We start from the raw sequence: 57,671 nt of genomic DNA, 5'->3' as shown, positions 1-57,671 counted from the left end.
GAGATCACCGCTTTGATCCCTATGCCGCCCAGATCATACCCGTTCCCGATCTTCCCGAGCACCTGGCCCCCCTTCTGACCACCCTGGCCGGACATATCTGGGGCTACCATGCGGCCCTGGCCATTCATGACGCCTCCCGCTTCCTCTACCAGGAAAGGCTTCACATCGAAAACCTTGTGCTCCTGTATTCCCAAAAGGGCATGGACATCCATGAAATCCTAGTGGAAAAACGCTTCCGGGAAGAAATGGCCCGCTTTGCAAGGCTCTTCCGCAAAGCCATTTCCGAAGGGCCCCTCACCTATCTCATGGATGCCCGCAAGGCCATGGACATTCTCCTCTTAACCCAGTACCTCTCCGGTCGCCTGCCCATGGGGGACATGGAAATGGATTTCGGTGCGGAGGAAAAACCCCAGAAGGTGCTGAATCTCTTTTTTGAAAAACTGGGAAGGGCCATCAACCTCCTGGCCCGGCCCGTGGATGCCATCAAGCACCAGGCCAAAACCGTCACCGTGGGAACAAGCCGCATTGCAGAAAAGGTGGAAGGCCTTCTCTTCACCAGCATCCAGGAGCATGGTCTCGATATCGCCCGGCTCAGCAGCCGGAACATCCTGGTGCTGCGCAACCTCCAGGCTGTGATTTCCGGGGTCAACGGTGCCTTCCTCTACAGAGTCCAGGGGCTGAACCTTCTCGGTGAACCCAATGGGCAGACCACCATCTCCCTTGAAAAAAAGACCGGCACCCTTATCACCATGTCTTCCCGAACGGAAACGGATCCCACCCTCAGAGGGAGCAAGCGCATCATCGTGCAGGAAGGCAATGTCTTCATCGGGCAGGGAAAGAAGGATGGCCGCAGACTGCTCATCATCCCTCTGCTTTCCGCGTCCTCCAAAGGCCCAAGAGTGGTGGAGTATCTGCTCTCCCTGGATGTACGCTTCCATGAAAAGGTGCCGCTGTTCGCCCGGATCAAGGCCATGGGCGGCAAGCTGGATCGTATCCGCAACAATGTGAACGAATACTCCATTGCCTGGAAGGATGAATACCTGGATCGTTTCACGACGGAAGAACTGTTTGGATTCAGTGCAGACGTCCTTGTGGAAGAAATCCTGAAACGCCGCCCTGCGGAGTGAGGGCCTGTTTCCGCCCTTTTTTCTGACCCTGATCTCCGGGAAAAACGCTCCCGGGGAAAGTCCATGGACAGGAAGGGGGCGGATCTGTTATACAAAATAAAAATGATATCCCTTCCACTCCATAGAGAAGAGAACTGCCATGGATCCTCTCCGCCTTGCCATCTTTCATGACATGGTTCCCCTTGAGATGTGCATTCTTGATACCAGTCTCCACATTGTCTACGCCAATGAGGCCCTGACCCGCAGCACGGGCATCCATGATTTTTCCGGCAGAAGCATGCACAGCCTTATCCCCAGTACCCGTCTGGGAACCCTCCAGGTACTCATGGAAAAATCACGGACAGAAAAAAAAGAAATCCGCTACAGGGCGGAAAAGCTCATAGCGGATGAGGACCGGCTGGTCATCCTGAAGTATCATGAGGAAAGTCATACCTGTTATGTGGTGCTGGTGAAGCATGCCTGTGAACTTGTCCGGGATAACCGGGATGCCCTGACCGGCCTGCCCACCCGTGAATTTTTCATGGAACGTGGCGAGCAGCTCCTCAGCCATGCCCGCCGCAATCAGAGTAAAACCGCCATTGTCTTCATGGATCTGAACGGTTTCAAGCCTGTAAATGACACCTACGGACACAAGGCGGGGGATGTGGTACTCAAGGTGATTGCGGACAGGTTGCAGCAGACTCTCCGGAAAACCGATACCCTGGCCCGTTTTGGCGGGGATGAGTTTATCATGGCCCTTTCGGATCTGAAGGCCGGTATCCATGCCTCCTTAACCATACGCCGTCTGATGAAGGCCGTTTCCGAACCCATTGACATCGGAGATCTTAAGGTATCTGTGGGAGGAAGTTTTGGTGTGGCCCTGTATCCCGATGACAACAAGGATCTGAAAACCCTGATCCGTTATGCGGATGAGGCCATGTACCGGGCAAAGACAACGGGCCTGGGCTATGCCTTTTTCGCCACCCCGGATGCATCCTCCACATGAGGATACGGAAAAGATCGTTAAACGGCTTTCTGAAACGATTCACCCTGAAACCCAAATCCACCCCAGCCCACAGGACGCCCATGGAAGAAGAAATTCTCTCAAGACTGGCAGAAAAGCTGAACGCCGATGTTTCCAGAACCATCAAGGAAACTCTGGAAAAATCCGTTGCCACGGAGGTGCAGAAAGCCCTGTCCCGGGCCATCAATGACGGGGAGTTTTACCAGAGTATTTCAACGGATATCACCGAAGGTCTGGAGGATCTTGTCCGGGAAATGCGCAAACTCCGCAAGGAAACGGCAGGAGAAGACCCTGTCGCAGGGGATGCGCCGGGAGAGGCCTTTAACCAGACCGTCATCCAGCTGGAAGACATTCATGCAAGAACGGAAGATGCCACCTTTTCCATCATGGACATTGTGGAGCGTCAGATGGAAGCCCTGGAAACCCACCGGAGCCGCATGGAAACAGATGATGCTTCTCCTGAAGCCATCACCGCCTACATGGACGGCCTTCAGGAAGACTTCATCCAGATCCTGACGGCCCTGGGGTTTCAGGATCTCATCGGCCAGAAAATGCGCAAGGTCATCCTCTTCATCCGTAAGGTGGAGGAAATCATCAACCGTCTCTATATTTCCCACAACCTCATGCTCCGCGACAAAGAAGCCAACCCCGACAAGAACAGCAAGGAAATCCGGGAAGAAGTACAGCACAAAATTTCCCAGGAAAATATTGATGCCCTCCTGGCAGAGCATGGCATTGACTGACGCCGACAGAAAAGAATCCCCGTTCTTATCCGCTGGCTTTTTTTTCCAGCATGTTCAGCAATGCGGGCAAAAAGGTATGCAGATCCTCCACAATCCCCAGATCCCCATGCCGAAAAAAGGGTGCGGATTTCTCCTTGTTCAGCACCACCACGAAACCGGAACGCTCCATGCCCGCAAGGTGCTGGGATGCCCCGGAAATACCACAGGCAAAATACAGCTCCGGAGCCACGTCCGCCCCCGTCTCACCGATCTGCCTGTCATAGGGGAGCCATCCGCCGTCACATACGGGCCGACTGCCTCCCAGAATGCTTCCGGGCAGACAGGCTTCAAGTCTGGAAAGCAGCTCCATTCCTTCCGCTCCCCCCACACCCCGGCCTGCGCCCAGAATGATGCGGGCTTCCTTCAGGCCTGCGGCAACACCGGAACCCGCCTCCTCACCGCAGAAACGGGTACGGCTCTGTATGTGAACTGCTGAAAGGCTTTCGATCACTCCGGGCCGCCCTCCCTGTTCAGAAGCTTCAAACGCCCCCTGCACCACGGTAAGCACACAAGGCCCTTCCAGGGGACGCAACCAGGCCATGCGCCTGCCGCTCCAGGTCTGACGGCCCAGCAGAAGTCCTCCTGCATCCCTGCGCAGTCCCCGGACAGAGGCCACATACCCGGCATCCAGATGAAAGGCCAGGGCAGGTGCCACACTTCTCCAGATCCCGGCGTCGGGCATGAGGACACGATCCGGAACCTTCTCCTTCAGACACGTGCGAAGAGAAAAGAGCAGGCCTTCAGGGGTAATTTCCTGGTTCTCCATCCCGGAAAGGCAACGGACAGGGGCTCCAAGGGCGGCAAGATCGGAGAGCCGTTCGTTTTCTGCCCCCAGAGGAAGCAGAAAAGCGGGAGCGGAGTCCCTGTCCACCGAGAGCTCTCGGGCCAGGGTCAGCATTTCAGCCGCTGCTGTCAGGCTGTCTCCAGGGCCAAGAAGCATCAGGATCTCCATGAGTCCTCCTTGATGTTGCCATGATCCAGCCAGCCCCGTTCAGTGAGAAGCCCCAGAAGGGCGGCGGCCTTTTCTTCTGCGCTGCCTTCAAGAAAACGTACCCTGCGGCTGGGAGGCGGTATATCGAAACCTTCCATGACAATTCCGGATTTTGTGTCATCCTGAAAGGCCAGCACTGGAATGATGGCCTTGTCGGCTTTCAGCATCAGGGAAAGCCTGGGATACCGTGCCGCATACATCCCCGTCTGTACGCTCACAAGACAGGGCAGGGGCAGAAAATAGCGTTTCCGCTTTCCGCCTTCGGCTTCGCAGGAGACCTTCAGTCCCCGCTGCTCCAGATCCAGCGCCATGGCCATGGTACAAAAAGGAAGATCCAGAGCGGCAGCCAGCATGGGCGGTGTGGCCGCCTGCATTCCATCTTCTCCCATGGCCCCACAGAGGATGATATCCGGCTCCAGGGTTCGAAGACCTGAAGCCAGCGCTCTGGCGGTTTTGGCAGGATGGGCAGGATCCGGCTGGTGTTCCACACGTAAAGCCCCATCCACCCCCATCCCCAGAGCGCGACGCAGCACCCCCTCCCAGGACGGAGGCCCGGCAGTGAGAACACTGACCCGGGTCTCCCCTTCCCTGCTGCGGAACTGTAAGGCAGCTTCCACAGCCACACTGTCCCACTCATTCATGTGCAGCCCTTCCCCGGCATCCGGATTCCGGTAGCTCCCCAGATCCGGTAAGCGGTCTGCCACAGCCTTCACACACACCACAATATGCAAAATAAATCCCTTCTGTATTGGATTCTCAGGGAATGAGGCAGTAATTGCCTTCAACATAAGATTTGATGGCCGCAGCGACCTCCGGTGTCAGGGGATCGAACTGCACCCCATAGGAGACCGTGAGGTTATTTTTTGCCACATTCCGAACCGTTCCCGTAAGGGTACAGCCTTCCTTCTGCACAGGAAGCTGAAAGGAAATTTTCAGTACGTCACCGACGCGGGCGATATACACCTTTTCTGCGGGCTGATAGGTGGAGACAATGCGGCATCCTTTGGCGTTGATATCCTCAACCGTGGCATTCCTGGAGGCCCCTTTGAAAAACACACCTGCCGGAAAACGACAGAGGGTACGCTGTTCAGAGCGCAGGCGTCGGCTGACCATCTTGTCCGGGTAGTCCAGCAGCACCACCCGTATGGGACTGTTCATGACTTCCCGGATCTTGACACCAAATACAAACACCGTTCCCTCATGCAGGTACTGAAGAATCAGGTTGTTTCCGGGAAATAGCTTGGGCTTGATGGTGGCAAAGGGGGTGGGGTGGGTCATCAGGAGATACTCGTCCTTTACCATTCCCACAAGATGGCTGGTAATCCGGACAGGAAGATCAATCCCTTCAACCTTGATATTGAGTGCCGTGCCATGGGGGGCATTGATCTGAATATCCTGCGTTGCCAGAGTTCGCGTTGTCATGCTGGATCCTTCGTGAAAACCATTACCCGGAATACCGGTCATCTCTTTCCTTTTTCAGTCCTATTTTCCTTTTGCGACGGAAAAAAGGCTTCTGAGCAGGAGGGAATGCAGCAGCGTTGAGTTGACCGTAAAGTATCATCGGATTTTTATCCCTGCAAGACCACTTTTTTTTCGAAAAAAACTCTCTGGCACCGCTCCTGTGCCGTCGGATAAAAAAATCGAACGTTCGTTCTTTTTTTCCTTGACCCTCCCATTCCCGCCACGTATGCTGCCTCAGCATCGGATACAATCTGATCCGCAAGAGCGAAAGGAAAAGACATGGGTATGCTCTACCTCATCCGCCACGGTCAGGCCTCCTTTGGTGAAGCCAACTACGACCGACTTTCCCCAAAAGGGGAAGAACAGGCAAAGCTTCTGGCAGACTACCTGATACGGACGGACACCCGTTTTGACCTGCTGGCTTCCGGAACCCTGAGCCGTCAGGAAAAAACAGCCCGCATTCTCATGGAAAAACTGAACGACCGGGTTCAGAACCCGGATCTTTCCCTGCTGCCCGCCTTCAATGAATATGATTCCGAAGGCGTTTTCCGGGAAATGCTTCCCGGAATTCTCTCGGAAAACGGGGATGCGGCCAACGATCTTAAAAACATGGTGGCAGACAAACAGGCCTTCCAGAGGATTTTAGGGAAAGTGCTGGACCGCTGGATGGACATGGAAAACGGCAGCCTTCCCGTGGAAAGCTGGTTTGAATTTCGCCGCAGGGTGCACAGGGGGATTCTCGATCTGGATCTCGGGGGCCGGAAAAAAACAGCCATCGTCACTTCCGGTGGGGTGATGGCGGCCTGTATGCATCTTTTCCTCCAGATCCCGCCCAAAAAGGCCATCACCATGTCCTGGCAGTGTTTCAATACATCCATGAGCATCTGGGTCACGGGCAAAGGGGACAGTTTCCGTCTCCATGCCTGGAACCTTGCCCCCCATCTGGAGCTTTGTCAGAAACCCGAACTGGTTACCTACCGTTAATCGATAGCTAAGGAGTTACAATGGATTTTTCCGTATCCGACAAGATGCAGACCATCTTGAAAATGATCAATGAGTTTGTGGAAAAGGAACTTTTCCCTCTGGAAAAGGAGTTTGTCAAAAAGGATTTCCATGAAATGCTTCCCGTGATCCGGGAAAAGCAGAAGATGGTCAAAGAGATGGAGCTCTGGGCCCCCATCTATCCGCCGGAGCTGGGCGGCATGGGGCTTTCCATGGTGGAACATGCCATGGTGTCCGAAGCTCTGGGCCGTTCTCCCCTGGGCCATTTTGTCTTCTGGTGTCAGGCACCGGATGCGGGGAATGCGGAAATTCTCCACATGTACGGCACAGAAGAACAGCAGAAGCGCTGGCTGGCACCGCTTGTGGCCGGAGACATCCGGGGCTGCTTTGGCATGACCGAACCTGACATGCCCGGTTCCAACCCCGTCCTTCTGGGAACCACGGCGGTCAAGGATGGCAAGGATTACATCATCAACGGCCACAAATGGTACACCACGGCTGCGGATGGCTCCCAGTTCTGCATTGTCATGGCCGTGACCAACCCGGAAGCCCCCACCTACGCCCAGGCCAGCATGATCATCGTACCCACGGACACTCCGGGCTTCAACCTTGTGCGCAATATCCCGGTAATGGGACACGAAGGCACAGACTACGCCAGCCATGGGGAAATTATCCTTCAGAACTGCCGGGTTCCCCAGGAAAATCTTCTCGGTTCCGAGGGCCAGGGCTTTGTCATGGCCCAGGATCGCCTGGGGCCGGGCCGCATCCATCACTGCATGCGCTGGATCGGCATCTGCAACCGCTCCTTTGACCTCATGTGCAGACGGGCCAACTTCCGGAAAATCACCCGGGACGGCCAGACCCTCGCCTCCCGCCACATCGTCCAGCAGTGGGTGGCGGAATCGGCTGCGGAAATCCAGTCCGCCCGGCTCATGACTCTCCATGCGGCCTGGTGCATTGATCAGGTGGGTGCGGCCAGGGCACGGGATGAGATCTCCGCCATCAAGTTCTATGTCGCAGGTGTGATGCAGCATGTCATTGACCGGGCTCTTCAGGTACACGGTGGTCTTGGGATGACAGACGACACCATCCTCGCCTACTTTTTCCGCCATGAACGGGCAGCCCGCATCTATGACGGTGCGGACGAGGTACACAAAACGGCCATGGCCAAACGGATTCTCAAACGGTACATATAAATGGACTTTGAGACCTTTCAGAAACGCTATGACATTTCCCTGGAAGCTGTGTGCCGGAACATGTTCCGCCAGAAAACGGATGTCATACGGGTCAAAAAAGAAGAAACCGCCGTCAAAAACCTGGTGCTCATTGTGGAATCCGCCCTGGGGCTTGCCGTGGAAAAGGGGTTTGACGCCATGACCCTCAGGGATCTTCAGGCAAAATCCGGCTTGAGCATGGGCTGTCTCTACTCCTATTTTTCAGGGAAGGAAGCCCTTCTCAACCTCATGCAGGAACAGGGACGGAGGCTCGTGACCGAAGTGCTGACAGATGCTCTGCAAGGGCCGGAAAGTCCGAAAGAGCGTCTGGAAACGGCCATCCGTACCCACCTTTATCTCAGTGAAAACATGCAGCAGTGGTTTTACTTCTCCTACATGGAAACCAAAAACCTTGGCAGGGAAGAGGCCAGAAAAGCCATTCAAAGTGAATTGTTAACGGAATCCATTTTTGTGGAAATCCTGGAAAAGGGAAAAACGGCGGGGGAGTTCCAGGTGCAGGATACAAGCCTCACAGCAGCCATGATCAAGGCCATGCTCCAGGACTGGTATCTGAAACGCTGGAAGTACAGAAAACGAAGCATAAGCGTTGAAGACTACAGCTCTTTTCTGATTGGCTTTGTTCTTTCAGCCCTTGCCGTCACGCCCCATCCCCAAAAGGGCATCCCTGATCCGGAACATCCAGCAGGAGAGATATCATGAGCATTCGGGATGAAGCCAGAGAGGTGCGTTCCGGAGAGGAACTGGATCTGACGAGACTTTCTGCCTATCTGAAAAACCATATCCCTGACCTTGGAAAAGAAATTCGTATTCATCAGTTTCCCAGCGGATTTTCCAACCTCACCTATCTCCTGCGCTCAGGAGACAGGGAAATGGTGCTGCGCCGTCCGCCCTTTGGCAAAAAGGCAAAAACAGCCCACGATATGGGCCGTGAATACAGAATCCTCACCGCTTTGAGACCGGTCTTTCCTTTATGCCCGGAGCCTCTCTGTTTCTGTGAGGATCCGGACATCATGGGCTGTGATTTTTATGTGATGGAAAGGATTCCCGGCATTATCCTGCGAAAGGAGCTGCCCGAAGGCCTCAGCCTTTCACCGGAGCAGGCACGAAAGCTCTGTGAAAACCTTGTCACCACCCAGGCCGATCTGCATTCTCTGGATATCCAGACCGCAGGTCTTGAAAATTTTGGGAAGCCTGAGGGCTATGTGAAACGTCAGGTGGAGGGCTGGTCCAGAAGATTCCGGGATGCCCGGACACCGGATGTGCCGGATTTTGAGGCCACCATGGACTGGCTGGCCAGAAAACAACCGGAAGATACGGACAGCCCCGGCATCATCCACAATGATTTCAAATTTGACAACGTGGTGCTGGATCCCAACGACCCCACCCGCATTATCGGTGTTCTGGACTGGGAGATGGCCACCATCGGTGATCCCCTCATGGATCTGGGGGCTTCCATGGCCTACTGGATCAATGAGACGGATGCGGAAAACCTGAAATTCACCCGGCTCATGCCCACCACCCTTCCCGGCATGATGACCCGTGAGGAGGTGGTGGCCGCCTACGGAAAAAGGACGGGCAGGAATGTGGAAGGCTTTCATTTTTACTACGCCTTCGGCCTTTTCCGTCTGGCCGTCATCGCCCAGCAGATCTACTACCGTTTCTATCATGGACAGACCCATGATGCCCGTTTTGGCTTCCTCGTCTACGCCGTGGGCTTCTTTGAAGAGGCCTGTCGGAAAATCATCTCGGAAAATCCTTAAAAAAACGGAATGCAGCCGTTTCCCTGAACCCCGGAACCGAAAAGGAGTCCTCCCCATGCAGAACCTTTTTTCCCTTGAAAACAAGGTGGCCCTCATTACCGGCGCAAGCCGGGGCATTGGTGAAGCCATCGCCAAAACACTGGCCGCCCAGGGTGCCCATGTGGTGCTTTCAAGCCGTAAGGCCGAAGCCCTGGAAACTGTGGCCGAAGACATCCGCAAAGCCGGTGGCAAGGCCACGGTCATGGCCTGCCACATGGGGGAGATTGAGGCGGTAAAAACCCTTGTGAACCGTATCGACCAGGAGCTGGGCCGCCTGGACATTCTTGTGGCCAATGCGGCCACCAATCCCTATTTCGGGGATCTTTTCGGCGTGGATGAGGGGGCCTGGGACAAGATCATGGATGTGAACGTGAAAGGCCCCTTCTTTCTCATCCAGGCGGCTGCAAAAATCATGGACAAAAACGGAGGCGGTGCCGTTGTGACCGTGGCTTCCGTCAACGGTGTCAGCCCTGCCCTCTTCCAGGGGGCCTATTCCATCTCCAAGGCGGCCGTCATCTCCATGACCAAGGCCTTTGCCAAGGAACTGGCTCCCAAAAAGATCCGGGTGAACTCCCTGCTTCCCGGTCTTACGGACACCAAATTTGCCGGAGCCCTGATCCAGAACGATGATATCCGGGAATATGCCGTGAAACAGATTCCCATGGGCCGTTACGCCCAGCCCCAGGAAATGGCCGGAGCGGTTCTGTATCTGGTCAGTGATGCCTCAAGTTTCACCACAGGCATTACCCTGATCTGTGATGGCGGTCAGCTGGCCTGATTGCTGAAAATCATTTCCGGGTCATTGGGCAAAAAGATTTTCACGATCCCCTTGCCCGGCATCAGCCCCTCAATAAAATAGGGACTTCCATTTGGAACAGGCCCTTAGGCGTAAAAGGAGGTGGGACTCCCCACCTCCTCTTCCCTATTCTGACGTATGAACGGTTTTCTTCTTTTTGGGCTTCGGAAGGGGAAGGCTGTCTGCCGTCACCCGGATCAGGCGGGATACAAGGTCACCATCTTCCAGCTGTTCGGTGAGAAGAAAATGGGGTTTGGCCCCTTTGTAGGGCGGGGCTTCGGCGATACTTCCCAGAAGGGCAAGCCCTGCACGGGTGGGTTTTACAAAAAACTGGTTGTCACAGATAAGCCCCACCACCTTCCCATCACAGTACAGAGCAAATTCTCCAAACATTTTTCGGCTTGTGATGTTTCCTGCGCCTGAAACCTGATCCCGGACATATTCCACAAATCCCGCATCTGATCCCATATTCCCTCCTTCACATGTCATCGCCTGCGATGGTTTCCTGCAAACCTTTGACCTGAAATCCTGCTGCATCAAAAAAAATGACGCCCACAGATGGAAAAGAGTCTCCGCCTGAATTCCCAAACCTCTTCATGGAGTCTGCAGGGGCATCATTTAGCCGTATTCAGTCCATACTTAACCTCTTCCACACAATACCTGCCAGAACAACCATCTGAACCACAAACAACAGAAGAGCGGCTGCAAATCCGGCTTTCGCGGCAATGCCCTGCCATCGGCCTTCAACTCTGAAGCAGGCAGGATACGTGGCAGCGGCAACAACCAGATAGATCACATTCAGGACACCGCCGAACATGAAGGCTGCCATTGCGATGAGAACATAGCCGAAACCGTCCATGCAGCCCCTGTAAAACAGGGCCTGCCGGATCATTGCAACCAGAAAAGGAAGGCCAACAACACCAAGGGGAATGAATCCCAGGTATGCTCTCATTGATCCGGTTCTCCATGTGAATGCGCTGGGGGGCTGAGATCCTGCCCGTGATCCTATGCCATTCCCCTGAGGACATAAAAATCCCCTTGCCGCCTTGCCCCCAGTGTTCCCATGCTCCGGCAGGGAAACCATGGCTGAGGTAAAAAGGTTATCCGTTAAAAAAACAGATCCCCCCACTTCAGGAAAGCCACCATGGGGTGCGATCAAAACGTCATTTTTTTCTGGATGCATACATATTCCCGAATCCGCCGGATACCTTCCGCATAGCGGATACGGGGAACATAGCCCAGTTCCTTTTGGGCACGATCCATGGGAAAACGGTTGTCCGATCCCACAAGGTTGAGAGCCTCATGGGTGATGGGGGGGCGATGCCGGAGACCCAGAAACTTCCACAGGGATTCGAAGAGTCCGGCACTCACTTTAGCCATCAGCCACGGAAGAGACCGGGGTTCAGGGGCTTGAAGTATGGAGGCAAGATCTGAAAAATAGGTCTTCCAGCTGATGTCCAGAGCATCACAGGCGTTATAGGCGCGGCCAAGGGCGGCATCGCTGGAAGCGGCAAGGAGGATGAGGTCTGCCACATTGTCCACATAGGCAAGACCGGCATTCTGTCTTCCGCCTGAAATAAGACAGGGGAGACCGCGTTTCAGAACAGGTGCCACGTCATGCAGCCATGTGCCGGAAGCCGGGCCGTAAACATTGGCAGGCCGGACGACGGAAAGTAAAAGCCCCTTTTTCTCCTGGTATTCCCAGGCGAGTTTTTCCTGGGCCTGCTTGGTGCGGCTGTAAGGCCCGAAGGTCTTTCCAAAGGGGGTTTCTTCAGGACACACTCCGTTCCGGATTGCATCACCATACACCACCACACTGGAAACAAGAAGCACCCTTGCCCTGTTTTTCACCGCCTCGTCAAAAATATACCGGCTTCCTTCAACGGTACACTCCCGGAACCGGTTTTCGTCCCCCCAGTCGGATACCAGGGCGGCAAGGTGCAGCAGGGTACCCGTACCCCTGACAGCATCAGCGACAGCTTCAGCATCGGCAATGCTGCCCCGGATAATCTCCACCTTTTCTTCCCATTCCTCTGGAATGGCGGTCTCCGGCTGTACAAGGGCCCTGACACGGAGACCCTCCGCAAGGAGTTTTGCCATCACTCTGCGACCGATAAAACCGGTGGCTCCGGTTACAAGAACCGGCTGTATCATGTTCTCCTGAAGCCCCATTCTTCCTGTCTCCTTTATCGGATATTTTTTTTCAGACCCCCTGCCTCCGGTATACCGCCTCCAGATCCTCAGGCAGAAGCGTCCACAGGGCCGCCTTGCCCGGTGTCAGTCCTCCAAGATGCTGCAAACCCGGCAGACGGGCCAGATTCCCGGAAGTCAGGGCCAGGATCTCCTTCAGATTCAGAGAGGTACTTTCCAGCAGCAGGCGCAGCTCCTTCCAGAGATCGAGATCCCCGTTCGAAGCGAGACTGTCCGTTCCCAGACAGCAGGGAATGCCCGCATCGAGAAAGGCCCGGACAGGAGCCGTTCCCACCCCCATTCCCGCATTGCTGCGGGGGCAGAGACAGACCATCACCTCCCTCTCCCTGAGAAGACGCCTGTCCGGGGCATCCGTATGGACGCAGTGCACGGCAAGGGTTCCCGGCCCCAGAAGCCCCTCCCTTTCTGCCATGGCCACAGGCCCAAGTCCTGAAGCTGTCCAGGATGGGGGCAGCACAGGCCCGGCCATAAAATCAAAAAGCGTCCCCTTCCCTGTGCACAGCATTTCTTCCTCTTCGGGAAATTCCGCAAGGTGCATGGAAAAAAAACGGCCCTGCTTCAGACTCCAGGATCGGGCCTGACGGAGATTTTCCGGAGAGGTGGAGTAAAGGGCATGGCCTGCGGCGGCCACCGGTTCCGAAAAAAAAGACACCAGTTCTGCAAAAGCCGGCGGCAGAGGCGGTCTTTCCCCTGTCAGGGGAGAAAACCCAAAAACTTCCCCGCAGAGGGTGGCATGGAGTCCAGCCCTTTTCAGGGCTTTCGCCACAGCCTGGGGACTGCGGCTGCCGATATCCACAAGATACCCCGTGCCCTGGGTCTTCAACGGTTCCAAAGCCCTGTCCAGCGCTTCAGCGGAACAGCCTTGCAGATCATTTTTTAAAAGGCTCTGCAACCAGGGGACAAAGCCCTCACCCATACGGGTTTTTCCCAGGCAGTGGCTGAGTTCCAGATGGGTGTGGGCATTGCAGAGGGCCGGTATCAGGGTCACCTCTCCCAGATCCCGCAGAGCACAGCCCAGGTGCTGACGCATCTCTCCGTAAGATCCGGCATCCAGCACCCTGCCCCCGCCCAGCAACAGCACCCCGTCTTCAATCACAGTCTCCGGAGAAAGACAGACTCTCCGGGCACGCAGCGCCTCCAGCATGGCAATATCCTTGTTGTTATCCGTTTTGCCTGCCGCACCCTGCTCCAGGGGAGGAGAGCAAAAAACCAAGCAGGCTCCCCATCAGGCCGTTGATGGATGCGTAACGCTCCGAATCTGCGGAAAGGATATCCTCTTCCCTCTGTATGTAAGGGGATACCGTCAGTTCGTCACGACACTGGAGGACGATCTCCCGTGCCGATTCCGGCGTGGTCTCAAGGTGGAACTGCAAAGCGATCACGTTTTTTCCAAGCTGAAAGGCCTGATTCTCACACCCGATACTTCTGGCGATCCGTATGGCTCCCTCCGGCAGGTCAAAGGTTTCTCCATGCCAGTGGAAAACCATCTCGGATGGTGGAAACACAAAGATCTCCCCTTCGCCGGAATGAAGCCCATGAACGGGAAACCATCCGATTTCCTTTACCGGATTCTGAAAAACACGCGCTCCCAATGCACTTGCGATGAGCTGTGCCCCAAGACAAATGCCCAAAGCCGGCTTTCCGGAAGCGATATAGTCACGAATGAACCGTTTTTCTGAAACAAGCCAGGGATACCGTCCTTCATCCTTCACGCTCATGGGGCCACCCAGGATGACAAGAAAATCGATGCTTCGGACATCCGGTAAATCCGTTGTTTCAAAAAACCGTGTATACGTCACTTCGTATCCTTGAGCCTGTAGCCAGGGGGCGATGCTGCCCAGTCCTTCAAACGGAACATGTTGCAGACAATGCGCACGCATTCTCTTCTCCTCTGCTTACCGGTGTACAGCATAGAAATCCCACACCCGCAGTCTTTATTGAAAAAGCTCTCAAAAACTTCCTAGCCCATCCTCTGCCTGATGACAAGCCGGCTGTGAGAGGGGTCGCAGATAAGCCCGGCACGCTCCCTGTACTTTTTCCGACAGGATTGACAAAACAGCCTTCCATACGTATGTATCTTCCATTCAGCCCATTCCCATAATCCGAACAAGGGATCCCCCAATGCCTCCTCAGCTCTCCCTTATACGGGAAATTTTTGCAGACCTTTCCTCTTCCAAAGCGCTCTCCGGCATGAGCATGGGCCTTGTGAGCGGTCTGGTCACCCTCATTATGCAGATATCCTTTGCAGTCATGATCTTTGCAGGCCCTTTGCAGGAACATGCCCAGAGGGCCATGGGCCTGACCCTTGCCGGTACCACCCTTCTCCTTTTTGTCACCGCCCTGTTCGGTGGATTCAAATCCAGCATCAACTTTTCCCAGGATGCCCCCACAGCCATCTTTGCAGGAGCTGCGGCGGGCATGGCAAGCTCCCTCATTGCCTGCGACGCCAATACGGTTTTCATCACCCTGACTGCCGGGCTGATGGTCTCCACCCTGACAACAGGGCTGCTCTTCATTCTGGCAGCACGCCTGCGCTTTGCAGAACTGCTCCGCTTCATGCCCTATCCCGTGGTGGCGGGATTTCTTGCGGGAACGGGCTGGCTTCTCAGTGCGGGCAGCCTTGAAGTCATGACGGGTCTGTCCCTTTCCCGGAATACCCTTCCCCTCCTCTTTCAGCCTTCCCTTCTGCTTCTCTGGATTCCCGGAACCGCCTTTGCCCTTGCTCTTTTTCTTATTATGCAACGCTGGAAACATTTTTTTCTCATGCCCGGTGCCCTTCTGCTGGCCCTGCTGATCTGCCATGCCCTTCTGCCCCTCTTCGGCATTTCCATGGAAGAAGCCCGGAACCTGGGTATTTTCTTTGCCCCCTTTTCCACAACCAGCATCTGGCCCGCCTTCAGTCTTTCCGATCTCAGCAGCATCCAATGGACAGCCATTCTGAATGAAGCCCCCACCCTGGCCATCATTCCCTTCATCGCCCTCATCGGCCTTCTGCTCAATACCAGCGGCATTGAAATGGCCTCTCAGCGGGATCTCGATACCAACCGGGAACTCATGGTGAATGGCAGCGGCAATCTGCTGGCCGCCCTTGTCGGTGCACCAGCGGGATATACCTCCATCAGCCTTTCCTTACTGGGATTTAAAACCGGCGCGGAAACCCGCCTTGTGGGACTCAGTGCAGGCCTGCTCATGATCTGTGTCCTCCTTTTCGGGGGGCAGATTCTCTCCTTTTTTCCCAAGGGCCTTCTGGGAGGCTTCCTCATGCTCCTTGGAATTTCATTTTTATCGGAATTCATTCTGGACACACGAAAGCGGATGCCCACAGCGGACTACGTCATCGTGCTGCTGGTGTTTGCGGCCATTGGTCTCTTTGGCTATCTCCAGGGAGTGCTTTTCGGTCTTTTTGCAACAACGGGACTCTTTGTACTCCGGTTCAGCCGCATCCCCGCCCTCGCAGGCACAGGCAATGGTGCAGCAGTCCACAGCACCCGGCAACGCCCTCTGCCCCATCAGCGTCTGCTCATGGAACACGGGGACTGCATCCAGTTCTTTACGCTTACGGGCTACCTTTTTTTCGGCTCCGTCAGCACCCTCTCCAGAAACATCATGGACGCAAGCGATGACAGGCCGACACGCTTCATCCTTGTGGATTTCAGTCGCATCTCAGGTTTTGACATCTCCTCTGTGAACAATTTTGTCCGGCTGACCCATAAACTCCGCCAGCGTGAGATTACCGTCCTTCTGGCAGGTGTACCGCCCCTTTTTGAAAAACTGCTGTACCCGTCTGTTGGAAACGATCTGGAGATCCCACTCCTTACCTTTGAAAACCGGAACGCAGCCCTGGAATGGAGTGAAGACCAGCTCCTTGAAATTCTGCAAAGGGAAAAGGGACAGTCACACCTCCAGAAAAGGGAGATCAAGGATGCCCTTTTTGATTCCGTTTCCGAGAGCCTTCTGCGCCGTCTTGCCTGCCAGGAAAAGGTGGAAAGCCTCATGGAAAACCTGCATCCTCTGCTGGAAATAAAACGACTTGAAACACGGGAAATGCTTGTCCGGGCCGGACAGAAAATGGACGCCATGGTCTTTGTGCGGGAAGGACTTATCCGGGAATACCTGGCGACAGAAGGAGGGAAACACGCCAAGCTCCGGGCTTTCGGGCCGGGGACCTTTTTTGCTGAACCGGCGGCCTACGCCCCCTGGCTGACACCCCACGCCTATGTGGCGGAAACCCGGACGGAAGTCGCCCTGTTCAGACCGGAAGCCTTCCGCAAACTGGAAGAGACAAATCCCCAAAAAGCCCTGGAAATTCACAGGCTGCTCATGGAAGCCCTGAGTCAGGGCCAGACGATGTCCCCGGAATAACACCCTTCATCCGCAAGGAGTCAAAATCGGGGGCCTCACCCGATAAAGTCATGGAATGAGGCCCCTGACACGGCCATCCGACAGAACTTCCCCTCAGAATGGCCGCCGGGCAGAGACCCTGCACTTCAGATCCTGCCCTCGGCGACCAGGCGTACAAAGTGCTGAAAGGAACGGTCATAGGTTTTTTCCGCATCCTCGGGGAAAAAACAGGCGGGCAACTGCCGCTTGGCCCTGTGATACCGGATACAGGCACAGCAGTTTCCCTGCCTGGGGCATCCTGGATAGGTACAGGTGCAGGTTTTCCGGTTTTCTTCCTGATTGCAGTTCATCACCACTCCTCCTCCCGCTGTGTTGTTATGGTCGGGGATTCCCTCCCAGCTTCGGCCATCATTTTTTGATCACTCCCATACTTCAGGGCGGTAACGATCAGCAGGACTCTTTGACATCCCGCAACACGCCCCTTCATTTTTTGCAATTGCAACAAAAACGCACCCATGCTATACCGTTTTTACTACTGAAATGCGACATTTCCGTCTCACCATGAAACAGATACATCCGGAGTCCCTGGGCGACTTCTCAAAAAATTCCCGACCCCAAGCCCTATAAAATCAGGCACTCAAAAAAAACGGCGGATTCATTTTTTTCATACAGGCTCCCCCTTCGCAGATGCAACAATCAGGACGCAGGTGCCCTGAAAGGAGCTGGTCATGCCCCCTTCTCCCATGAAATCGCCTCCGGGGTACAAAATCTTTTCCCTTAAAAATCTGGCTCTTGGACTGATCTTCTTTACACTCCTGCTGTTTTTTGCCATCTGGACAAGCCTGCACACAGACCGCCAGATGCGGGAAGAACTTCTCCTGCAACTCCGGCTGGCCGCCATGGCCTTTGATACGGAAAGTCTTCTCAGCCTTCCAGAAACTCCAGGCAGAGAACGCCATCCCGTCCAGCAGCAGTTTCTGGAACGGATGACGCTCCTGCACCATATCCATCCCCAGTATGCATCCATCTATCTTATGGGCAGAAAGGTCAATGGCGATATCTTTTTTTTTCTGGAAAGCACGGCGGACAGTGACCAGTGTGAAGCCCCCCTTGATCCCGGAACCCCCTATCCCGAAGCTTCGGAGGCCTTGCGCCGCATTTTTGATACCCGAAGCGGCCTTGTGGAAGGCCCCCTCCCCGATTCCTGGGGAATCTGGGTCTCCGCCCTTGTCCCCCTTGAAAGTCAGACAACGGGAACGGTTATCGCCATACTGGGTGCAGATATTGACGCCAGAGACTGGAAAAAAACCATCCTTTCCAGAACCATTCCGCCAACATCCATCATGGCTCTGCTGCTTTTTTTCCCGCTCATCATCCTCATCCACAGGGATATGAAGGTTCGTCAGGAAACGCTGAGGGAAAGCGAGGCCAATTTCCGCACCTTTTTCGACAGCATCGGAGACCTTGTCACTGTGGTGAAACCCAGTGGCCGCATCCTTTTTGCCAATGAAGCCTTCCGCAGATATCTCGGCTATGACACGGAAGAATGCCAGAGAATGCACATCATTGATCTGCACCCACCGGAAGTCATCGAAGAGGTGCAGGCCATTCTGGAAGACATTCTGGCGGGAAGACGCAGTACCTGCCCCCTGCCCCTGATCCGAAAGGACGGCAGAACCTTACCCATGGAAACCCGGGCCTGGCATGGCCGCTGGAATGGTGAGGCCTGTATTTTTGGTCTTTCCAAGGATCTTCGCCCTGAAATTGAAACCAGAAAACGCTTTGAAAATATTTTCCGGAACAATCCGGCCCTTATGGCCCTGTCCACATTATCCGAGGCCGTCTTCATGGATGTGAATGAAAGCTTTCTCCATACCCTGGGTTATGCCCGTGAGGAAGTCATTGGAAAAACGCCCGAGCTTCTGCGCCTTTTCCCCCAGCCCTGCATCCAGAAAATCATGACGGAAAAACTGCTGGCCCAAAGACGGATAAACGATATGGAAATTCAGTTGCACTGCAAGGATGGCAGAATCCGGGAAGGCCTTTATTCCGGAGAAATCATCAGAAATGAGGATGAAAAATACATTCTGTCCGTGATGATAGACATCACCGAACGCAAACAGACGGAAATGGCTCTGGCCCGTTCCAGAGAAGAACTGGAACTTACCAATCAGGCTCTGGAAGAAACCATTGCCCAGGCCCAGGAGATGGCCCTTCGGGCAGAAAAGGCCAACCTGGCCAAAGGGGATTTTCTCGCCACCATGAGTCATGAAATCCGAACTCCCATGAACGGCATCATCGGCATAACGGGCCTGCTGCTGGATACGGATCTTGAAGAAAAGCAAAGCCGCTATGCCCGCGCCATACGGGGAAGTGCCGAATCTCTGCTGCGGGTCATCAACGATATTCTGGATTTTTCAAGGATTGAAGCCGGCAGACTGGAGCTGGACATTCAGGCCTTTAACCTGAAAACCCTGCTTGAGGATCTTTTTGTTTTCATGGAAATTCCGGCCAGAGAGAAAAAACTTGAACTCCTTCTGGACGAGGATTCCCATGTCCCCACCCTCCTCATGGGGGATGCCGGTCGGCTGCGGCAGATTCTCGTGAACCTTCTCGGGAATGCCATCAAATTCACCCCGGAGGGTGAGGTAAGGCTCCGGGTGACGATGCAGAAGGAAGACGACAGGCAGGTGTCCCTGCTCTTTTCCGTACAGGACTGGGGGATTGGTATTCCACAGGATAAACAGGAACAGTTGTTTGAACGGTTCAACCAGCTTGACCTTTCCATCACAAGACAATACGGTGGCAGCGGTCTCGGGCTGGCCATCTCCCGTGAACTCGTCCGACTGATGGGCGGAGACATCGGCGTCCACAGCCGGGATGGCGAAGGCTCCACCTTCTGGTTCACGGCAGAATTCACAAAACCGCAGCATGAGGCCGAAATTTTTTCTTCCCGCCAGCCTGCGCCCGTTCTGGAATCCTTGCTGAAAGGCCGTAACCCGAAAATTCTTGTGGTGGAGGATACCCTCACCAATCAGGAGGTTATCAGGGGGATGCTCAATAAGTTTGGCCTTTGTGCAGACATCGCGGAAAATGGTGCTGAAGCCCTGAAGGTTCTGGAAACCCAGGCCTATGACCTGGTCTTCATGGATGTTCAGATGCCCGTGATGGACGGCCTTGAAGCCACACAGCGTATCCGCTCCCTGGAAAATCTGGTACAGAACAGAACCGTGCCCATCATCGCCATGACCGCCTGCACCATGGAGAGAGAGCGGGAAGCCTGTCTGGCAGCAGGGATGAATGACCATCTCTCCAAGCCCTTCTTTCCAGATCATATGGCAAAAATTCTCAGTAAATGGCTTCAGGAACAAGGCCCCGCAAAAAGCAGCCCTGTTGAAGCCCCCTGACGGAGCAGCAACACCCTGTATTTGTCCCCAATAACATGCCCTACGAAAGTAAAGAGATGCTGAAAATCGGAAAAATGAATACCCTTGTGGCCGAACGCCGTCTGGAATTCGGCTTTTACCTGAGCTCCGGTGAAGAAGAAGTGCTGCTTCCCAACAAATACGTCCCCGAAAACCTTGCCCTCGGAGACAGGATTGAGGTTTTTGTCTATACGGATTCCGAAGACAGACCCCTTGCCACCACCCTCACTCCCAGGGCCATGGTAGATGACTACGCCCTGCTGACCGTGAAAGACGTTACGGACTTTGGAACCTTTTTCGACTGGGGTCTTGAAAAGGATCTTCTGGTTCCCCTCAACCAGCAGCGCCACCCCATGGCCGTAGGACAAAAGCATGTGGTACACCTCTGTCTCGATGAAGCCACAGCCAGGGTATACGGTACCACCCGCATCAGCCGGTCCTGTGAAAAGAATCCTTCCGATCTGCAAGTCGGTCAGGAAGTTTCCCTTCTCATTTACAACATCACCAAACTGGGCTTTCAGGCCGTGATCAACCAGCGCTATGAGGGGATGATTCACCTGAACGAAACCTTTGAAAAACTGGCCATCGGGGATCAGAAGACAGGGTATATCGCCAAAATCCGGGCCGATGGCAAAATTGATCTTATGCTGAAAAAACCGGGATACGCCTCCCTCTCCCTTTCTGCGGAACGGATACTCCACACCCTGGAAACCGCAGGGGGATTTGTCCCCTGCACGGATAAAACACCCCCCGATACCATTTACCGCCTCTTCTCCATGAGCAAAAAAGAATTCAAACGTGCCGTCGGTGGACTGCTCAAGGCCAAAAAAGTGGAAATGACAGAAGAAGGTGTACAGCTTTCCCGATCCACAGACTGAAACCTGGGCGCATCGGGAGGCCCATGCGTCACTGTCGCTTTGATTCCATGACAATCTACTGAAAAACAAGGAAAATTTGGAGAGCACCATGAGCGTACGCATCGCTGTTGTAGGGGCAGGCCCTGGAGGCTATGTGGCGGCCATTCGCGCAGCCCAGGCCGGAGCCGACGTCACACTGGTGGAAAAGGAAGCCCTGGGAGGCACCTGTCTGAACTGGGGCTGCATTCCTTCCAAGGTGATGGTCAGTGCCGCAGCCCTGATGCAGGAGATACGTCATGCCTCCCGTTTTGGTATTGAGCTGGAACGTGCCCCCCGGCTCAATATGGAGGCTTTGCAGACCCGACAGGCATCCGTCATCCTGACCCAGCAAAAAGGCATTGAATCCCTGCTCAGGCACCATAAAATCAGGGTGGTCTATGGAAAGGCCCGCATTGAAAAGGAAGGCCTGCTTTCCATCACCTCTGGGGAAAGCCGGGAAACCCTGGCATGGGATCGTCTGATTCTTGCCCCGGGAACCCGGCCGGCAAGCCTTCCTTCTCTTCCTGTAGACGGCATATTCTGCCTTTCTTCCAACGATTTTCTGCGCATGAAATCCCTGCCCGCATCCGCCGTCATCCTCGGAGCCGGTGTGGTGGGATGTGAATTCGCCTCCATTCTTTCCGGTCTCGGCTGCAAGGTTGACCTTGTGGAAATGGCAGACCGCATTCTGCCCCTCCCTGATCTGGACCCCGGAGCCTCCAGACTGCTGATGCGGGAATTCAAAAAGCGGGGAATCGGTCTGCATACGGGTAAAAAAATCGTCTCCATGGAACAGAAACATCAGGGACTGCGCCTTGAGCTGCAAAAGACTGCGGCTCCGGAAACCAGCGGAGAAGAGATCCATGCCGACTGCCTGGTTCTCTGTGTCGGACGCAGCCCCAATACCGAAGATCTGGGCCTTGAAACCCTGAACCTGCAAACGGACGCCAGGGGCTATATCCCGGTAAACGACGCCATGGAAACCGCTGTTCCGGGTGTCTTTGCCATTGGGGATGTCACAGGTCCCGAAAGAGTCATGCTGGCCCATGTGGCCTCCATGGAAGGGGATGTGGCAGCAGAGAACGCCATGGGCGGAAAACGGCTCATGGATTACAGCGCCACGCCTTCGGCCATCTTTACGGAACCGGAGGTCGCTTTTGTGGGATTGTCTCTCGAAAAGGCCAGGGCGAAAGGTCTCACCGCACGCAGTACAGCGGTGCTTTTCCGCAGCATGGGAAAGGCCCATGCCACGGATGCCCTCTCCGGTGAGGCCATCATGGTGACAGAAGAGGGAAGCGGCAGGATTGTAGGCTGTCATCTGGTGGGACGTCATGCCACAGAACTGGTGGCGGAAGCGACCCTGGCGGTGTCCAGGGGGCTGAAGCTGAAGGATCTGGCCGAAACCCTGCATGCCCATCCCAGCTTCAGCGAAATTTTCAGCGAGCTGGCCTTTAAGGGAACGGGAAGGGGACTCCATGGATAAGCACTCCTGACAGCTTTTCCTGTGCTTTCCAGTTCATAGTTCTGAAAATTTTTAGGGAGCGCCCGCATCCCGCAGGCGCTCCCGGACAAATCCTGAAACCCTGTCCCCGATATGGAAAAGCCCTATACTTTCCTCTTATCCTCTTGCTGCATAAAACCCATTTATTGATATACCACATGAGATCGGATGCCATGGCACTCAGGCATGGCCGAAGCTTTCAGGATCGGTTCCTTCAAGAACATGGGACCATCTCTGGCCTTCCTCACTGGTGTCCACAGCCTCCCCCATGGGAGCCTCCAGGGTCTGCCCCGCATGATGCCATTTCTCCCATACCCGGTCATCCATGAATACCGGAACGGAAAACCTCAGGGCAAGGGCTACGGCATCACTGGGCCTTGCATCCATATAAAAGGAGTCTTCCGTATCCGATCCCAGATAAATTCTGGCAAAAAAGACGTCCTCCTCCATATCCACCACCTCAGCCCTGAGCATACGATACCCGGTTTCACGGATAAATTTTGCAAAGAGATCATGGGTAAGGGGCCGTGTCTGGGTTTCCTTCCGCAGGGCAGCCACAATACTGGCAGCCTCAAAATGCCCGATCACCAGAGTCACCGCCTCATCCCCATCGCTTCTCTTCAGAACCATAACGGGTTCATGGCTTTCCGGATCCAGACTCAAACCGACAATTTCCACACGAAACACAACAAACCTCCTCTCATCATCACAGGCTCGAATTCACGGGCAGGCAGGTTCCCAGAAGCGAATGCCCGAGGGCCCGGTCAATGCGAACCTGAATGCATGTGCCAACGGGGGAGTCCATTCCTTCGGGCAAAAGGGCATGTACCACCTTGTTGCCCTGGGTACGGCCCGTAAACCGCTCCCTTTCCAGTGCTGTCTCCAGTTCCATACGCCTCTGATTCTTCCCTTCCACCAGCACTTCCACAGTTCTGCCCACCCAGGCCTCATTTTTTTCCCGTGTGATGGCATCCTGGGTCTTAAGAAGGCTGGCAAGGCGGCTGCGTTTTTCTTTTTCCGGCACCTTGTCACCAAAACCCGCAGCCTTGGCATTGGGCCTGTCCGAATAGGCAAAGGCAAACACACCGTCATACCGGACGGTTTCCACAAGGGAAAGGGTGTCCTCAAAATCTCCAGGGCTTTCTCCGGGAAAGCCGACAATCATGTCCGTACTCAAACTGATATCCGGGCAGACTTCCCTCAGCCGGGTGATACGCTCCAGATAATGTTCCCTGCTGTACTTGCGGTTCATGCGGGAAAGCACAGCCGTGGAGCCGGACTGCACAGGCAGGTGCAGGTGACGGCAGAGTGTGGGAATATGGGCAAAGGCCTGAATCAGGCCATCGGAAAGATCCTTGGGGTGAGAGGTGGCAAAACGCAGACGCAAAAGCCCTTCCACATCCGCTACCCGCCGCAGCAGTTCCGGAAAGTCCGGGAGCCCCTCCTTTTTACCGTAGCTGTTCACATTCTGCCCCAGAAGGGTGATCTCCCGTACTCCGGAAGCCACCTTGCGCCGTACTTCCTCCACAATGACTTCCGGAGGACGGCTCATCTCCCGGCCCCGCACATAAGGGACAACACAGTAAGTGCAGAAATTATCACATCCCCGCATGATGGTAACAAAATCCGAAATCCCGGAAGCGCTCCCCGGTTCCTCCGGATGACTTTCTTGAAGCCCCTCGTGCATCTCCACATCCACCACCCGGACACCCTCCGCCTGTACCCTGCCGACGATTTCAGGCAGACGCCAGATGGCATGGGTACCCAGCACAAAATCCACATAGGGAGCACGCGCCAGAATTTTTGCCCCTTCCTGCTGTGCCACACAGCCTGCCACACCAATGCGGAAATCCGGCCTTGCGGCCTTGATGGCCTGAAGACGGCCAATGAAGCTGAAGGCCTTGTCTTCGGCCTTGGCCCGGATGGCACAGGTATTGACCATCACAAGATCCGCATCCTCCGGCCTCTCCACCGGAGCGTAGCCCATGGGCGCAAGAAGACGGTAAAAAAGATCGGAGTCATAGGTGTTCATCTGGCATCCGATGGTAAAAACATAAAAAAACTTCATTTTTTCCCCCAAAACGTACTCAGACAGGACACAGGACGGTGGAAAACCCCATGGAGATCACCTCCCCTTCCGTGAAGGGAGTAAGTGGTGTTTCCGAATCAAGGGATGCGATGATTTCCCGCACAAGCGGAGTGCACCCCGGAGCGATACGTACCATCACAAGACCCCGTTCCCCGTCCAGTGTGGTCAGTGCGGCTATGCCGTCATACGCTTCCAGCAGAAACCGTAAAAAACCGATCTCCCTTTTATCCATTCCAAAAAACAAGGCTTCTGTTTCCACCTTCTGATCCTTTGATGACGGTATCCGATAAGAATTCCGCATGAAATAAATAAAAAAACGTTTGAAAAACAGACGATTAAATATCCACCTCCCCCGAGATAGGCATTCTGGCCTGTGTTTTCATCTCCCAGGCTTTGCCGGAGCCAGAGCTCACCGGACAGGGATGCTATCATAATGGCCTGAAAAAGCATTGCAATCTTTTTTCCGCAAAAACGCCGTAACAAGACCGGCGGAAAGAAAAACAGCAGCTTCCGGATCCGGAATTTTTCAGACATGGATTGCCGGGCCATCCAAAAGTCTGATATAGAATACGCGTATCTTAAAAAACTTCTTTCAGGAGGCCGCCCGTGTCCCACCCCTTTGCATGGCAAGCGGATTACGCCATTGGTGATCCGGAAATCGACGCCCAGCACCGCATGCTCTTTGATCTGGCCAACCGTATTGTAAGCCTCATGGATCCCCAGCGAAGTTTTTCCGAACTCAAAGCTTCTATTCAGGCTCTGATGGACTATATCCGGGTTCATTTTGACGCAGAAGAAGAACGGATGCGGGAATGGGGCTATCCCGACCTTGCCTACCATACCGGGCTGCACGCCACCATCCGTCAGGACATGATCAGGCTCCTCAAAGAAAGCAAAAATCTTGAAGAACTGAAAAAGGATCTGGATCTCCTCATGTCCCAGTGGATTCTCGTCCATATTCTTCAGGAAGACAGCAAGCTCGGTCTTTTTTACCGCAAAAACATTGTGCAGCCCTGAACATGCGCCGTACATCAGCATCCCCCCTTTTCATTATCCGAAAACACGCCTCTGGCGTCTCGGAAGTCAGGATCACAGTTTCGTCCGTAACAGCACCAAAAATCCCCTGAAAATCCCGCATTCGGGAAGGAGGAAAACATGGGTGAAAGTATCGGAAAACGGGTTACCCGCCTTGTCAGCGCCAGTATGAACAGCCTGGTCGCATCCTTTGAGAACACCGCACCGGAAAGTCTGATGGAAGAAGCCATCCGGGAAATGGATACGGTGATGGAGGAAGCAAGGGCAGAACTGGGCCGTCAGCTGGCCCAGAAGCATCTGGCGGACAAACGCCTCAGTGAAGAAAAAAGCAAACACGAGGCCCTGAGCGCACAGATTGAGGTGGCGGTCTCCCAGGGAAGGGATGATCTTGCGGAAACGGGGATTGCCGAGCAGATGGACATTGAGGCACGGATTCCCGTTCTGAGTGCTTCCATTGAGGCCTGTGGCAAAAGGGAAAAAGAGCTTGAGGGCTTCATTCAGGCTCTTCAGGCCAAAAAACGGGAAATGCATTCGGAAATCCAGGCCTTCCGCAAGGCCCGGACAGAAGAGGGGGGCAGTCTTCCCTCCCCGGAGTCCCCTTCCCTGGATGCCAAAGCGGAAAAGGCAGGCTCTCTTTTTGACAGAATCCTTGAAAACGCCTCCGGTCTTCCCGGACGGAACCGGCATACGGGGTCTGCGGCAAAGCTTGCCGAACTGGAGGAGCTTAGTCGTAAACATGCCATCGCCGAAAGGCTTGCAGCCCTTAAAATGGAAAAACCCTGATGTGGGAACATCTTGCCTCAACTGAAAATCTGCTGTTTTCCCTCTCCCTTGCCCTGATGCTCTTCATCGGCATTCTGGAAGGGCTTGCGGCCCTGGGTGGCATGAGCGGCTCTTCCGTACTGGACAGCTTCCTCCCGGATGCGGATGTGGGCCATGTGGACACCGGCCTTGGCAAACTTCTCGGCTGGCTCAGAATCCGGGAAGTGCCCGTTCTCATGCTGCTGGTACTTTTCCTGGCCAGCTTCGGAACTCTGGGGCTTTTTTTTCAGTCAGGCCTCAGATCCCTTACAGGCCATTATCTGCCGGGATGGATTCCGGCCATTCCCGTACTTTTTTTAAGCCTCGGTCTGACCCGCTTTTTCGGCGGCATCCTCCGCCGCATCCTGCCCAAAGACGAAACCCGCGCCGTTTCCCGCACAAGTCTCATCGGTAAGGTGGCTGTCATCACCCTGGGTACGGCCAGCAAGGGACAGCCCGCAGAGGCCAAAACCCGGGATGAGCATGGCCAGACCCACTATTTTCTTGTGGAACCGGACAATGCGGATGCCGTCTTTAACATGGGCGAGGAGGTTTTGCTCGTATCCATGCAGGATCATATCTACAAGGCCATTGCCAACCCCAGTCCCCTTCTTTCCGATCTTCCCTGATCCCCATCAACAAAAGGAGTCCATCCATGACAGAATTTTTCTTTCTTGCAGGTGTGCTGGTCACCGTCGGCTTTATCCTTTTAATCCTCCTTGCCCGTCTTTACAAAAGGGCCACCAAGGAAGTCTCCTTTGTCCGCACGGGCTTTGGGGGCGAAAAGGTCATCGTGGACGGCGGTGCCATGGTGCTTCCCGTACTGCATGAAATCATTCCCGTGAACATGAACACCCTGCGCCTTGAAGTCCGCAGGGCTGCGGAACAGGCCCTCATCACCAGAGACCGTATGCGGGTGGATGTGACGGCGGAATTTTATGTGCGGGTGAAGCCCATCAGCGAATCCATCGCCAACGCTGCCCAGACCCTGGGCCTTAAAACCATGAACCCAGCAGAGCTGAAAGAACTGGTGGAAGGCAAATTCGTGGATGCCTTAAGGGCTGTTGCTGCGGAAATGGCCATGGAGGAACTGCACGAAAAACGGGTGGATTTTGTGCAGAAGGTGCAGCAGGTGGTGTCCGAGGATCTTTTAAAAAACGGCCTGGAGCTGGAATCCGTGTCCCTCACCGGCCTGGATCAGACCGCCTTTGAGCACTTCAACGCCCAGAACGCCTTTGATGCCGAAGGTCTCACCAAACTCACCGAAGCCATTGAATCCCGCCGCAAGAAACGCAATGACATCGAGCAGGAAACGGATCTCGCCATTCGCCAGAAAAACCTTGAGGCCGAGCGGGCACGGTTCCAGATTTCCCGCGAAGAAGAATATGCACGGCTGGAACAGGAACGTGAGGTGTCCATCCGCAAGGCGTCCCAGTCCGCAGAAATCGCCCGGGAAGAGGCTGAGAAGAAGCGCGAAGCCCAGGAGGCACGCATTGCTTCCCAGCGGGAAATCGACCTGAAGCAGATTCTTTCCGAACGGGATATCGAAAACGAAAAAATCCAGAAGGAACAGTCCATCAAGGCCATGGAGATCGCCAAATCGAGAACCCTGGAACAGGCGGAAATCGAGCGGCGTAAGGCTGTGGAACTGGCCGAACAGGAAAAGGCCATTGCCGTTGCCCAAAAATCCCGCGAGGAATCCGAAGCCAAGGCGGAAGCCGACCGGGCCAGGGCTTTGGCGGTAAAGGAGGAAGAAGGGGTCATCACCGTCCGGGATACGGAAAGGGCGGAAAGGGAAAAACAGGTGGAACTGGTACAGGCCCGTCAGAAGGCGGAAAAGGAAGCCATCCAGCTCACCGTTACCGCAGAAGCCCAGAAAAAGGCGGCCATCGATCAGGCCGAGGCTCTGCGTCTTGCGGCCCAGGGGCATGCGGACAAGGAACGCCTGGAAGCAAAGGGCAAGGCAGATGCGGAAATGCTGCTGGCCGATGCCGCAGCCCGCAGATACGCCGTGGAAGCCGAAGGCAAGCAGGCCCTCAACACCGCAGCCAACCTGCTCTCACCGGAACAGGTGGCCATGGAGGTACGCCTTGCCCTGATCCAGCATCTGCCGGAAATCATTGCCCAGAGTGTGAAGCCCATGGAACAGATCAGCGATATCCGCATCCTTCAGGTGAACGGCCTCGGGGGCAGTGGCAGCGGACAGGCAGGCGAAGAGGAAAGCGGCAAAGGCTCCCTTGCGGATCAGGTGGTGAACAGCGCGCTCCGCTACCGCGCCCAGGCCCCTATTCTGGATTCCCTGCTGGCGGAAATCGGCATCAGACCCGGAGACATCAACGGACTTACGGAAGCCTTAAAGGGGGGTACACAGCAGACGGGACCGGCATAACATGCTCTGGATGCCTTTCTGATCTTACCCGTATTTTTTCCCTGTAACGTTTAAGATTTTTCCCCCCTCCCACCTGAAAATGGGTGGGGGGGAGGACTGAAGCCCATGACAGCGCAAGGCCTGGATCTCTTTTTATCCGACAGAACACCCCTGAAAATCCCCACGGTAAGTATCAAGACAGATATCACCTGAAACCTGATTTTTTCAGGCAGTTTCAAGGCAGGATTTCTCCATAGGAAACCCCTGCTTTTTACCTGGATTCAGGATTTTGATTAAACTACAGGACATCTACTTTGTCCTTCCGATCCCCTGCTACTAAAAAGTTCATTTTCCACTCGACATAGATAAAAATGCCTGATTGTTGTGATCAGACCTGAAACAGCGGATGCTTTGTCGGGTTGGTTTCTGTCTTATTAGTAACAGATCCGCCCATCTTCAGGAAATTCTACAACTTCCCTCCAGGATGGGCGGATCATCAGAACCTTCATAAGGACTGGAGCAATTTCCATTACGCTCCGCTTACCGGAGCTTCAGCGTCCAGACCTTCAGGGCTTCAAGAAGTTTTTTCACCTGCTTCTGCAAGCGCTCATCCACCAGATCCCCTTCTCCGTCAAAGCCTCCTGCAAAAGCGTTGCAGAAAACTTCCGGCCCGTTGAGGACATGAAGATTGAGAAAAACACAGACCTGTCTGAGATGGTACTGGGCCCTTGCCGTCCCCATGCCTCCCCCTGCTCCCAGGATGGCTGCGGGTTTTCCGGAAAGAAGGCGGTTTTCCGGCTCACGGGATGCCCAGTCCAGGGCATTTTTCAGGGCGGGTGCCATGGAGTAGTTGTATTCCGGGCAGGCCAGAAGCAGGGCCTCCGCCTTCTCAAGCTGGGTGAGAAAACGCAGAACGGCTTCGGGTTTTTCCTTGATGTCACTGTTGTAAAAAGGAATTTCAGACAAATCCGCAATGGAAATTTCCATCCCCTCCGGAGCCTGAGTCTGGGCATACCGTAAAAGCCCCATATTGGTGGACTGTTTCCGCAGGCTGCCACAGATGCCAAGTACATGAATCTTTTCCATACCTGTCTCCTTTTTCTGTCTGTTGATCCATACCCCTTTTACCGGGCATGAAAGCGGATGTACGGTAACGCACATCGCATGAACATCAAAAGAATGCCTTCAGGCCATGACCCCGGTAAGGCCCAAAACACCCATCCGGAAGGACATGGGGCCAGCCCCTCAGCTCACCCCGTTCAAGAGCAGGGTCAGGGGCTTTGTTTTCTCACCTTCCATCCAGATGGGATCCGGCCCACGGCAGGGGTCTTCATCAGAAGAGGCGCCCAGCCAGCTTTCCTCCATGGCCTTGAACAGGAGAAAGGCCCTTGAGTTCACATCCACCACCTTTTTTTCCATGACCAGCACCATCTTCCCCTTACGCTCTTCCAGATGCATGAGGCTCGCCAGGGGAATCCCCATGGGCTCCCAGGCCTCCACATCCTTTTCGAGATTCCGGATCACCGCCATCTGACCCGTTGCTCCCCCTGCCAGCAGGGCAAAGACCGTTCGTCCGAGGTTGTAGGTGTAATCGCAGTCAAAGGGACTGGGGTCGGATCCCCTGCCATCATACCCGTAAAAATGGGGCTGCATGCGGAACTCCGGCTCTGATTGGCGGAATACCTTCACAAGGGGGGCGGGAACAGGCTGATCCGGGCCCAGCAGTCTGGCCTTTTCCAGAGCCAGCCCCAGGGTCTTGACGGAGATGAGCTCTCTGCGGACAAGGAGGGCTTTCCCCTGCTCTTCCCAGTTCCGGAACAGCACAGGGCCAAAGCGTTCCGGATCATATCCGGATCGGGAAAGGGTTTTCTCATACCAGTCCCGCTCAATACCCATCTTGTAAATTCCCTTTTCCTTCAGAATCCCAAGGTAGTCCTTGACAAGGCCCATGAGAATCTTGTCCGTCTCCACCTGGGAAAATTGAAAATTTCCATGGCTGTCCCGCTCCGTCAGCAGGCCTTCCTTGAAAAATGCCGGGATATCATCAAAAAATTCATCATCCCGTTTGTTCCACACGGAAATGGTGTTCTTCTCTTCGGCCTCCCTGGCCATGCGGCGCAGGTAATCGATCTTGTTTTCCAGGGTGGGAAGGGCTTTATGGAAAGAGTTGTCGTGGGTGCGGTTGTATTCCGCCATGAGGGTGGAGAGCTTGATGATCAGCATCTGAATCTCGTTGATGAATTCAAGGAGTCCCTCGGGAATCACCAGCACCCCGTAGTTTTTTCCCGCAGCAGCCCGGCGCACAATGGCATCACAGATCATACGGGAAAGGTGACGCAGGGTCATGCCGTAGGCCGTATAGTCCGTTTCCCCTCTGGCACTGGCCGCCTCAAGTCTTTCCTCATCCACAAAATCCGCCAGCTCCTCACCGATCAGGGTCAGGGTCGCATGGGTCTGGAGTGCCGTTTCCAGGGCCAGATGGCTGGCCACCCTGCCCATGACCTTGCAGATATGCCAGTACTTCACATCACTGGACGCATCGGTGCAGAGGTTGGCAATGTCCCGTGAAAAGGCCAGGGCAGCGGTATGGAATCCGAAACTCACCGCACAGAGGTTCTGTCCCCGGCTGTCCTGCACCTGAATATCGCCATCGATGGTTTTGGGAACCCCGATGACCTGTATGCCGTCCGCAAGCAGGGCCTGGGCCAGAAAGGCCGCATTGGTATTGGAGTCATCCCCTCCCACAATGACAAGGCTGTCGATGCCGAGAGCCTTGCAGCTTTCCCTGGAAAACCTCACCTTTTCTTCCGAGTCGATTTTGGTTCTGCCCGTATGGATCATGGAAAAACCACCACGGTTGCGGTACCTGTCCACCCGGTCCGCCGTGATGGGAATGCCCCGGCCCTCAATCACTCCCTCAGGCCCCATGAGAAAACCAAAAACCTCATTTTCAGGGTTGGCCTGTTTTGCCGCATCAAACAGTCCTGCAATGACATTGTGTCCTCCCGGTGCAGGCCCTCCGGAGAGTACGATACCGATTTTCCGTTTTCTGAGACAGGCTTTCGCCCCGTCACTGTCCTCTTTCACCCTCACAATGCGCTGCACAGGATTTCCGGCAATACCGGGAAGCTGAATCCGGGTTTCGGCATGACGCTCAAAATGAAAGGTATCCACCTCTTCAAGCGCCGTACTTTTTCCCTGCAATACGGAGCAGACAGCGGGTTGATAGGCCATCCGCCCTTTCGTTTCCAGGCTTTTTCCATTCAGAAGGTTCTGAACTTCAGGTTTTTTCAGATACTCCGGGATCTCCTGAAAAGCCATGCTGTCACCCTTTCTTCATTTTAAAAAATTCCGTCTGCCAGTCCAGGCAGGGGCAGGTTCCATAAAAATCCCTTTCGCCTGTCAGGGAACAGGGGAAAGGGAGGGTCATATACTGTAACGGAAAGATCAGTTCTCTGACGGAATCATGACCGCTGTTATACCACAATAGTCCGGTTACGGCCCGTGTTTTTGGCATCGTACAGGGCCTTGTCCGTACGGGCAAACATCACATCATATCCCGTATCGTCCTGACGTACCGTTGTACCGCCCACGCTGATGGTAATCTGCACTTTTTCTTCTTTATGGTAAAACGCAATGGACTCCACGGCCATCCGGATTTTTTCACCCGTTTCCAGGGCTCCCTTTTCACCCGTTTCCGGCAGCACCACGATGAATTCTTCTCCGCCGAAGCGGGCCAGAAAATCACTGCCTCTTAAAACAGGCCGGACTTTTTCGATGATGGCCTTCAGACATTTATCCCCCACATCATGCCCATAGGAATCGTTTACCTTTTTGAAGTGATCCACATCGAACATAAGCAGGGAAAAGACGGTTCCATAGCGTTTAAAACGATCCATCTCCTCGTTTACATGACGGTCATAGGCCCTGCGGTTGTAGGCGCCGGTAAGGGGATCCCGCAGAAGTTCCGCTTCCAGGATTCGGGATTTTTCATTGACACGGACAATTTCATCCCGCATCTGAAAAAGACCTTTCTGCATGGTCTTGTACCGCGTTTCAGATTCTTCTTTTCTTTTCTCGTCTTCGGACTGTTTCCGGGCCAGCACTTCCTGAATGGTATTGAGCCGGGAAACCACCGCATCCTTCAGTTCTGCAAGGGTTTTGGCAAAATTGGCCTTGTGATCCAGATCCTGAAGATGACCTGCAAGGTTTACGGAAAAGGTTCTGCTGGCATCCACATCCGCCGTCATCTGCTGCATGAAGGCGGAAAGCACCAGTTTTTCCATGTCCTCCAGACGACCGGCAATTTCCCGTATCACGGCAGCAGCAGCTTCCCGCTCATTCTGCATGGTGGCGACATAGTCGGATACAAGATCAATGATATCCCTTCGAACCAGCAGAAAATCATCGATATTGCCCGCTTCCTGAAGGGTCTCATTGATTTTCCGGATTCTTGGAGAAAATCCCGCATCGAGGTTCAGTCTCAGATTGTCCGTAATTTCCTGAAAAGATTCCCTCAGGGTTTCCAGCAGGGAAGAACTGTCCGGGCGGGTATCTTTGAAAAGACGGCGAAAAAATCCTTTTTTCTCGTCCCTCTCTTCCTCACAGCTGGAAGCCGCCCGAAAAGCCTGATCCTTCAGCTCGGCAAAGGCCTTTTCGAGAATGGCAAGCCCCGCATTTTCCCGCACCAGTTTCCGGAAACGGTTGCTCGCCGCCTCCAGTTCCGCGTCACAGCCCGTACGCTGCATTTCCGCAAAAAGCAGAAGGGTTCTGCGATAAAAACGATCCGTTTTCTGAAGCTTTTCCTCGAGAAAACCGTGATCCTTGAGGAGGGTTTCTTTTTGATGTCTGAGACGCTCATAACGGGCTTTTAAATCCGCATCTCCCGGAGAAACACGGGAAAAGGTTTCCGCATTCAGAGCCTCCTGCCGGGTCAGCATGTCCGTAAGGGCATCGGCACTCAGGGGGATTTTCTTTTCCGCCATCTCCCTTAAAGCCGCGATGCAGGATCTTGAGACCAGGTTCAGAAAAAGATGATAATCTTTTGTTTCCATAGTATTCCCCATCCACAGACGCTTGAGGGCGGGATAATATTCTCCAGCCTGAATCCAGGGCAAAATACGCATCAGAACATTCAGAACACATACCCTGTCTTTCTAGCGGATTTCCAGAAAAACTTCCATGCAAAAGGTTTTCCCAGCCATCTTCTTTTTTGAAAAGTTTACTTCTCCTTGGCATGGGAATCTGCTACCTTAGCGCCGAATTCCGGAAAAACCGGGGTTCTTTCAACAACCCCTGAGTCTTGAAAAGGAAAACGGCTGCCCGATGATTTCCGTTAAAAATATCTTTAAAACCTTCCATGTTCCCCACAAGGTCTATGCCCTGAAAGATGTTTCCTGCGAGATTGCCCAGGGTGAGGTGGTGGTGGTAATCGGCCCTTCCGGATCGGGAAAAAGCACTTTCCTGCGCTGCCTGAACCAGCTGGAAAAAGCCGACAGCGGGCATATTGTCATTGACGGCCTTGATATCCTGGATCCTGCCACCAACATCAATGCGGTGCGGGAGGAAGTGGGCATGGTTTTCCAGAGCTTCAATCTCTTTCCCCACAAAACCGTTCTGGAAAACATCCGTCTCGCCCAGGAAGTGGTGCGCAAAAGGCCCAAAGAAGAATCCATGGAAAAGGCTTACAACCTTCTGGATAAAGTGGGAATCCGGGACAAGGCCCATGTCCATCCCGGGCAGCTCTCCGGAGGGCAGCAGCAGCGGGTGGCCATTGCCAGGGCACTGGCCATGGATCCCAAAGTCATGCTCTTTGATGAACCCACGTCTGCACTGGATCCGGAAATGGTCGGTGAAGTTCTGGACGTTATGAAGACCCTTGCCAGGGAAGGCATGACCATGGTGGTGGTCACCCATGAAATGGGGTTTGCCCGTGAAGTTGCGGATCGGGTGATTTTCATGGATATGGGGGAAATCATTGAAGTCGGGACACCGGAGCATTTCTTCAAAAATGCCAGAAATGAGCGGGCACGCCTCTTTCTCAGCCAGATTCTCTGATTTTTACGCCTTTCATCATTTTCACGTCCTTCAGAAGAATGAGGAACGATACACATGGGTTTTTCCCTTTTCGGTAAAAAGAAAACCGCCAAAGACAGTGCCATCCAGGAATCTGAAAAACCGAATGTTACCGACCTGCCGGATACCCCGGACAGCGCAGAAGTACCCCCTCAGGGAGACACTTTCTGTGAATCCCGGCAGGAAGAACAGATTCCCGGAGAAACAGCCCCCCGGCCCCAGGCAGAGGCTAAAGCCTCCAGGGGACTTTTTCTGCGCCTCAGGGAAGGACTTTCCAAAACCCGGGAGCTGCTGACAACGGATGTGGATGATCTTCTTCTCGGTCGTAAACTGGATGAGAATCTCCTTGAAACCCTGGAAGAAAATCTCATCACCGCAGATCTCGGCGTGGAAAGCAGCCTTGCGATTGTAGAACGTATCCGGGGAGTGCGGGGGCGGGTGCAGAGTGCTGCGGATCTTAAAAAGATTCTTAAAGAGGAAATCTTAAGGGAAATGGCCTGGGAGGCCCCGACCCAGACAGACCTTCCCTGCCCTTCTGCTTCTCCCCATGTGCTGCTGGTAGTGGGGGTCAATGGTGTGGGGAAAACCACCACCATCGGCAAACTGGCCGCTCTCCATACCCGAAAGGGCAAAAAGGTACTCCTGGCCGCCGGGGATACCTTCCGGGCCGCAGCCGGTGAACAGCTGGCCCTCTGGGCAGAACGCAGCGGTGCAGGGCTTATCCGCCACAAGGACAATTCAGACCCCGCATCCGTGGCCTATGATGCCCTGGACGCGGCCCTGGCCCGCAAGGCCGATCTTGTCATTGTGGATACGGCAGGTCGGCTGCACAACAAGGTCAACCTCATGGAAGAACTGAAAAAAATCCGGCGTACCCTTGACAAGCGTATGCCCGGCGCTCCCCATGAGACCCTTCTCGTTCTCGACGCCACAACGGGCCAGAATGCCCTGCGTCAGGCGGAAATCTTCCATGAAGCCGTTGGACTCACCGGTCTCGTCCTCACCAAACTCGACGGAACGGCAAAGGGCGGTATCGTCATTGCCATACAAAAGCATCTGGGCCTTCCCATCCGATACATCGGTGTGGGGGAAGGACTGGAAGATCTCCAGCCCTTTGATCCGGAAAGTTTTCTGGAAGCCATGTTCTGATACGAAAAAATTCTCCTTCCCTGATTCCGGAATATCCCCCTTTTTTTTTACTGATCATCCCCTGGCTTCGGCTGTTGTTCCCATGCTCCAGCGTGGGAACGCAGCAGGGCCACTTCTGCGTTCGTTGTTGGTATCCCCAGAGGAATCCACTCCGCCCCGTCCATCCGTGACAATCCGCGTACATCACACCTGCGTAACATCCATTTTTATAGCATCCATCCCTGAAATAGCGGCTTCGCTGAAGAGCTGAGACGGTACAGGCCACAGCGGCCTGTACGTTCAGTTATCGTTCCCATGCTCCAGATGAGTGTCACGCTGTAAGAGAACATCCTGTACCTGTTTTGACCTCTCAGGGAAAGGGCATGGAGGCAACGGCAGGATCTGAAGCGCCATGGCTGAGTCAGGATAGCAATCGACTATACATTTTTGTACGTGCCAGACAAACCATATACAAATTTGAAATACCGTAAACACAGTATCTGTTTTTTGAAAAACCAAATCGAAAAAATAAAAGTACAGAAAATCAATATTTTATAACTATAAAATTCAATTTTCAAAGAATGGCACAGCCCATGCATTATCCCAAGGGCAAGGATACAAGGGAAAAGCAAGGCACTTTTCCCAAACATCAACCCCCCAGGAGGAGATTCTCATGCGCTGGTTCATTCCCACATCCATTCTCATCGCCCTTGCAGCTCCGGCCCTTGCCGGTGATGTCGCCCCGGATCCCGTCACCAATGCCGAGGCCATTGCCCTCATTCAGGAACACGCCAATTTTCTCTGGACCCTCATTGCCGCCTGTCTGGTCTTTTTTATGCAGGCCGGTTTCGCCCTTGTGGAAACAGGCTTCACCCGGGCCAAAAACGCCGTGAACATCATGATGAAAAATCTCATGGATTTTTCCATCGGCTCTTTGATTTTCTGGGCCGTGGGCTTCGGCCTCATGTTCGGCCACAGCTTCGGTGGGCTGATCGGTACTTCCGGATTCTTTCTTTCCGATTTCACGGGTGAAGGATCGGAGTGGAACCTCGCCTTCTGGATGTTCCAGGTCGTCTTTGCCGCCACCGCCGCCACCATCGTGTCCGGTGCCATGGCAGAACGCACCAAATTTACGGGGTATCTTATCTATTCCATTGCGCTGACCGCCTTTATCTACCCCATCTTCGGCTCCTGGGCCTGGGGCTCCCTGCACAATGGCGGCGGCTGGCTGGAAGCCCTTGGTTTCATCGACTTTGCAGGCTCCACCGTGGTGCACTCCGTAGGCGGCTGGGCAGCCCTGGCAGGTGCCATCGTCCTTGGCCCGAGACTCGGCAAATACACGGCAGATGGCCGCATCCGGCCCATCCTCGGCCACAACATCCCTCTGGCAGCCTTAGGCGTTTTCATCCTCTGGCTGGGCTGGTTCGGATTCAATGCAGGCTCCACCACCACGGCAGATAAAAGCATTGCCCTCATCTTTGTAAACACCAACCTCGCCGCAGCAGCGGGAGCCGTAGCCGCCATGGTCATCTCCTGGATCCGTTTCGGCAAACCGGAAGTCGGTATGAGCTTAAACGGTGTCCTTGCCGGTCTTGTGGGCATCACCGCAGGCTGTGCCAATGTAGGCCCTGCCGCTTCCATCCTCATCGGCCTTGTGGCAGGTGCCCTGGTTGTCTCTTCCGTCCTCTTCTTTGAAAAAATCCGCATTGACGATCCTGTGGGTGCCATCTCCGTCCATGGCGTATGCGGTGCCTGGGGTACCCTGGCCGCAGGACTCTTCAATACCGGCGGCACCAGTCTGACCATGATCGGCATTCAGCTCATCGGTATCCTGGCCTGCTTTGCCTGGGTCTTCCCCACGGCCTTCCTTACCTTCAAACTGGTGGATCTCACCATGGGCCTGCGGGTCAGCGAAGCCGAAGAAATGGAAGGGCTGGATTTCACGGAACATGGCGGCAATGCCTATCCGGACTTCCGGGCCAGTGGAGCGGGTATGTCCTTTGAGTCAGGAAAAGGTTCCGGTGAAAAACTTGCCCACAGTGCCTCCAGCACGGCCTTTGTCCAGAACAGAATGGCCTGAAATCCACAACCGGGCATCCCTGAAAGGGGTGTCCGGAACAGATGAAAGCAGCATCGCATCCCCCGGACACATCATGGCCGGCAACGCTTCTCCCCCGGCCATGCCCTTCTCATCTTTCATAAAGGAGTAAAGACCATGCGTAAGATCGCTATCTATGGCAAAGGCGGCATCGGCAAATCCACCACCACCCAGAACACCGTGGCCGGGCTTGCGGAAATGGGAAACAAGGTCATGGTTGTGGGATGCGATCCCAAGGCTGACTCCACCCGCCTTCTCCTTGGCGGGCTGGTACAGCGCACCGTGCTGGACACCCTTCGGGAAGAAGGGGAAGACGTGACCCTGGATGATGTACAAAAAGACGGTTTCTGCAACACGGTATGCACGGAATCCGGCGGGCCTGAACCCGGAGTGGGCTGTGCGGGCCGGGGCATCATCACCTCCATCAACCTTCTGGAACAGCTGGGCGCCTATGCGGACAGCCGGAACCTCGATTATGTCTTTTACGATGTACTCGGTGACGTGGTCTGCGGTGGGTTTGCCATGCCCATCCGGGAAGGAAAAGCCGAAGAAATCTACATCGTGGTTTCCGGAGAAATGATGGCCATGTATGCGGCCAACAACATCTGCAAAGGCATCGTGAAGTTTGCGGAAGCCGGTACGGTGCGCCTTGGGGGACTGATCTGCAACAGCCGGAACGTGGACAATGAAAAGGAAATGATTGAGGAGCTGGCCAAACGCTTAGGCACAAAAATGATCCATTTCGTTCCCAGAGACAATGTGGTGCAGCGGGCAGAGATCAACCGCAAAACCGTGATTGAGTTTGAACCTGCCAACGACCAGGCCAATGAATACCGCACCCTGGCGAAAAAGATCTCAGAAAACGATCTTCACGTCATCCCGACACCGCTGGCCATTGAAGAACTGGAGCAGCTCCTCATGGATTACGGGCTTGCAGGTTAAGTGTCCCTGATATACCGAAGCAAATGCCTTTGCAGAAACATTTAAGATCTGATCTGTCTGAATCTTTATTTTTTTACATGAAAAACCGGCCCTTGGCAGGCCCTAAATATTACAAAATCGTAACCTGAATCTGCGAGACCTAAAAAAGGAGAACCCCCCATGCACCTCATTAAAGCCATTGTCCGGCCTGAACGCACAGACCGTATTCTCTCCGACCTCATGGAAGCGGGCTTTCCCGCAGTAACCAAGTTCTCCGTGGTAGGGCGCGGCAAACAGCGGGGCATCAAGATCGGCGACATCACCTATGATGAACTTCAAAAAGACCTGCTCTTTACGGTGGTGAAGGATACGGACTGTGAATACGTCATCCGCACCATCATGAAGGCGGCCCGCAGCGGCGACAAAGGGGCCTTCGGGGACGGGAAGATCTTTGTCACCCCCGTTGTCGAAGCCTACACCATCAGCTCCGGTATCAAGGAAAGCCCGGACGGCGGCATGGAGGAGGTGCAGGTATGAAGGAAGTCATTGCCATCGTTCGCATGAACCGCATGAACCAGACCAAAAAAGCCCTGGTGGAGGCGGGTATCACCTCCATGACCGCGAAAGAAGTGCTGGGCCGGGGCAAAGGGATTGTGGACTTTTCCCTGCTCAAGGGGGCGGAAAAAGGGTTTGAGGAAGCCATCACCCAGCTGGGGGATTCCAGCCGCCTCATCCCCAAACGCATGATCTCCATCGTGGTGCCGGACGGCCTTGTGGAAAAGGTGGTTTCCACCCTGATCCGGGTCAACCGCACGGGAAAATCCGGAGACGGCAGAATCTTTGTCCTTCAGGCCAGAGAATCCATCCGCATCCGCACCGGTGAACGGGGAGAAGCCGTACTGGATGAGGTGTAGGGCCGCAAAATCCACCCCATAAAGAAGGAAACGACCATGAGCGACGAAAAAAATACGGCTGCAAAGCTGGAAAAGATAAAGGCCGAGATCCTCGCCAAATACCCCACCAAGGTGGCCCGGAAACGGGCCAAGCAGATTCTCGTCAACCGCAATGACAGCACGGGCAAGATGCCGGAGGTAGGGGCCAATGTGCGCACGGTTCCGGGCATCATCACCCAGAGGGGCTGTTCCTACGCCGGATGCAAGGGTGTTGTGCTGGGCCCCACACGGGACATCGTGAACATCACCCATGGGCCTGTGGGCTGCGGCTACTACTCCTGGCTCACCCGCCGCAACCAGACCCGGCCCGAATCCGATACCGCCGAAAACTTCATGAATTATTGCTTCACCACGGACATGCAGGATGAGCACATTGTCTTTGGGGGAGAAAAAAAGCTCAAACAGGCCATTCAGGAAGCCTTTGATCTCTTTCATCCCAAAGCCATCTCCGTTTTTTCCACCTGTCCCGTGGGTCTCATCGGCGACGATGTTCACGCCGTGGCCCGTGAAATGAAAGAAAAGCTCGGCATCAATGTCTTTGCCTTCAGCTGCGAGGGCTACAAAGGTGTCAGCCAGTCCGCAGGGCATCACATCGCCAACAACGGCATCTTCACCCATGTGGTGGGACAGGACGACACCATCGGCAAGGGGAAATTCCGCATCAACCTTCTGGGCGAATACAACATCGGCGGCGACTCCTTTGAGATCGAACGGATTCTCGATGCCTGCGGCATCAGCCTCGTCTCCACCTATTCGGGGAACTCGTCCATCGATCACTTTGCCAACTCCCACACGGCGGATCTCAATGCCATCATGTGCCACCGCTCCATCAACTACATGGCGGAGATGATGGAAACCAAGTTCGGGATTCCCTGGATCAAGGTGAATTTTATCGGTGCGGAATCCACGGCCAAATCTCTGCGCAAAATCGCCCAGTATTTTGAGGATGAGGAACTAAAGGCAAAGGTGGAAGAGGTGATTGCCGCGGAAATGCCAGATGTGAAAGCCGCCCTGGAAAAGGCAAAGCCCCGGTGTGAGGGCAAGCGGGCCATGCTCTTTGTCGGCGGTTCCCGCGCCCATCATTATCAGGATCTCTTCGGTGAGCTGGGCATGGAAACCCTTGCTGCGGGCTATGAGTTCGGCCACAGGGACGACTACGAAGGCCGCAGGGTGCTGCCCAGCATCAAGGTGGATGCGGATTCCCGCAACATCGAAGAGCTGCACATCACGCCGGATCCAAAACGTTACGCGCCGAGAAAGGATGAGGAAAGCCTGAAAAAGCTCGAAAGCGAGGGGCTGGCCTTCCGGGAATATGACGGACTCATGCCGGACATGAAGGAAAACACCCTGGTCATTGACGACATCAGTCAGTTTGAAACGGAAAGACTCATCGAAATCTTCAAACCGGATATCTTCTGTGCGGGCATCAAGGAAAAATACGCCATCCAGAAGAGCGGCATTCCCATGAAACAGCTCCATTCCTACGACTCCGGCGGGCCCTATGCGGGCTTTAAGGGAGCCATCAATTTCTATGGGGAAATCGAGCGCATGGTGAACGCCAAGGTCTGGTCCTTCATCACGCCTCCATGGGCCGCTGAACCTGAACTCTCCGCCAACTACGCCTGGGTTGCCTGAGAGGCCCGTGGCCCCCGTGGGAGTCGGAATCCTCCCCGCTCCCACGGGGGTTCAATTTTTAACGGTCACAAACCGCTCTTTGATTTGCTCCATGAAAAACAGAGAGGCACAAAGGGCCTTTGTTTGTGACGCAATCTTATTCGGGAGCTTCTTGCCCTGTGCGGAAGCGGCAAAACTTGTCGGCACAGGCAGCATGAATTCTGTGATTGGCCTAATGGCTTCAGGCAAGCTGCCTTTTGTGCCGACTTCGGACAGTTGCCGCTTCTTTTCGCACAGGCCTTCAAAGCTCTGATCCGAAACGATTGCAATGTCACGCACAAAAACCCTGTGTGCCTTCACGGCATCGTTCAGCATCCAACATTCAAGGAAAGGACATCCCCATGCTCCTCCGTCATACATCCGCAGAACCCGTGGAACGCACGGGACTCATGATCAACCCGGCCAAGACCTGTCAGCCCATCGGCGCCATGTATGCGGCGCTGGGTCTCCATGGATGTCTGCCCCACAGCCACGGTTCCCAGGGCTGCTGCGCCTATCACCGCTCCGCCCTCACCCGCCACTACAGAGAACCCGTGATGGCGGCCACCAGCTCCTTCACCGAAGGCGCTTCCGTCTTCGGCGGTCAGGCCAACCTTCTTCAGGCCATTGACAATATCTTCACGGTCTATGATCCGGAAGTCATTGCCGTGCACACCACCTGTCTTTCGGAAACCATTGGTGACGACCTCAACCAGATCGCCATCAAGGCAAGGGATGAAGGCAAAATCCCTGAGGGCAAATATGTGATCCATGCCTCCACCCCCAGCTATGTGGGCTCCCATGTCACGGGTTTTGCCAACATGGTGCAGGGCATGGTGAAGGCCTTCTCCGAATCCACGGGCAAAAGGAATGAAACCCTCAACATCATTCCCGGATACGTGGAACCTTCGGACATGGAGGAAATCAAGCGCATGGCAGGGCTCATGGGCCTGAAAACCATCGTCTTTCCCGACACCTCCAATGTGCTGAATGCGCCCCAGACGGGAAAATTCCGCATGTACCCCAAGGGCGGCGTGACGGTTGCGGAAATGAAGGCCACCGGAGACAGCAAGGCCACCATCGCCCTCGGCCCTCTGGCCTCCGATCTGGCGGCCCGCAAGCTGGATGCCCAGTGCAAGGTCCCCTGCCATACTCTGGAATTGCCCATCGGCCTTCAGGCCACAGACCGCTTTGTGGATACCCTGCGCAAGGTGGGCGGCGTCACTGTTCCGGAAAGCATTGCCGTGGAAAGAGGAAAGCTCCTTGATGTGATGACGGACATGCAGGCCTGGTTCTACCAGAAACGGGTGGCCCTTTTCGGCGATCCGGACTCCCTTGTCTCTCTGGTGGAGTTTCTGGTGGCCTTGGACATGCACCCCGTCCATGTGGTGACAGGCACACCGGGCAAGGCCTTTGAGCAGAAAATCCGGGAGCTCACCGCCCACCTTCCCGTACCCGTGAACGTCAAGGCCCATGGTGACCTTTTCCTTCTCCACCAGTGGATGAAAAAGGAGCCGGTGGATCTGCTCATGGGCAACACCTACGGCAAGTACATGGCAAGGGATGAGGATCTGCCCTTTGTGCGCTTCGGTTTTCCCATCTTTGACCGGGTGGGCCACAGCTATTTTCCAACGGTGGGCTACATGGGCGGCATCCGGCTCATGGAAAAGATTCTGGATGCCCTTCTGGATCGCAAAGACCGGGACAGCCCGGAAGAATCCTTTGAGCTGGTGATCTGAGATAAGAAGCTGAGCCTGCACAGCAAGGCCTGAAAGTGAGTTTTTACTGGTGCTGGGTATTGAGGCACAAAGGGCATTTGTTCGTGACGCAATCTTATTCGGAAGCTTTCAGGCCTGTGCGGAAGCGGCAAAAACTCGTCGACACAGGCAGGATACAGTCTTTTTTTCATAGCAGATTTCGCACGCTGCCCTTTGCGCCGACTCAGGCAGTTTGCCGCTTCTTTTCGCACAGGCCTGAGAAGCTTTTGATCCGAAACGATTGCAATGTCACTCACAAACACCCTGTGTGCCTTCCCATCCGCAGCCCGTACAGCAAAGGGGGACTTATGCCGAACCAAGGTTTTTCCATTCTGGAACAAAGAAAAAACGCCATCCATAAAACGGGTGAGGCTCCCTGCACCATGAGCTGCGACACCAAAAGCCTTGCAGGCTCCGTCAGCCAGCGGGCTTGCGTCTTCTGCGGCTCCAGGGTGGTGCTCTACCCCATTGCCGATGCCCTGCATCTCGTCCACGGCCCCATCGGCTGCGCCGCCTACACTTGGGACATCCGGGGTGCCCTCTCTTCCGGGCCAGAGCTGCACCGCTTAAGCTTTTCCACGGATCTTAAAGAAAAGGATGTGATCTTCGGAGGCGAAAAAAAAATGGAGGCCGCCCTCCTCCACCTCATTGAAAAATACGCGCCCAAAGCCGCCTTTGTGTACAGCACCTGCATCATCGGCATCATTGGCGACGATGTGGAGGCCGTCTGCCGCAAGGTGGAAGCCAAAAAGGGCATTCCCGTGCGGCCCGTCCATTCCGAAGGTTTCAAGGGCACCAAAAAGGACGGGTACAAGGCCGCCTGCACCGCCCTCTTCTCCCTCTTCGATCAAAAGGCTCTGCCCGCATCCCGCCCCCTTTCCATCAATATTCTGGGGGAATTCAACATCGGCGGCGAAGCCTGGATCATCAAAGACTATTACCGCCGCATGGGGATCGATGTGGTTTCCGTCATGACCGGAGACAGCCGGGTGGAGGAAATCATGAAGGCACCGGAGGCAAAGCTCAATGTGGTGCAGTGCTCCGGCTCCATGACCGGCCTTGCCAGAGACATGGAAAAGGCCTTTGGCATTCCCTTCATCCGGGTTTCCTATTTCGGTATCGAGGATGTGGCCAAAGCCCTTTACGATGTGGCTTCCTTTTTTGAAGACAAGAACCTCATGGAGCGTACCAAGGATCTGGTGCGGGAGGAAATCCGGGCCATCCTGCCGGAGATCCAGCGCTATAAAACGGATCTTCAGGGAAAAAAGGCCGCCCTCTATGTGGGCGGGGCCTTCAAGGCCTTTTCCCTCATCCGGGCGTTAGATGCCTTAGGCATGGAGGTGGTCATGGCAGGTACCCAGACGGGAGCCGGAGACGAATATGAGGAACTTGCCCGGATCTGCAAACCGGGCACCCTCATTGTGGACGATGCCAACCCTCTGGAGCTTTCCGCCTGCGTCGTGGAAAAGGGAGCCGATCTTTTCATCGGCGGGGTAAAGGAAAGGCCCATTGCCTTCAAGCTTGGCCTTGGCTTCTGCGACCACAACCACGAACGGAAAATCCCGCTGGCGGGCTTTGAGGGCATGGTGAACTTTGCAAGGGAAGTGCACGCCACCGTAACCAGCCCCGTGTTCCGTTTTTTTGACCGCAAGGCCCGACTATAAAAGGAGGCACCATGTTCCATTCCGAAGAAATCATGAAACCCGTCACGGAAAACGCATGCAGCCTCTGTGCCCCCCTTGGGGCGGCTCTGGCCTTCAAGGGTGTGGAAGGCTGCGTTCCCCTGCTCCATGGCTCCCAGGGCTGCGCCACCTATATCCGCCGCTACATGATCAGCCATTTCAAAGAACCCGTGGACATCGCCTCCTCCAACTTCCATGAGGACACGGCCATCTTCGGCGGCGGGGCCAACCTGCGCACGGCCATCGACAACATCCTGCGCCAGTACAGGCCAAAAATCATCGGCATTGCCTCCACCTGCCTTTCGGAAACCATTGGCGACGATGTGCCCATGATGCTGAAGGAAATCCGGAAAGCCAACCCCGACTGTCCGCCGCTTGTCTTTGCCTCCACCCCCAGCTACAGCGGCAGCCATGAGGAAGGCTACTGGAAAAGTCTTTCCGCCCTCATGGAACAGCTTCTTCCGGAAGGCCCTTCGGAGATGGCCGGAAAGCGGGAAGAGCTTCTGCCCCTTTTCACCTCCGTGCTGTCTCCTGCGGATCAGCGTCATCTGAAGGATCTGGTGGGGCTCATGGGGCTTTTCCCCTGCCTTGTGCCGGACAGCTCAGACACCCTCGACGGCGGCAAGTGGGAGGCATACGAGACCCTGCCCCGTGGCGGTGTGTCTCTGGAAAGTTTGCAGAACATGGCAGAAGCAAAAGCGGGCCTGCATCTGGGGGCCGCATCCAGCCTGCGGGAGGTGTCCCCTTTAAAAATCCTTGGCAGAAAATCCGGCCTTGCGCCGCATTTTCAGGGGCTTCCCGTGGGCATCCGGGCCACAGACCGCTTTCTTGCCCTTCTTCAGGATCTCGGCGGGCAGGCCATTCCCAAAATGCTGCTGGAAGAACGCTCCCGGCTCATTGATGCCTATGTGGACAGCCATAAAATTGTCTCCGGTCTCAAGGCCATGGTCTTCGGGGATGAGGATCTGGTGGCAGCTCTTGTGCCTTTTCTTGCGGAAATCGGCGTGAAAACCCTTGTGGCTGCATCCGGGAGCCGCTCCGGTCATCTGAAAAACGCACTGAAAAGTCTTCTGTCCAAAGAAGAACAGGAAGGCATGCAGGTGGTGGAAGGGGCCGATTACGCCACCCTGGAAAAGCTTGCCGGAGAAAATCCGCCGGACTTTTTCATGGGCTCCAGCAAGGGTTACGCCATGGCGAGAAAAACCAAGACGCCGCTTATCCGTGTGGGTTTTCCCATCCATGACCGGGTGGGCGGCCCCTCCATCCGCATCCTGGGCTATGGCGGCGCACGGGAGCTTTTTGAGCGCATCTGCAATGCCATTCTCGAAGTGCGGCAGGAGGCCACTGGGGTGGGGTTTTCCTATCTCTGAAACCTGTCCCCCTCATTTTTACCCAAAATTTTCAAGGAGGCTCCCATGTCATCCATCTTTGATAACCATCCCTGCTTCAACAAGGCCGCACGCAAAACCCATGGACGGGTGCATCTGCCCGTGGCTCCCCGGTGCAATATCCAGTGCCGTTTCTGCGACCGCAAATTCGACTGCGTCAACGAAAGCCGCCCCGGAGTGGCCAGCGGCATCCTTTCGCCCTATCAGGCGATGGTCTATCTCGACCATGTGTTTGCGGAAAAAAAGAACATCTCCGTGGTGGGCATCGCAGGCCCCGGCGACCCCTTTGCCAATGCCGGTGAAACCATGGAAACCCTGCGCCTTGTGCGTCAGCAGTATCCGGACATCCTGCTCTGCCTTGCCACCAACGGCCTTGGCATCGGGCCTTACATCGAAGAGCTGGCGGATCTCAAAGTCAGCCATGTGACCCTGACCATGAACGCCGTGGATCCTGAGATCGCAAGCCGCATCTATGCCTGGGTCCGCCACGGCAAAAGGGTGCGTCAGGCTCTGGAAGGTTCCGAAATCCTCCTTGAAAAACAGAGCGAAGCCCTGATCCGGCTCAAATCCCATGGCATTGCCGTAAAGGTGAACAGCATCCTCATTCCCGGCGTGAACGAAGACCACATTCCGGAAGTGGCCCGCACCGCAGCCTCCCTTGGGGCGGATATCTTCAACTGCATTCCCTACTACCCCAACCCCGGCTCGGCCTTCGGCCATCTGGAAGAACCGGGAAAGGATCTCCTGCACAGGGTACGGACGGCCTCGGCCATTCATCTGCCCCAAATGACCCACTGCACCCGCTGTCGGGCCGACGCCGTGGGCTGCCTTGGCGAACAGGAAAGCCCCACCCTCATGGCCAAACTCAAAGCCTGCGAGGCCATGCCCAAACTGCCGGACAGCCACATGCCAGCAAAGGAGGATTCCTGCCGCATCCTCAGCCCCAAACGGCCCTTCATCGCCGTGGCCAGCCGGGAGGGCATTCTTGTGAACCAGCACCTTGGCGAGGCAGAAAGTCTTCTGATCTTCCGGGAACAGGACGGAAACTTTGAACTGGTGGACACCCGGATCACACCGGCAAAGGGCGGAGGCGAATCCCGGTGGGAAGACATGGCCGCCCTTCTGTCCGACTGCCGTATGCTCCTTGTGAGCGGCATTGGAGAGCGCCCGAAAACCGTGCTGCTCCAGTCCGGCGTGGATGTGGCGGAAGTGGAGGGACTCATTGAGACCGCCCTGACCCCGGCCTTTTCCGGGGCATCTCTGATGCATCTCAAAACCCGCAGCCTCAAGGCCTGTTCCGGCGCTGGCGCAGGGGGATGCGGGGCATGAATGGCCTTGCTGGGGCAGACACAAGACCTGCCCCTGCAAATACGCAATTTACCCAATTTTATTAAACAAACTTCAAAGGAGAACTCCCATGGCCCTTCCCCAGCACACCATCCTTGTATGCGCAAGCTTCCGCGTTTCCGGCGACCCCCAGGGGGTCTGCCACAAAAAAGGCGCTGCCAGCCTCTTACCGTATATTGAAGAAGAAATCCTCGACCGGGGGCTGGATGCCCAGGTGGTGAGCACGGGCTGCCTCAAGCAATGCGAAAAAGGCCCGGTGATGGTGGTTTATCCCCAGAATGTCTGGTATGGAAACGTGGATTCCGAAGCTTCGGTGGACGCCATTCTCGATGCCATGGAGGCAGGGGCCATCTGTCAGGAACTTGCGCTGGGGCAGGCCCCATGACATCCAAAAGGCCCGCCTTCAGCATTGAAAAAGCCCTTGATGCGGACATCCCCGCCATGGTGGAGCTGCTGGCGGGTCTCTTCACCCTGGAAGCGGATTTTACACCCGATGCCACAAAACAGGCCGCAGGCCTTTCCACCCTGATCCGTGAAAAAAATGCCCTTGTGCTCGCGGCCAGACAAGAAAACCGGGTCATCGGCATGGTAACGGTGCAACGCCTCATCTCCACGGCGGAAGGCGGAGAGGTGGGGCTTCTGGAGGATCTGGTGGTAAAAGAGGGGCTTCGGGGCCGGGGCATCGGCACGGCGCTGATTCAGGAGGCCGTCCGCTGGTGCCGGGATCAGGGCATGACCCGCATCCAGCTCCTTGCGGATCGCAGCAACACCCAGGCCCTTGTTTTTTATCACCATACGGGATGGCAGGCCACCCAGCTTGTGGCCCTGCGCCATCCCATTCCCAAAAAGGAATAAACCATGAAAAACGGTATCCGCATCCTTTTTTTCGCTTTGGCGCTCCTTCTTCCATGGCAGGCTGGGGCGGCATCCCCGGCCCCCCTCACCATATCCGCCGCCATGAGCCTCAAAAACGCATTTGAAGACGTCAGCGCCGCCTACACCCGACAGAGCGGGGTTCCCTGCACCCTTAATTTCGCCGCATCGGGCGTACTTCTGGGGCAGATCGCAGGGGGTGCGCCCGTGGGCCTCTTTGCCTCCGCCAGTCAGAAAGACATGGCCGAGGCCGAACGCCTCGGCCTCATCCGAAAGGAAAGCCGCAGGAATTTTGTGGCCAACCGCATGGTGCTCATTGCGCCCCTTGGTGCGGCACACCTGCCTTCGGATCTGGAAGGACTTCGCAGCAACGACATCAAGCGCATCGCCACGGGCAACCCCAAAAGCGTACCCGCAGGCCGCTATGCCCATGAAGCCATGGAAAAAAACGGGCTTCTCCCCCTTCTTCAGGAAAAGCTCATCTACGGAGAAAACGTGCGGCAGGTGCTGGATTATGTGGCAAGGGGGGAAGTGGATGCGGGGCTTGTCTATGCCAGCGATGTGCTTGCCGCCAAAAACAGGGTGCAGGTTCTGGCCCTTCTTCCGGAAAACAGCCACAGCCCCATCCGCTATCCCGTGGCTCTGGTGAAGGACAGCCCCTCGGAAAAAGCAGGGGCGGACTTCATTGCCTTTCTTTTTTCCGATGAGGGCAGGCGGATTCTGGAAAAACACGGCTTCAGCCCGCTGCCTTAGGTGATTTCCTGAAACAGAAACACCATATGGCACCCTCTCCCTCTGGCTGCTGACTGAGGCTCCCGAAGCCGGGGGCCGGGGTGAACGATCCGCTTTACGATATATCCAGTTCCGGAAACAGCCTCAGGAGCATACAGATATGGAACCTTCCTTTCTCTTTTCCCTGCGTCTTTCCCTTCAGGTGGCCCTCATCGCCACCCTGCTGGTGCTCCTTTTCGGGCTGCCGCTGGCCTATCTTCTGGCAAGACGGGATTTCAGGGGAAAGGAGGTTCTCGACGTGCTCCTCACCCTGCCCCTTGTGCTGCCGCCCACGGTGACGGGGTATTACCTCATCCTTCTTTTTGGCCGCAGGGGACTCATCGGCGGCCCCCTTTATGAATGGACGGGCTGGAGCATCATGTTCACCTGGCAGGCGGCGGTACTGGCCTCCTTTGTGGTGGCCCTGCCCCTCATGATCAAAACCGCCCGATCCGCCATGGAGTCGGTGGATGCCACCCTCATCCATGCCTCCTTCACTTTGGGGAGACAAGAGTGGGAAACCGCCCTCCGGGTTATCCTGCCCCTTTCCTCACGGGGGATTCTTGCGGGAACCGTGCTCTCCTTTGCCCGTGCCATGGGCGAATTCGGAGCCACCCTCATGGTGGCGGGCAACCTTCCCGGCCGCACAGACACCCTGCCCATCGCCATCTACAGCTTAAGCGCCAGCGGCGACTGGACAAGCGCCCACCTCATGGTGGCCCTCATGACCCTGGTTTGCGGGCTGCTGCTCTACATCGCCAACCACAGCACCGCAAAGAAAGGAAAAGGGCCATGAGTCCTCCCGTACTGGAAGTCCGGCTCCAAAAAAAACTACCCGGTTTTTCCTTAGATGTGGCCTGGGACATGGCGGACGATCTTGTCTGTCTGCTGGGCTTTTCCGGCTCCGGCAAATCCATGACCCTCCAGATGCTGGCAGGTCTCATCCGGCCCGATGCGGGCCATATCCGCCTCCGGGACAAAGTGTACTGCGACACCCAAAGAGGCATCCACCTTCCGCCCCAGAAAAGGCCCTTCGGGTATGTGTTTCAGGATCTGGCCCTTTTTCCCCACATGACCGTGGCCCGGAACATCCTCTACGGAAAGGCGGCCATGACGCAGAGGGAAAAGGAAGACCGCTGCCGGGAACTCATGGATCGCTTCGGGCTTCAGGGGCTGGCCTCCCGCTACCCCCACGAAATCTCCGGCGGCCAGAAACAGCGGGTGGCGCTGGCCCGTGCCCTGCTGCGAAAGCCGGATCTCCTGCTTCTGGACGAGCCCTTTTCCGCTCTGGACAGACCGCTGCGCCTCAGTATGCGGCGCTTTCTGCTGGAAATCCGGGAAAGCTTTCCCCTTCCCATCCTCATGGTCACCCACGACATGGACGAGGCGGCGGAACTGTCCAGCCGCATCATTGTGTACGAACAGGGCAGGATTTCCCAGACGGGCCATCCGGAAGCCATCCGGAAAAAACCCGCCTCCCTCACCGTGGCCCGGCTTGTGGCCTGAAACGGAAGCTCTTTTTGAAAGGATGACCCCATGGAACAAAAAGGCCCTGCCCTTTTCCGGCCCCTCATCATCGACACCACCTTAAGGGACGGCGAGCAGACACCGGGGCTGGCCTTTTCCATGGCGGAAAAGATCCGCCTTGCATCCATGCTGCTGGATGCGGGGGTGGATGAAATCGAAGCGGGTATTCCCGTCATGGGAGGCGAAGAAGCCCGGTATCTCCGCCACATCGCAAAATCCCTTCCCAAGGAGCGCATCTTTGGCTGGTGCCGACTCCATGAAAAGGATCTGGAAGCCGCCCAAGCCTGCGGCATGAAACGGATTCACATGGCCTTTCCCGTCTCCACCCGTCAGCTCCGGGTGCTGGGCTGGGATCAGGCCATTCTTGAAACCCGCCTTGAAACCCTTCTGCCCCTTGCCCTCAGCCGCTTTGAGGGGGTGAGCCTCGGCTTTCAGGATGCCACCCGCACCCCTGTGGAAGACATGCTGGATCTTCTTGAAAAGCTGAAAAGTTTTCCCATCCGCCGCATCCGCATTTCCGACACCGTGGGTGTGGCAAGCCCCCTCGAAATTTTACGGCTTATTGAAAGACTAAAGGAAAAATCGCCCTTTGATCTGGAATTCCACGGACACAATGATCTGGGCATGGCCACAGCCAATGCCCTCACCGCCCTTGAAAGCGGAGCCAAAGCCGTGTCCCTCACGGTGAACGGCCTTGGCGAACGGGCAGGAAACGCAAGGCTTGAGGAGCTGGTCATGGCCCTGACCCTCAAAAAAATCCCCCATGGCGTGAACACGAAAGCCCTGCGGCCCCTCTCCCGCCATGTGGCAGGGCTTACGGGCTGCCCTCTCCCGCCGGATAAGCCCGTGACGGGTAATAGGGTGTTTACCCACGAATCCGGCATCCACTGCCACGGCCAGCTCCGCGATCCCTTGAGCTTTCAGCCCATGGAACCGGAGATCCATGGACTGGCCCCTGTGCGGTTTATGACGGGAAAACATGGGGGGAGAGCTTCTTTTGTTGGGGAAAGTTTGATGAGGGAAAATAAAAGCTTGTCTTGGGTGGAGGGGTAGGATATGGGGAAAAGATCGTTTTGGCTGTGGGGATGGGAAGAAAAAGTCTGACCATGGAAACTTGCAGCTTGAAAATGATGGGGATGGTATTTTGGCCTTTTTTCCATGTTTTGGGGTTTGATAGCGGGATACATGGAAAATCAGGATTTTTTTGATAAACGGACGAGGGTTGAACAGAGATTTCCATGTTTTGGCCTTTAATATCAGAATAAGTGGAAAATTTTCCAGATATAGGGACGGATAACATGGAAAAATTCCACTTATTGCACTGTTATGTATCTCAAAGTTCTATCTGGTAGCCGTGTGAAATTGAAAAATAATAGGAACTGTAAATGAAAGACATAATTAAAAAATTTACTAAAGCTCAGGATAGCTTAGTAACACAGCAATCAGATTTTTCGCTATCGGCTATTGCAGACATGGTAAAACATGAATCGATAGATATTGCTCCTCATTACCAAAGACGAGATCGTTGGACTCACGAAAAGCAATCTGCACTGATTGAATCATTTTTGTTGAATGTACCAGTTCCACCAGTTTACCTATCAGAGGACGATTATGGCACTTACACAGTAATAGATGGTAAACAGAGAATTACTGCAATTTATGAATTTCTTTCAGGAAAATTTAAACTTAAAGACCTGAAAGAAATACCCGAATTAAATGATTATTCTTTTGATGCCCTTCCTGTAGAGCTTAAGCGTGCTCTTTCTATTCGACCCTTTATACGTGTCATTACGTTGCTTAAGCAGTCTGATAGCGAATTGAAGTATGAAGTATTTCTTCGCTTAAATACTGGCGGCGAAAAACTCAAAGCCCAAGAAATTAGGAATGTTGCATACTCTGGCCCCTTAAACGACCTTTTATTTGAATTGTCAGATAATCAATTCTTAAAAAGAAAAATGAAAATAACATCAAAAAAATCTACTCCATATAGAAATATGGATGATTTGGAAATGGTTCTTAGATTTTTGACTATGTTCCATCGTTGGGAGAAATTTGGCAAAAAAATCTCAGTAGGAATGGATGATTTTATGGCTGAGAATAAAGATTCTGATGTGGTAAATTATAAGTCCTTGTTTAACCGCGCAATTGCTGCGTGTGAAAAGATTTGGGGCGAATGTGCATTTGAAAAACCTCATAATGGTGGTTGGAGAGAGCAGCTAATAGCTCCTTTATACGATGCACAGATGGTTTCTGTGTCATTACTTGATGACGCTCGAATTAATATACTTTCTCAAAATTCTGAGGCTGTAATTGCAGCTACAGCAAAATTATACGCTGAAGATAAGGAATTTTTGAAGGCTGTATCTCAATCTACGGGAGATACTTTAGCTATAAAAAACAGAATTTCAATACTACATAATATGCTAAACACCTTAGAGGTTTAATATGTCCTCTGCAAAAATGGATTTCATTGAACGAATAAGGTGTCTTAATAATTCAATTCAATCAGATGCGACACAAAACCGTGGGTTAGCTGAGGTTGAGCATAATGCTATTTCTAGAATGCTAAGAAATGGTTTGGCTGTTGTTGGTTTTGCAGCATTAGAAGATTTTGTCAAGAAGCGAACATCAGAGGCTATGAATGAATTGAGTCGTTGCTCAATTCCGTTTCAAGACCTACCTGAAAAACTTCAGAATGCAGCAACCTTTGAAATTATTTCTGCACTTAATCATCAGCTCGGATTAATTCCAAAAGACCCAATAACTAAGTATTCTGATAAGATTGATTACATTCAAGAACAAGCCTTAAAAATATCGTCAACGGCCACTGCTAATTATTCATTGTCAAATCACACATTTGCCCACGCGGCTTCAAATGTTAATAAGACAGTTATTGGTGAAATCCTTAAAAGTTTTCAAATAGATGATCCTTGGCGGGAAATGACAAGAATTTGTAATCAGCTAGGCTTAGGCACTTATTCCTTAGCTCAGCAGTATGAGAATGCCGCAAAAAGAAGACATAAAGCAGCACATGTTGCTTCGGCTGATACGCCTTCAACAGACATATCCCAGTTTGTAAAAGATGCTTTTGCAATAGCAATTGGATTTGATGCACTACTGTCAAAAAGTCTCCAAAAATACAGAGAGAACTTGGCTATTCATAGTAATCCTATAAATTCCAGTTCTATACAAATTAGAACTGTTAAATTTCAAGATTCGAGATGGAAGGAATATTTAAATTCAAACAGTCGAGCTTACAGAACATCAAGCGATCTATCCGTTATAAGTGCAGATGCAAAAAGAAGAAGTTCTACAGCCAAACAGTTATATGTTGAGTTTGATGAACGCGCCGTAATTAAAAATTGGGAGTGTTACTGAGTGGGATACATAACAAGTTGCTGCACTCGGAAAAATTACTCGCTACGCTCCCAATTTTCCGGTGAGCAAAGCGTTCTAAATACATGATTAGTACAACCACAGGACACCCACTTTGTCCTTAGTCAACTACAGGACACCCACTTCGTTATTTTTTTCGGGTCGTGATATGCTGTCCCAGTAGGACTTAGATTTACTCTGAGACTTTATAGTGTAGGCACTTTTTTGAGCACTATTTTTTCTTGAATCAAGGTGGCGCACTGTATTATAAAAGACCTTTGTTGGCTTGACAGATGGAACCATAATGCCGATTATATTCTGACGCTTGGAATGTTTTATGCCTCTCTTGGGAGAATTTATGCCTGAAATTTCAAGATTCCTCGGAATAATCATATTGATGTATTTTGATGAACATGATCCACCACATTTTCATGTGCGTTATAATGAGTACCGTGCGTCGATCAGTATCAGTGATTTGAATATTATTGTGGGTTACTTACCGGCAAAAGTTCGTGGGCTCGTTCAGGAGTGGGCTGAAATCCACAAAGATGAGCTGCTGCACATCTGGAATACTGGCGAATTTCGCAAGATTGCCCCTCTGGTTTAGGAGGTCATATGACAGAATCCGTCTATTTAAAGAGTGCTGAATATCGGGGGGAATTCAAGCTGTATCTGGAATTCAACACGGGCGAAGCGGGTGAGGTGGATCTTGGGGATCTCATTTTTAAGTTTCAGCAAGCCGAACCTTTAAGAAATCCTGCTGTTTTTGGGCAATTTTACCTCGATTCATGGCCAACCCTTGCCTGGGAATGTGGTTTTGACATTGCTCCGGAGTCCTTGTATCAGCGTTATCGTGAAACGCTGCCCACTCATGCAGAAATCACTTGACCACCACCAACCACAGGACACCCACTTTGTCCTTGGCTTCAATGGTTTTTTGGGCTTTACCCTTTGGTAAAACTTCAGGGTTTTCAGATGTTTCTGGTAAAGCCCACAACCACAGGACACCCACTTTATCCTATTTTTCCCTTTAAAAACAAAATTATATCTTTAAAGGAGTGCCTCCATGACCTGCCCTCGTTCCACCCTCATCAGTCTTGAAAGCACCCCATGGTATCACTGCGTCTGCCGCTGTGTCCGCAGGGCTTTTCTCTGTGGCAAGGACAAACAGTCCGGCATGGACTTTGACCACCGACGGGGCTGGATTGCAGAGCGCATCATGGAGCTTTCGGCCATCTTTTCCATTGATGTCGCGGCCTATGCGGTCATGAGCAACCACTACCACATCGTACTGCGTGTGGATGAGGATCGTGCCCTTTCCTGGTCGGATCGTGAAGTCTTCACCCGCTGGACACAGCTTTTCAAGGGGCCGGATGTGGTGAGACGTTACCTCTTAGAAACCGAAGACCTGAGCGCATCGGATCAGCTCAGGCTCAATGAGCTGGCAGGCCTCTACCGAAGCCGCCTTTATGATGTTTCGTGGTTCATGCGGATGCTCAATGAATCCATCGCAAGAAAAGCCAATCAGGAGGAGGGCATTTCCGGCAGATTCTGGGAGGGACGTTTCAAAAGTCAGGCCCTTCTCGATGAAAAGGCCATTCTGGCAGCCATGGCCTATGTGGATCTCAACCCTGTCCGTGCGGGTATGGCCGAAACCCCTGAAACTTCAGATTTTACGTCCATCAAAGAACGGCTGGATGCCCTTAAGGCAAAGGATGCGGATACCTGTTCTTCTCAGCCTTCCGTCACACCACGGGATGCATCCCCGGATAGTCAGCAGGAAAAACCGAGAGCTTCCCTTGCCCCCTTTGATGATCTTACGGATATGGCCTTTGCCATTCCCTTTGGTTTCCATGAATATGCAGAACTTGTGGACTGGACAGGAAGACAGCTTAAACGCAAAAAACGGGGAAGTATCTGCCGGAAGGCCCCTCCCCTTCTCAAGCGCTTAGGCCTGGATGCTGCCGTTTTTGTATCTTCCATGAATACCCTTTTAGAGCAGTTCGGAACCGCCGTGGGAGATCCGGAAGTTTTAAGAATGCACTGCAAACTCAGGGGCCTGCGCTGTATGCGGGGTGCCCGATCTGAAGTGTTTTTTGATGCGGCCTGATGGTGGCTGGATGGTGCCTCAATACAGAAATCACCTTTGCTGGCATTGGACTCAACGTTGTGTGCCGTTGCCAAAATATAGTGGACCCAGTTTTCAAGACAGCAGTTTAAGCTTACATACCTCATCAGAACGGAGGTAAAAATGAGCCAGAGTAAAAAGCGCAAAACCCACAGTCCGGAATTTAAGGCCAAAGTAGGTATTGAGGCCTTACGAGGTATGAAAACCGCCAATGAGATCGGTCAGGAATATGGAGTTCATCCCATTTCCGTCGGTCATTGGAAAAAAGAGATTCAGGAGCAGGCAAAAAAACTCTTTGAAATCAAGCGTGGCCCAAAATCGGCCTCTGCGGCCCACGAGGAGCCGGATGCTCTTTATAGTGAAATAGGTCGGCTGAAAATGGAGCTTGACTGGCTTAAAAAAAAATCCGGGATGAGCCTGCTTTAATACGTCAATCCTGGATAGATCCAGAGTGCGACCTGTGCATTGTAACGCAATGCAGCCTGATCGGTATATCCAGAGCAGCGCATTACGCAAGGCAGAAAACCAGACCAGAAAACAAAGAAGACCTTCTTTTCAGCCGTCTTATCGACGAAGAATATACACAGCGGCCATTTTATGGAAGCCGGAGGATGGTATACATTCTCAAAAAAAATGGTCACGCAGTGGGGCGTAAACGTGTCCAACGCCTGATGCGGGAAATGGGACTGGCCGGCATGATGCCTGGGCCAAACACAAGCCGCAGAAAGCCCGGCCACAAAATTTATCCCTATCTGCTACGGGGTGTGCCAATCGTGAGGCCCAATCAGGTCTGGAGTACGGACATCACTTACATTCGCCTGCTCAATGGGTTTGTATATCTTGTTGCAATCATGGACTGGTACAGTCGCAAGGTTTTGAGTTTCAGGGTCAGCAATACCATGGATACTGCATTTTGTGTCGATTGCCTTGAAGAGGCTTTGCGAATCCATGGAAAGCCAGAAATTTTCAACAGTGACCAGGGTTCACAATTCACAAGCCTTCAATTTACAGGGATTTTGAAACAGGAAGACATTGCAATCAGCATGGATGGACGTGGCCGGGCATTTGATAACATTTTCGTTGAAAGACTCTGGAGAAATGTCAAGTATGAGGATATTTATCTGAAAGATTA

54 protein-coding genes and 1 pseudogene (1 of these 55 running past the window's edge) are annotated in these 57,671 nt (G+C 54.1%); 39 read left to right on the top strand and 16 right to left on the bottom strand.

Features of this window, described 5'->3' with window-relative positions; genetic code table 11:
• The 3 genes from BR04_RS02980 to BR04_RS02970 all read left to right on the top strand — a co-directional run.
• A protein-coding gene (locus tag BR04_RS02980; protein ID WP_496354500.1) for an SIS domain-containing protein crosses the window boundary here: on the top strand, positions 1-1,127 show its 3' portion. Its footprint begins 2,617 nt before the window's first position; 1,127 of the gene's 3,744 nt are visible here — the last part of the coding sequence; its start codon lies off the left edge, out of view; it ends in the stop codon at positions 1,125-1,127.
• Between the two features lie 139 nt (positions 1,128-1,266).
• Positions 1,267-2,112, top strand: coding sequence for a diguanylate cyclase domain-containing protein (locus BR04_RS02975; protein ID WP_496354499.1), 846 nt, complete (start codon positions 1,267-1,269; stop codon positions 2,110-2,112).
• Positions 2,113-2,192: 80 nt separating this feature from the next.
• Positions 2,193-2,873, top strand: a complete 681-nt coding sequence (locus BR04_RS02970) for a protein phosphatase CheZ (protein ID WP_496354498.1) — start codon at positions 2,193-2,195, stop codon at positions 2,871-2,873.
• Between the two features lie 25 nt (positions 2,874-2,898).
• Here BR04_RS02970 and BR04_RS02965 read toward each other — a convergent pair whose 3' ends face one another.
• From BR04_RS02965 to BR04_RS02955, 3 genes are read right to left on the bottom strand one after another with little or no spacing between them, the layout of a single operon-like run.
• Complete coding sequence (locus BR04_RS02965) at positions 2,899-3,864, bottom strand: electron transfer flavoprotein subunit alpha/FixB family protein (protein ID WP_496354497.1); 966 nt, start codon at positions 3,862-3,864, stop codon at positions 2,899-2,901.
• The gene (locus tag BR04_RS02960; RefSeq protein ID WP_496354710.1) at positions 3,852-4,625 is read right to left on the bottom strand and encodes an electron transfer flavoprotein subunit beta/FixA family protein; all 774 of its coding nucleotides are present in this window, start codon (positions 4,623-4,625) and stop codon (positions 3,852-3,854) included. The genes BR04_RS02965 and BR04_RS02960 overlap by 13 nt, the downstream gene beginning before the upstream one ends.
• Before the next feature lie 34 nt (positions 4,626-4,659).
• A complete protein-coding gene (locus tag BR04_RS02955; RefSeq protein ID WP_496354496.1) occupies positions 4,660-5,325 on the bottom strand; it encodes a flagellar brake domain-containing protein in 666 nt (221 codons plus the stop codon).
• A gap of 318 nt (positions 5,326-5,643) precedes the next feature.
• On the opposite strand from BR04_RS02955, the gene BR04_RS02950 reads away from it, so the two are divergent.
• From BR04_RS02950 to BR04_RS02930, 5 genes are read left to right on the top strand one after another with little or no spacing between them, the layout of a single operon-like run.
• The gene (locus tag BR04_RS02950; RefSeq protein WP_496354495.1) at positions 5,644-6,348 is read left to right on the top strand and encodes a histidine phosphatase family protein; all 705 of its coding nucleotides are present in this window, start codon (positions 5,644-5,646) and stop codon (positions 6,346-6,348) included.
• Positions 6,349-6,368: 20 nt separating this feature from the next.
• Positions 6,369-7,562: an acyl-CoA dehydrogenase family protein gene (locus BR04_RS02945; protein WP_496354494.1), complete on the top strand. Its 1,194-nt coding sequence runs from the start codon at positions 6,369-6,371 to the stop codon at positions 7,560-7,562.
• Entirely contained in the window at positions 7,563-8,300 is a 738-nt protein-coding gene (locus tag BR04_RS02940; RefSeq protein WP_496354493.1) for a TetR/AcrR family transcriptional regulator, read from the top strand. It abuts the gene before it with no gap.
• Positions 8,297-9,361, top strand: coding sequence for a phosphotransferase family protein (locus tag BR04_RS02935; protein WP_496354492.1), 1,065 nt, complete (start codon positions 8,297-8,299; stop codon positions 9,359-9,361). The genes BR04_RS02940 and BR04_RS02935 overlap by 4 nt, the downstream gene beginning before the upstream one ends.
• 55 nt (positions 9,362-9,416) lie before the next feature.
• Complete coding sequence (locus BR04_RS02930; protein ID WP_496354491.1) at positions 9,417-10,178, top strand: SDR family oxidoreductase; 762 nt, start codon at positions 9,417-9,419, stop codon at positions 10,176-10,178.
• 144 nt (positions 10,179-10,322) lie between these two features.
• Here BR04_RS02930 and BR04_RS02925 read toward each other — a convergent pair whose 3' ends face one another.
• The 5 genes from BR04_RS02925 to BR04_RS02905 all read right to left on the bottom strand — a co-directional run bounded on the left by BR04_RS02925 (position 10,323) and on the right by BR04_RS02905 (position 14,287).
• On the bottom strand, positions 10,323-10,664 hold the full coding sequence (locus BR04_RS02925; RefSeq protein WP_496354490.1) for a TfoX/Sxy family protein: 342 nt from the start codon (positions 10,662-10,664) through the stop codon (positions 10,323-10,325).
• Between the two features lie 160 nt (positions 10,665-10,824).
• Positions 10,825-11,148 carry a hypothetical protein gene (locus BR04_RS02920; RefSeq protein ID WP_496354489.1) on the bottom strand — a complete coding sequence of 108 codons (324 nt, stop codon included), beginning with the start codon at positions 11,146-11,148 and terminating at the stop codon, positions 10,825-10,827.
• Positions 11,149-11,351: 203 nt separating this feature from the next.
• Positions 11,352-12,368 carry an NAD-dependent epimerase/dehydratase family protein gene (locus tag BR04_RS02915; RefSeq protein ID WP_496354488.1) on the bottom strand — a complete coding sequence of 339 codons (1,017 nt, stop codon included), beginning with the start codon at positions 12,366-12,368 and terminating at the stop codon, positions 11,352-11,354.
• A 31-nt stretch (positions 12,369-12,399) separates the two neighbouring features.
• Complete coding sequence (locus BR04_RS02910; protein ID WP_496354487.1) at positions 12,400-13,620, bottom strand: amidohydrolase family protein; 1,221 nt, start codon at positions 13,618-13,620, stop codon at positions 12,400-12,402.
• A complete protein-coding gene (locus tag BR04_RS02905; RefSeq protein ID WP_496354486.1) occupies positions 13,568-14,287 on the bottom strand; it encodes a type 1 glutamine amidotransferase in 720 nt (239 codons plus the stop codon). The genes BR04_RS02910 and BR04_RS02905 overlap by 53 nt, the downstream gene beginning before the upstream one ends.
• A 241-nt stretch (positions 14,288-14,528) precedes the next feature.
• On the opposite strand from BR04_RS02905, the gene BR04_RS02900 reads away from it, so the two are divergent.
• A complete protein-coding gene (locus BR04_RS02900; protein ID WP_496354485.1) occupies positions 14,529-16,769 on the top strand; it encodes a SulP family inorganic anion transporter in 2,241 nt (746 codons plus the stop codon).
• 125 nt (positions 16,770-16,894) lie between these two features.
• Here the strand turns inward: BR04_RS02900 and BR04_RS02895 are convergent, their stop codons facing one another.
• Positions 16,895-17,098, bottom strand: coding sequence for a DUF6485 family protein (locus BR04_RS02895; RefSeq protein WP_496354484.1), 204 nt, complete (start codon positions 17,096-17,098; stop codon positions 16,895-16,897).
• 378 nt (positions 17,099-17,476) lie between these two features.
• Between BR04_RS02895 and BR04_RS02890 the strand changes: the two genes are divergently transcribed.
• From BR04_RS02890 to lpdA, 3 genes are all read left to right on the top strand, one after another.
• Complete coding sequence (locus BR04_RS02890; RefSeq protein ID WP_496354483.1) at positions 17,477-20,155, top strand: PAS domain-containing hybrid sensor histidine kinase/response regulator; 2,679 nt, start codon at positions 17,477-17,479, stop codon at positions 20,153-20,155.
• 56 nt (positions 20,156-20,211) lie between these two features.
• On the top strand, positions 20,212-21,051 hold the full coding sequence (locus tag BR04_RS02885; RefSeq protein WP_496354482.1) for a CvfB family protein: 840 nt from the start codon (positions 20,212-20,214) through the stop codon (positions 21,049-21,051).
• 88 nt (positions 21,052-21,139) lie between these two features.
• The gene (gene lpdA / locus BR04_RS02880; protein ID WP_496354481.1) at positions 21,140-22,552 is read left to right on the top strand and encodes a dihydrolipoyl dehydrogenase; all 1,413 of its coding nucleotides are present in this window, start codon (positions 21,140-21,142) and stop codon (positions 22,550-22,552) included.
• Between the two features lie 198 nt (positions 22,553-22,750).
• Here lpdA and BR04_RS02875 read toward each other — a convergent pair whose 3' ends face one another.
• From BR04_RS02875 to BR04_RS02865, 3 genes are read right to left on the bottom strand one after another with little or no spacing between them, the layout of a single operon-like run.
• Positions 22,751-23,257: a bifunctional nuclease family protein gene (locus BR04_RS02875; protein ID WP_496354480.1), complete on the bottom strand. Its 507-nt coding sequence runs from the start codon at positions 23,255-23,257 to the stop codon at positions 22,751-22,753.
• A gap of 19 nt (positions 23,258-23,276) precedes the next feature.
• A complete protein-coding gene (miaB, locus tag BR04_RS02870; RefSeq protein ID WP_496354479.1) occupies positions 23,277-24,638 on the bottom strand; it encodes a tRNA (N6-isopentenyl adenosine(37)-C2)-methylthiotransferase MiaB in 1,362 nt (453 codons plus the stop codon).
• Positions 24,639-24,657: 19 nt separating this feature from the next.
• Positions 24,658-24,918, bottom strand: coding sequence for a DUF4911 domain-containing protein (locus BR04_RS02865; protein WP_496354478.1), 261 nt, complete (start codon positions 24,916-24,918; stop codon positions 24,658-24,660).
• A 347-nt stretch (positions 24,919-25,265) separates the two neighbouring features.
• Between BR04_RS02865 and BR04_RS02860 the strand changes: the two genes are divergently transcribed.
• The 4 genes from BR04_RS02860 (at position 25,266) to BR04_RS02845 (ending at position 28,884) form a co-directional block, all read left to right on the top strand.
• Complete coding sequence (locus BR04_RS02860) at positions 25,266-25,676, top strand: bacteriohemerythrin (protein ID WP_496354477.1); 411 nt, start codon at positions 25,266-25,268, stop codon at positions 25,674-25,676.
• A gap of 138 nt (positions 25,677-25,814) precedes the next feature.
• Positions 25,815-26,477 (top strand): PspA/IM30 family protein, encoded by a 663-nt coding sequence (locus BR04_RS02855; RefSeq protein ID WP_496354476.1) that lies wholly within the window; start codon positions 25,815-25,817, stop codon positions 26,475-26,477.
• Positions 26,477-27,124: a YqiJ family protein gene (locus BR04_RS02850; RefSeq protein WP_496354475.1), complete on the top strand. Its 648-nt coding sequence runs from the start codon at positions 26,477-26,479 to the stop codon at positions 27,122-27,124. The genes BR04_RS02855 and BR04_RS02850 overlap by 1 nt, the downstream gene beginning before the upstream one ends.
• 26 nt (positions 27,125-27,150) lie before the next feature.
• The gene (locus BR04_RS02845) at positions 27,151-28,884 is read left to right on the top strand and encodes a flotillin family protein (RefSeq protein ID WP_496354473.1); all 1,734 of its coding nucleotides are present in this window, start codon (positions 27,151-27,153) and stop codon (positions 28,882-28,884) included.
• A gap of 519 nt (positions 28,885-29,403) precedes the next feature.
• On the opposite strand, the gene BR04_RS02840 is transcribed toward BR04_RS02845, so the two are convergent.
• The 3 genes from BR04_RS02840 to BR04_RS02830 all read right to left on the bottom strand — a co-directional run bounded on the left by BR04_RS02840 (position 29,404) and on the right by BR04_RS02830 (position 33,917).
• Entirely contained in the window at positions 29,404-29,949 is a 546-nt protein-coding gene (locus tag BR04_RS02840) for an NADPH-dependent FMN reductase (protein WP_496354472.1), read from the bottom strand.
• Between the two features lie 159 nt (positions 29,950-30,108).
• A complete protein-coding gene (locus BR04_RS02835) occupies positions 30,109-32,184 on the bottom strand; it encodes a 6-phosphofructokinase (protein ID WP_496354471.1) in 2,076 nt (691 codons plus the stop codon).
• 155 nt (positions 32,185-32,339) lie between these two features.
• Complete coding sequence (locus BR04_RS02830; RefSeq protein WP_496354470.1) at positions 32,340-33,917, bottom strand: sensor domain-containing diguanylate cyclase; 1,578 nt, start codon at positions 33,915-33,917, stop codon at positions 32,340-32,342.
• Positions 33,918-34,188: 271 nt separating this feature from the next.
• Here BR04_RS02830 and BR04_RS02825 point away from each other — a divergent pair, with 271 nt between their 5' ends.
• The 7 genes from BR04_RS02825 to nifD all read left to right on the top strand — a co-directional run bounded on the left by BR04_RS02825 (position 34,189) and on the right by nifD (position 41,673).
• The gene (locus tag BR04_RS02825) at positions 34,189-34,920 is read left to right on the top strand and encodes an amino acid ABC transporter ATP-binding protein (RefSeq protein WP_496354469.1); all 732 of its coding nucleotides are present in this window, start codon (positions 34,189-34,191) and stop codon (positions 34,918-34,920) included.
• Positions 34,921-34,974: 54 nt separating this feature from the next.
• Positions 34,975-36,087: a signal recognition particle-docking protein FtsY gene (ftsY, locus tag BR04_RS02820; protein ID WP_496354468.1), complete on the top strand. Its 1,113-nt coding sequence runs from the start codon at positions 34,975-34,977 to the stop codon at positions 36,085-36,087.
• A gap of 652 nt (positions 36,088-36,739) precedes the next feature.
• Positions 36,740-38,146 (top strand): ammonium transporter, encoded by a 1,407-nt coding sequence (locus BR04_RS02815; RefSeq protein ID WP_496354467.1) that lies wholly within the window; start codon positions 36,740-36,742, stop codon positions 38,144-38,146.
• Between the two features lie 135 nt (positions 38,147-38,281).
• Complete coding sequence (gene nifH, locus BR04_RS02810) at positions 38,282-39,106, top strand: nitrogenase iron protein (RefSeq protein WP_496354466.1); 825 nt, start codon at positions 38,282-38,284, stop codon at positions 39,104-39,106.
• A 159-nt stretch (positions 39,107-39,265) separates the two neighbouring features.
• Positions 39,266-39,622: a P-II family nitrogen regulator gene (locus BR04_RS02805; protein WP_320358316.1), complete on the top strand. Its 357-nt coding sequence runs from the start codon at positions 39,266-39,268 to the stop codon at positions 39,620-39,622.
• Positions 39,619-39,999: a P-II family nitrogen regulator gene (locus BR04_RS02800; protein ID WP_496354465.1), complete on the top strand. Its 381-nt coding sequence runs from the start codon at positions 39,619-39,621 to the stop codon at positions 39,997-39,999. Before BR04_RS02805 ends, BR04_RS02800 begins: the two co-directional genes overlap by 4 nt.
• 36 nt (positions 40,000-40,035) lie before the next feature.
• Positions 40,036-41,673, top strand: a complete 1,638-nt coding sequence (gene nifD, locus BR04_RS02795) for a nitrogenase molybdenum-iron protein alpha chain (protein ID WP_496354464.1) — start codon at positions 40,036-40,038, stop codon at positions 41,671-41,673.
• Between the two features lie 51 nt (positions 41,674-41,724).
• Here the strand turns inward: nifD and BR04_RS02790 are convergent, their stop codons facing one another.
• Positions 41,725-42,027 (bottom strand): hypothetical protein, encoded by a 303-nt coding sequence (locus BR04_RS02790; protein WP_496354463.1) that lies wholly within the window; start codon positions 42,025-42,027, stop codon positions 41,725-41,727.
• A gap of 26 nt (positions 42,028-42,053) precedes the next feature.
• On the opposite strand from BR04_RS02790, the gene nifK reads away from it, so the two are divergent.
• The 16 genes and pseudogenes from nifK to BR04_RS02710 all read left to right on the top strand — a co-directional run.
• A complete protein-coding gene (gene nifK / locus BR04_RS02785) occupies positions 42,054-43,430 on the top strand; it encodes a nitrogenase molybdenum-iron protein subunit beta (protein ID WP_496354462.1) in 1,377 nt (458 codons plus the stop codon).
• Positions 43,431-43,756: 326 nt separating this feature from the next.
• Entirely contained in the window at positions 43,757-45,112 is a 1,356-nt protein-coding gene (nifE, locus tag BR04_RS02780) for a nitrogenase iron-molybdenum cofactor biosynthesis protein NifE (protein WP_496354461.1), read from the top strand.
• An 11-nt stretch (positions 45,113-45,123) separates the two neighbouring features.
• A complete protein-coding gene (locus BR04_RS02775; RefSeq protein ID WP_496354460.1) occupies positions 45,124-46,500 on the top strand; it encodes a nitrogenase component 1 in 1,377 nt (458 codons plus the stop codon).
• Positions 46,501-46,545: 45 nt separating this feature from the next.
• Positions 46,546-47,847, top strand: a complete 1,302-nt coding sequence (gene nifB / locus BR04_RS02770; RefSeq protein WP_496354459.1) for a nitrogenase cofactor biosynthesis protein NifB — start codon at positions 46,546-46,548, stop codon at positions 47,845-47,847.
• Positions 47,848-47,935: 88 nt separating this feature from the next.
• Complete coding sequence (locus BR04_RS02765; protein WP_496354458.1) at positions 47,936-48,250, top strand: (2Fe-2S) ferredoxin domain-containing protein; 315 nt, start codon at positions 47,936-47,938, stop codon at positions 48,248-48,250.
• Positions 48,247-48,720 carry a GNAT family N-acetyltransferase gene (locus BR04_RS02760; RefSeq protein WP_496354457.1) on the top strand — a complete coding sequence of 158 codons (474 nt, stop codon included), beginning with the start codon at positions 48,247-48,249 and terminating at the stop codon, positions 48,718-48,720. The genes BR04_RS02765 and BR04_RS02760 overlap by 4 nt, the downstream gene beginning before the upstream one ends.
• 3 nt (positions 48,721-48,723) lie before the next feature.
• On the top strand, positions 48,724-49,491 hold the full coding sequence (gene modA, locus BR04_RS02755; RefSeq protein ID WP_496354456.1) for a molybdate ABC transporter substrate-binding protein: 768 nt from the start codon (positions 48,724-48,726) through the stop codon (positions 49,489-49,491).
• A gap of 139 nt (positions 49,492-49,630) precedes the next feature.
• Complete coding sequence (modB, locus tag BR04_RS02750) at positions 49,631-50,305, top strand: molybdate ABC transporter permease subunit (protein WP_496354455.1); 675 nt, start codon at positions 49,631-49,633, stop codon at positions 50,303-50,305.
• Positions 50,302-51,015: an ABC transporter ATP-binding protein gene (locus BR04_RS02745; RefSeq protein WP_496354454.1), complete on the top strand. Its 714-nt coding sequence runs from the start codon at positions 50,302-50,304 to the stop codon at positions 51,013-51,015. The genes modB and BR04_RS02745 overlap by 4 nt, the downstream gene beginning before the upstream one ends.
• Before the next feature lie 30 nt (positions 51,016-51,045).
• Positions 51,046-52,089, top strand: a complete 1,044-nt coding sequence (locus BR04_RS02740) for a hydroxymethylglutaryl-CoA lyase-like TIM-barrel protein (RefSeq protein ID WP_496354453.1) — start codon at positions 51,046-51,048, stop codon at positions 52,087-52,089.
• A gap of 332 nt (positions 52,090-52,421) precedes the next feature.
• Positions 52,422-53,480, top strand: a complete 1,059-nt coding sequence (locus BR04_RS02735) for a DUF262 domain-containing protein (RefSeq protein ID WP_496354452.1) — start codon at positions 52,422-52,424, stop codon at positions 53,478-53,480.
• Between the two features lies 1 nt (position 53,481).
• A complete protein-coding gene (locus BR04_RS02730) occupies positions 53,482-54,414 on the top strand; it encodes a HEPN domain-containing protein (RefSeq protein WP_496354451.1) in 933 nt (310 codons plus the stop codon).
• Positions 54,415-54,769: 355 nt separating this feature from the next.
• On the top strand, positions 54,770-55,018 hold the full coding sequence (locus BR04_RS02725) for a DUF4160 domain-containing protein (protein ID WP_496354450.1): 249 nt from the start codon (positions 54,770-54,772) through the stop codon (positions 55,016-55,018).
• An 8-nt stretch (positions 55,019-55,026) separates the two neighbouring features.
• Positions 55,027-55,299 carry a DUF2442 domain-containing protein gene (locus BR04_RS02720; protein ID WP_496354449.1) on the top strand — a complete coding sequence of 91 codons (273 nt, stop codon included), beginning with the start codon at positions 55,027-55,029 and terminating at the stop codon, positions 55,297-55,299.
• Positions 55,300-55,477: 178 nt separating this feature from the next.
• Positions 55,478-56,521, top strand: coding sequence for a transposase (locus BR04_RS02715; RefSeq protein ID WP_496354448.1), 1,044 nt, complete (start codon positions 55,478-55,480; stop codon positions 56,519-56,521).
• A 141-nt stretch (positions 56,522-56,662) separates the two neighbouring features.
• Positions 56,663-57,671 (top strand): annotated as a pseudogene (locus tag BR04_RS02710) (IS3 family transposase); the annotation flags it as partial.

The organism is Desulfobotulus sapovorans DSM 2055, from assembly GCF_059569355.1.
This window is presented reverse-complemented; position numbering and strand designations above follow the sequence as displayed.

Coding starts and splice junctions, on each gene's coding strand:
- BR04_RS02815 (WP_496354467.1), top strand. CDS start 36,740: ATGCGCTGGTTCATTCCCACATCCATTCTCATCGCCCTTGCAGCTCCG.
- BR04_RS02900 (WP_496354485.1), top strand. CDS start 14,529: ATGCCTCCTCAGCTCTCCCTTATACGGGAAATTTTTGCAGACCTTTCC.
- BR04_RS02955 (WP_496354496.1), bottom strand. CDS start 5,325: ATGACAACGCGAACTCTGGCAACGCAGGATATTCAGATCAATGCCCCC.
- BR04_RS02970 (WP_496354498.1), top strand. CDS start 2,193: ATGGAAGAAGAAATTCTCTCAAGACTGGCAGAAAAGCTGAACGCCGAT.
- BR04_RS02945 (WP_496354494.1), top strand. CDS start 6,369: ATGGATTTTTCCGTATCCGACAAGATGCAGACCATCTTGAAAATGATC.
- BR04_RS02800 (WP_496354465.1), top strand. CDS start 39,619: ATGAAGGAAGTCATTGCCATCGTTCGCATGAACCGCATGAACCAGACC.
- BR04_RS02905 (WP_496354486.1), bottom strand. CDS start 14,287: ATGCGTGCGCATTGTCTGCAACATGTTCCGTTTGAAGGACTGGGCAGC.
- BR04_RS02915 (WP_496354488.1), bottom strand. CDS start 12,368: ATGGGGCTTCAGGAGAACATGATACAGCCGGTTCTTGTAACCGGAGCC.
- BR04_RS02725 (WP_496354450.1), top strand. CDS start 54,770: ATGCCTGAAATTTCAAGATTCCTCGGAATAATCATATTGATGTATTTT.
- BR04_RS02895 (WP_496354484.1), bottom strand. CDS start 17,098: ATGAACTGCAATCAGGAAGAAAACCGGAAAACCTGCACCTGTACCTAT.
- BR04_RS02885 (WP_496354482.1), top strand. CDS start 20,212: ATGCTGAAAATCGGAAAAATGAATACCCTTGTGGCCGAACGCCGTCTG.
- BR04_RS02845 (WP_496354473.1), top strand. CDS start 27,151: ATGACAGAATTTTTCTTTCTTGCAGGTGTGCTGGTCACCGTCGGCTTT.
- BR04_RS02735 (WP_496354452.1), top strand. CDS start 52,422: ATGAAAGACATAATTAAAAAATTTACTAAAGCTCAGGATAGCTTAGTA.
- nifE (WP_496354461.1), top strand. CDS start 43,757: ATGCCGAACCAAGGTTTTTCCATTCTGGAACAAAGAAAAAACGCCATC.
- BR04_RS02965 (WP_496354497.1), bottom strand. CDS start 3,864: ATGGAGATCCTGATGCTTCTTGGCCCTGGAGACAGCCTGACAGCAGCG.
- BR04_RS02975 (WP_496354499.1), top strand. CDS start 1,267: ATGGATCCTCTCCGCCTTGCCATCTTTCATGACATGGTTCCCCTTGAG.
- BR04_RS02940 (WP_496354493.1), top strand. CDS start 7,563: ATGGACTTTGAGACCTTTCAGAAACGCTATGACATTTCCCTGGAAGCT.
- BR04_RS02790 (WP_496354463.1), bottom strand. CDS start 42,027: ATGCTGAACGATGCCGTGAAGGCACACAGGGTTTTTGTGCGTGACATT.
- lpdA (WP_496354481.1), top strand. CDS start 21,140: ATGAGCGTACGCATCGCTGTTGTAGGGGCAGGCCCTGGAGGCTATGTG.
- nifB (WP_496354459.1), top strand. CDS start 46,546: ATGTCATCCATCTTTGATAACCATCCCTGCTTCAACAAGGCCGCACGC.
- BR04_RS02720 (WP_496354449.1), top strand. CDS start 55,027: ATGACAGAATCCGTCTATTTAAAGAGTGCTGAATATCGGGGGGAATTC.
- BR04_RS02825 (WP_496354469.1), top strand. CDS start 34,189: ATGATTTCCGTTAAAAATATCTTTAAAACCTTCCATGTTCCCCACAAG.
- BR04_RS02850 (WP_496354475.1), top strand. CDS start 26,477: ATGTGGGAACATCTTGCCTCAACTGAAAATCTGCTGTTTTCCCTCTCC.
- BR04_RS02920 (WP_496354489.1), bottom strand. CDS start 11,148: ATGAGAGCATACCTGGGATTCATTCCCCTTGGTGTTGTTGGCCTTCCT.
- modB (WP_496354455.1), top strand. CDS start 49,631: ATGGAACCTTCCTTTCTCTTTTCCCTGCGTCTTTCCCTTCAGGTGGCC.
- ftsY (WP_496354468.1), top strand. CDS start 34,975: ATGGGTTTTTCCCTTTTCGGTAAAAAGAAAACCGCCAAAGACAGTGCC.
- BR04_RS02715 (WP_496354448.1), top strand. CDS start 55,478: ATGACCTGCCCTCGTTCCACCCTCATCAGTCTTGAAAGCACCCCATGG.
- BR04_RS02830 (WP_496354470.1), bottom strand. CDS start 33,917: ATGGAAACAAAAGATTATCATCTTTTTCTGAACCTGGTCTCAAGATCC.
- BR04_RS02765 (WP_496354458.1), top strand. CDS start 47,936: ATGGCCCTTCCCCAGCACACCATCCTTGTATGCGCAAGCTTCCGCGTT.
- nifH (WP_496354466.1), top strand. CDS start 38,282: ATGCGTAAGATCGCTATCTATGGCAAAGGCGGCATCGGCAAATCCACC.
- BR04_RS02740 (WP_496354453.1), top strand. CDS start 51,046: ATGGAACAAAAAGGCCCTGCCCTTTTCCGGCCCCTCATCATCGACACC.
- BR04_RS02745 (WP_496354454.1), top strand. CDS start 50,302: ATGAGTCCTCCCGTACTGGAAGTCCGGCTCCAAAAAAAACTACCCGGT.
- BR04_RS02840 (WP_496354472.1), bottom strand. CDS start 29,949: ATGGAAAAGATTCATGTACTTGGCATCTGTGGCAGCCTGCGGAAACAG.
- BR04_RS02730 (WP_496354451.1), top strand. CDS start 53,482: ATGTCCTCTGCAAAAATGGATTTCATTGAACGAATAAGGTGTCTTAAT.
- BR04_RS02890 (WP_496354483.1), top strand. CDS start 17,477: ATGCCCCCTTCTCCCATGAAATCGCCTCCGGGGTACAAAATCTTTTCC.
- BR04_RS02835 (WP_496354471.1), bottom strand. CDS start 32,184: ATGGCTTTTCAGGAGATCCCGGAGTATCTGAAAAAACCTGAAGTTCAG.
- BR04_RS02950 (WP_496354495.1), top strand. CDS start 5,644: ATGGGTATGCTCTACCTCATCCGCCACGGTCAGGCCTCCTTTGGTGAA.
- BR04_RS02855 (WP_496354476.1), top strand. CDS start 25,815: ATGGGTGAAAGTATCGGAAAACGGGTTACCCGCCTTGTCAGCGCCAGT.
- miaB (WP_496354479.1), bottom strand. CDS start 24,638: ATGAAGTTTTTTTATGTTTTTACCATCGGATGCCAGATGAACACCTAT.
- BR04_RS02775 (WP_496354460.1), top strand. CDS start 45,124: ATGTTCCATTCCGAAGAAATCATGAAACCCGTCACGGAAAACGCATGC.
- BR04_RS02935 (WP_496354492.1), top strand. CDS start 8,297: ATGAGCATTCGGGATGAAGCCAGAGAGGTGCGTTCCGGAGAGGAACTG.
- BR04_RS02760 (WP_496354457.1), top strand. CDS start 48,247: ATGACATCCAAAAGGCCCGCCTTCAGCATTGAAAAAGCCCTTGATGCG.
- nifD (WP_496354464.1), top strand. CDS start 40,036: ATGAGCGACGAAAAAAATACGGCTGCAAAGCTGGAAAAGATAAAGGCC.
- nifK (WP_496354462.1), top strand. CDS start 42,054: ATGCTCCTCCGTCATACATCCGCAGAACCCGTGGAACGCACGGGACTC.
- BR04_RS02805 (WP_320358316.1), top strand. CDS start 39,266: ATGCACCTCATTAAAGCCATTGTCCGGCCTGAACGCACAGACCGTATT.
- modA (WP_496354456.1), top strand. CDS start 48,724: ATGAAAAACGGTATCCGCATCCTTTTTTTCGCTTTGGCGCTCCTTCTT.
- BR04_RS02925 (WP_496354490.1), bottom strand. CDS start 10,664: ATGGGATCAGATGCGGGATTTGTGGAATATGTCCGGGATCAGGTTTCA.
- BR04_RS02930 (WP_496354491.1), top strand. CDS start 9,417: ATGCAGAACCTTTTTTCCCTTGAAAACAAGGTGGCCCTCATTACCGGC.